This is a genomic window from Zooshikella ganghwensis, from assembly GCF_018263875.1.
In the GTDB taxonomy this organism is placed as follows: domain Bacteria; phylum Pseudomonadota; class Gammaproteobacteria; order Pseudomonadales; family Zooshikellaceae; genus Zooshikella; species Zooshikella ganghwensis.
Window position 1 is genome coordinate 1 of record NZ_JAEVHG010000018.1, and the last position, 57,671, is coordinate 57,671.

A 57,671-nucleotide genomic window follows, 5' to 3' on the forward strand; every position below is an offset into this window, starting at 1 on the left:
ACGACTTGGTTGACTGCTTCTTGTTTAAATTCGCCTGAGTAACGGATACCTTTACCCATGATTTACCTCTTATGGTTTAAGTTACATTTTTACCATAAAAAGTGTCTAAGGTTTTCAGGCCGTACCACTATACCCTTTTTATCAGTTATATAGCTTAAAAGGGTATATTTCATATATTTATAAAGAACCATATATATGCTATATGGGTAACTCAAAAATATAGCATTTCAGGATTCTATATGAATAAATTATGTCTGACCTTAGTTTGGTTTGCTGCCTGCCCAGCGCTAGCTTACCAATTAGAATTTTCGTGGTTTGAGTCTCATGCTGTTAACTGTGAAAATTTAAGTCATAAATTAGAAGATACTGTATCTTTTGCAGAGCCAGATATGAGTAGCTTTCGTAAGCTATTAACAGTTACTGTTCCTGCAAACTCAACAGGAACTATTCACCGCTATATTGAAACACCAACCTTGAAAGCTACGGTCGCTGGTAGCATTACAGGAAATGATAAAAAATACATTAATACTCACCTGCATCTGATAGAATTAAGCGATGATGAGGATCTATCAATCACCGACTATACCACCTCTTTGGAAAAAAATAAGCTGTTTATACTCAGAAATGAGCAAACATGTGTCCAGTCATTATCCAACCAGTTGGATGACCAAAAACACACACAATGGCAACAGTTAAGTGGGTTGATTAGACAACGCTACTTTATTTTCCTTTAAAGTCATTTCTGAAGAGCCTTTCCACAAAGCCTACATAGCACAAATCAAAACCGCCGAACCTCCTTCCCTGGAGGCTCCTTAATATCTGATACAGAAACTTATCAGCAATAAAAGTTGTATAAAGTATATATTTACACTTGCTGAAGGTATTACTACGCCAAAACTTTATAGCCATCAAGCGAATGAGTCAAATTATGTCAGAACAGTTTAACCGTTTCGTTGATTATATTGTCTTTATCAGGCCCGCATTACCTTCATCTTTTGAAGGTGCATTTTCTCTACTGGGTGCTGAAAAAAACAAGGCCTTAGGAGTACCAAATCATATACAAGCATGGACTTTTCGATGCTTACCAACAGGTAACATGCAGTTTATATATGACCTACTCGAAAATGTCTCAAAAAAGTCAAAAGACGATATCCAGTACTATATAGCTGAAGTATGTAACAGTAAAGCTTCAGAAAAGCTACGAGAACAAATGTACTCAGCCCATAAATAGAAAGCAAGAAAAGTATATGTAAGCGATGAAATACAAGTGTGAGTTCATTTTTTTGTAACATCTTTATGGCTGTAATCTTAAGGTAATTTTCGTGATAGATTATATTGCAACATTTATCTACTTTTTTGCAGTCATTGACCCCATTGGAACTATTCCAGTTTTTCTTGCAGTTACCAGTCATCACAAAGAGTCAGAACGACGAAATATTGCGCTAAAAGCATTTTTATTTTCCACATTAATCCTTATTTTTTTTGTTATTGCTGGAGAAATAATACTTATAGCAATGAGTATACCACTCTCAGCATTTCAGATAGCAGGAGGAATTGTTCTCTTTCTTTTTGCGCTTACTATGATATTTGGAGAAAGCAAACCTGAAGAAGAAGTTAAACTGGCCTCTAGCGAAAATGAAACTGCCATATTTCCTCTATCTGTTCCTTCTATTGCTAGCCCTGGTGCAATGTTAACGGCAGTTCTGCTTACTGAGAATGCCCGCTATAGTTTATCTGAACAAATTCAAACAGCTGCCACCATGGTTTTCGTTTTACTAATCGTTCTCATACTTATGCTTTGCGCTAATTGGATTAATCGTTTTGTTGGCACTAGCGGTGCAAGCATTATCAGTCGAATAATGGGATTAATACTTTCTTCGGTAGCTATAACAAATATCCTAAATGGCATTAAGACTTTTTTTGCACTGTAATTGCTCGAAGTAACTTTCTTTCAAGCTCTATACAGCGCTTATTGATTCCGATAAACCAGAGATAGCAGGCATTTCGTTTCTTTCATATAAAATGAGTTGAGGCTTTGCTATCGAATACAGCTTATAAAACGAAAACCCTCTAGGCAAAACCAACAAAACCAATATATAAGTTACTACTTCAAATACTTATCTTTAATTTTTGACATTAGCGCTTGATCATTCTTTACAGCATCCAGTGCTTTCTGGTGCGCTTCAACTACATTATCATCGATACTTTTATTGAACGCAAAATAATGCTGACCTAACTTCATTGTATAAACAATTTCAAAGTCAGATGGATTCATCCCTTGTTTTTTTATAAGCCATTTGGCAACAGTACCATTATAAGAAACTGCATCGACCTTATCATCCTGTAGTTTTTTTATCATCGCAAACAAGTTTGTCGAATATGAAATATTCGAACTCTTAACTCCTGCTTTAACTAACAGCTGTTCACCAATATCCTCTCTTATTACAGCATATTTATATTTAACAAGATCTGAATCTTTCTCTATTTTCACCTTACTGGCATTTTGCTTAAGAACAATTATATCATTAGTTGAGTCTGTTAATGGACCAACCCATTTGAATAAATTTTCTCTTTCAGGTGTTTTAATTGCTGAATATAATACATTCATACTTCCTTCTTCTAACGTTGTACGATAACCCCTTACCCAGGGTTGAATTTTGATATCTTTATAACTATTTTGACTCCCCATTTTTTTGAACATTTCAATTAAGACATCTGTATTTATCCCTGCAGGATTTCCGTCTTCTCCTTTAAAATTAAATGGCGGAAACTCTTCCGTTAAATACTTAACCCCTTGTGTTGGATCCGCCCAAGAATTAATTGTAATGAACAACAATAAAGATACAATGATTTTATACATCACTCAGTCTCCACAAAATTGATTACTTACCTTATTTATATGCATTACAGACTAAAACACCTATAATAAGACATTAGCTATTTAGATAAAGTTTAATAGCCTCTTTAATTTTAATCTCATAGTTTATGTTAGGCCATTTTGGAAGTAACTCTTGTTCTTTGTTTGTTAACTTCAGTAAAAAATCGTGTAGTTCAGCACTTAGCTGTTGATGGCCAGGAAATTTTGAATTAACTATATCTATGACCACTGCATCAAGAACTTGAGCGACAGAATCACCAATGATACTGTGCATTGTCGCATTCAAGTAAACAATTTTTTCAGGAAGCAGTGGCGTAAATGTTCTTTCTAAAAAAAACTCACTTATTTCTTCTAGTATTCTCATTGCGAGATAAGACTCTAGCATTAATTGATGGATATCAGACTTACACTTCACCAAGTCCATTGGTGAAATAAAAAAGTTAACAATCACTTTTAACACTGGCAACCAGTCATCTAAAATATGGTATTTTTTAAATAACTTATCTATACCTTCCAGAAATTTTGGTACTAGTCTGGCGTAATCAAGCGTAAGGCTGTACACATAGAGTTGTACATCATTCTGTGGAATCCGCAGTTTTAAGCTTAAATCTTCGGCTTCGCTTTGCAAAAAACGTTTATAGTTATTTAGTATGACTTCATCTTTTAATGTCTTATCAATGATCTTTGATAGTTTTTGAATAATCATTATCGTATTTCTATTTAATATCCATATCAGCTATACCTTAAAATGAAACACTAACTCTCCCAAACGCTTACCCTGCTCAGAGAGTTTTCCTGTGGCTTCTGCCGTTTCTTCTACACCATGAGCAACATCACTGATAATGTTAGAGATTTCAGTGACATTTTGATTGATAGACTCAGACACTTTCGTTTGCTCTTCTGCTGCGCTGGCAATTTGATGGTTCATATCATTAATAATATTTACAGAATCATTGATAGCAGATAACGCTTCTCCTGCTTTTTTAGACTGATCTACAGTCATTTGACTTTGATCCCGGCTGGCATTCATTACTTTTACTGCTGTTGATGATTCAGACTGCAATCGCGAAATCATTTCTTGAATTTCTTGAGTACTCGCTTGTGTTCTACTTGCTAAACTTCGTACTTCATCTGCTACAACAGAAAAACCACGACCTTGCTCTCCTGCCCTTGCAGCCTCAATCGCAGCGTTTAATGCTAATAAGTTAGTTTGTTCTGCAATACTCCCTATAACACCTAATACTGAACCAATATTTTCCGTTTCAGCATCCAGTTTATTCATGACTTCTTTAGTTTTTTCCAAGCTGTCTGCAAGCTCATCAATTGAACCGATTGTACTTTGTACGATTTGACTTCCTTCATCTGATTCCTCATGAGCCTTATTAGCAGCCTCTGCAGCTTGCGTAGCGCTTTGAGCAACTTCACTTGCAGTCGCTGACATTTGATGCATCGCGGTTGCAACTTGATCTGTTTCTGAACGCTGAAGATGCAACTGTCCACTATGATGCTTGGTTAATTTATGTATATTTTGCGTTGCATCCTGAATAGACTGAGTAGTACCTCTGACTTGAATAATAATTTTATGTATCTTTTCAACAAATTTATTAAAGGCCATCGCAAGTCGATCTACTTCTGTATTACCATTAACCGCCAGCCGTTTTGTCAAATCACCATCACCTTCAGAAATATCCTCCATTAACGCTACAGATTCTTGTAATGGTCGTGTAATAGAGTGTGTAATCCATAAACTAGAAAACATTGTGATAAGCAATGCGACAATTGTCCCGCCAAAAATAATTGTCAATAGATACGTTTGTTGTTCAGATACTTTCTCTTCCATTAACGCGATTTGCTGATCAATATCTGTAATATAAAATCCGGTTCCAATGACCCATCCCCACTTATCGAGATCAACGCTATAGGAAAGCTTTGTCTCATTCAGGTTACTGCTAGGGTTCTCCCAAAGATACTGAGTAAAGCCATCCTTACTGCGTGCAGAGTCAATTACATTTCTTATTACTGGATTGCCCTCGGCATCTTTTAAATCAATTAAATTTTTTCCTTCAAGCTCTGGTTTTGGCCCTAACACAACATTAGTGCCATCATATCTATACACAAAGAAATAACCTGATCCACCGTAACGTAAATCCCTAAGAATGTTTTTCGCTTGCTCTTGATTAGTATCTGATCCACTACCATCATATAATGGTTTGATAGCCGTAAGCGCAATATCAATATACTGCTTTAATTCATTCTGTTTACTTTCCATCATTTGCTGACGTGTCTGTTCCAACTGAGCACTACCAAGATGATCCATTCCATAGTAAGCAAGTAAACTAACCAACAGTGCCACAAGTACCATAGGTACCGTAGCTAACAACATCATCTTTTGTTTAATATTCATATGCTTATCAACTCGAATCTACACTTATATTTCCATTACTACGAGTATAGATCTTATGTTTAATTTCCCTTTTATTCCTAACAGTGGGAGTAATGGCGTTATAGACATCAACTATCTAACTTCGACTAAATCTATTGAGCATACCGAAATAGCGCTCACTCATCATGCGCCTTATTATGTGCCAGAGCCTAAATAGGTTTTACGCGTGTATAAACCCTTCAATGAATGATTTCTAGATTTTGCTATCTTCACCCCAATCACCTATTAATATAAGCTCATGGGTAATATAGGCTCATTGGGCTTCATCATTCGATGGCGTACCTAAAAATCATTCGTATTGGGTAAGTATAGAGGTTTTTCAGAAGAGTATTTATATTCTTGAAAGGTTGTACTTCAACAACTCAAAATAGCAGCGTAAGTCAGGGTATACTATTAATATATACCCGACTAATAACTGCTTTCTGGAACATTTACTCATTTTTCCAGACCACAAGCTTCTGCTTTTTATCAAGCAGGTAATAGCTTGCACACATTAATGCACTTCTGGCAAAGCTAAAGGCATAAAAAGCTAACCAAAGACCGTGATTACCTAGTGGCTTTGCCAAATACCAAATAGGTAGAAAAAAACATAGGGTAGCGGCTATCGTTGTGTTCTGCATTACACCTGTCCTTGCCAGACCTATAAAAACTCCATCCATCCAATAGCTCCATACCGCCACTAAAGGTAATGCTATTAACCAAGGTAAATAATGGCTTGCTGCTTGTTTAATTTCTTCAATATCAGTGAGTAATGCGATTATTACTTCTCCTCCCATATAAAATACCAGTAAAAAAAAGATTGCCATAATAGCAGACCATAAACCTGTGGTTCGAACTGTAGCTTTAAACAAGATTTTACTTTTCTCTCCAACTGCTTTGCCGGTTAAAGCTTCAGCAGCATGGGCAAAGCCATCTAGGCCATTGGAAATTAACAATAGAAAATTTATAAGTATCGCATTAGAAGCTAAAGTAGTATCACCTAATCGTGAACCCTGAGCAGTAAAAAAGGCAAAACAAAATAATAAACTTAAACTACGAAAAAATAGATGACGGTTAACACTCAATAACTGAAAAAATCCAGCTTTATAATATATACCTGAAAAATCGAGTTGAATTATCTGTTCACGTAATACACGAGTTACTAAGTATAATCCAAACCCCATACTGAGATAATCTGCACAGACTGTAGCAAGTGCAACACCTGTAGCCGTCATACCCAGCCCCATGACGAAAAAAACATCAAGCACAATATTCACGCTATTTGCCAATAACATTAAATATAAAGGTGCTCGCGTTTTATGCATACCTATCAACCACCCCAACAATGCAAAGTTAATGAGTACGGCAGGAGCAGAATAAATTCGAATAAAGTAATAATTTGCAAGCTCAGCGCTTACTAAAGATGATGGTTGAAAAAAGGTTGTACTTAACAAAAATACTGGTTTAGCACATAGTATTAAGACTAAACCTATTACAATGGCAAGTATGATTGACTGAAAAAGTATTCTAATAATTGACTTTGAATCTCTTGCACCATAGGCTTGAGCGACTAAACCTGTAGTACCCATTCTGAAGAATCCCATACTCCAATAAATACAACTGAATATTGAAGCACCAATTGCAACCGCGCCTAAATAAATAGGTGAAGGTAAATGCCCAAGAACAGCTGCATCGACGAGTCCTAATAAAGGCGTCGTCACATTGGCAATGATCATCGGCCAAGCAAATCGCCATACATCGTTATGAATATATTTCATAGAGTAAATAAGTCAGGGTGTTGTCATAAAGGCTGCAATTTACAAATGACTAAAAAAGCGCATTAATACACATGTAATGTCATTCAATTTTAACAAACAACTTTATTATACCTAATTAGCATTATTATTGTCATAAATTAGACCAATTTTATTCTTAAACTAGCTATACCTACTGCGAAGGTTTTTAGGGACGACTGTCAAATGATAACGATTCGTAAAGGGTATATGTGATCTAAAACTAATAAGTTAAGAATGTGAACAGCCTGTAATCATACTAAAACCAGGGGACATGGAATGTTGTTAGCACTGCGTCAACGTCAGCTGTTGGGGCTTGGCTTACTATGGTGTACCGGGTACGCTCAAGCAGATTGGGCGGCCAATATGCGTGAAGGAGTTACCGCCGTAAGTCAGTCAATCTATAATTTGCATATGACAATATTTTGGATTTGCGTTGTCATCGGCATTGTTGTCTTTGGAGTTATGTTTTGGTCGATGCTTATGCATCGTAAATCGAGGGGAGCAAAACCTGCCACTTTTCACGAAAATACACTGGTTGAAATTATCTGGACAACAATCCCTTTTTTCATTTTGGTTGGTATGGCCATCCCAGCCTCTAAAACACTCATTGAAGCTTACGATGCCAGTGAAGCTGAAATTGATATTAAAATAACAGGCTATCAATGGAAGTGGAAGTATGATTACCTCAACGAAAAAATTGGCTTTTTCAGTAATCTCAGCACTCACCGAGATGAAATCAATAACCTTAAGCCCAAAAATGCCAATTATTTATTAGAGGTTGATGAGCCTGTTGTGGTACCGGTTGACAAGAAAGTACGCTTTCTCATTACCTCTGCTGATGTTATTCACTCATGGTGGGTACCTGACTTAGCAGTTAAAAAAGATGCAATACCAGGGTTTATTAACGAAGCCTGGACAAAAATTGAGAAACCTGGCGTTTATCGGGGACAATGTGCAGAGCTATGTGGGAAAGATCATGGTTTTATGCCCATTGTCATCGAAGCCAAAACTGAAGATGACTACAAACTTTGGTTAGCAGCTAAACAGGAACAAGCAGAAAAAGAAAAAGAGCTGACCACAAAAGAATGGTCCATGGAAGAGCTCATGGCTCGTGGTGAAAAGGTCTATAATACAGCCTGTGCCGTCTGTCACCAGGCGAATGGCGAAGGTATGCCACCAGTATTCCCCGCTCTAAAGGACAGTCCTCTCATCATGACCGGGGATGTAAAAGACCATATTGATATTATCGTTAACGGCAAACAAGGCACGGCTATGCAAGCCTTTGGCAAGCAGCTGAGTGAGGTTGATATTGCTGCTGTTACTACTTATGAGCGTAATGCGTGGGGTAATAATAAAGGCGATATGGTTACACCTCAGGATATAGTGAAATTTAATGAGGCTGCTCAGTAATTCAAGGGAGATAGATTATGAGTGCCGTATTAGAAGGACATACGACAGATCATCACCATGGACCCGCTAAAGGTTTATGGCGCTGGGTGCTAACCACTAACCATAAGGATATTGGTACCCTTTATTTATGGTTTAGTTTTGCCATGTTTTTATTCGGTGGCACCATGGCATTCGTTATTCGAGCTGAACTGTTTCAGCCCGGTATGCAAATAGTTGACCCTAACTTTTTTAATCAAATGACAACCATGCACGGCCTGGTTATGGTGTTTGGTGCTGTCATGCCTGCTTTTGTTGGTTTAGCAAACTGGATGGTGCCGATGATGGTTGGCGCACCGGATATGGCCATGCCCAGAATGAATAACTGGAGTTTCTGGATCTTGCCTTTTGCATTTGCCATGTTAAGCAGCACATTATTTATGGAAGGCGGCGGTCCCAATTTTGGTTGGACATTCTACGCACCTTTATCCACAACCTATGCGCCCCCTTCAACGGTGTTATTTATTTTATCTGTGCATATGATGGGTATTTCTTCAATTATGGGTGCCATTAACATCATTGCTACCGTTTTAAACCTGCGGGCACCAGGTATGACATTAATGAAAATGCCATTATTTGTCTGGACCTGGTTAATTACCGCTTTTTTATTAATTGCCGTTATGCCTGTTCTTGCAGGTGTCGTCACCATGATGTTAATGGACATCAGTTTTGGCACCAGCTTTTTTAGTGCAGCAGGTGGCGGGGACCCGGTATTATTCCAACATGTATTCTGGTTTTTTGGGCACCCTGAAGTATATATCATGATTTTACCTGCTTTTGGGGTTGTCTCTGCGATTATTCCTGCCTTTGCACGTAAACCACTCTTTGGCTATACCTCTATGGTATACGCTACGGCCTCCATTGCATTTCTGTCTTTTATTGTATGGGCGCATCATATGTTCACTGTGGGTATGCCAATTACTGGTGAACTGTATTTTATGTATGCCACCATGCTGATTGCCGTCCCTACTGGAGTGAAAGTCTTTAATTGGATAACAACTATGTTCAAGGGAGCATTAACCTTTGAAACACCCATGTTATTTGCGGTAGCGTTTGTCATTTTATTTACAATCGGAGGCTTTTCCGGACTGATGTTGGCCATTGCCCCCGCTGACTTTCAATATCACGACACCTACTTTGTTGTTGCTCACTTTCACTACGTATTAGTGCCTGGTGCTATTTTTGGCATTATGGCAGGTGTTTATTATTGGTTGCCTAAGTGGACAGGCTATATGTACGATGAGACCATGGGTAAAGTACATTTTTGGTTGTCATTCATTGGCATGAACTTAGCGTTTTTCCCCATGCATTTTACTGGATTGGCAGGAATGCCACGCCGTATTCCTGATTACGCTTTACAGTTTGCTAACTTTAATATGATTTCCAGTGTAGGTGCATTCCTGTTTGGCTTTACGCAGCTGCTATTCTTATTCATTGTGATTAAATGCATTATGGGAGGCAAAAAAGCCAGTGCCAAACCATGGGAAGGTGCCGAAGGTTTAGAATGGATGCTACCTTCTCCAGCTCCTTACCATACATTTACCACACCACCTGATGTGAAATAACCAATTTAATATGAATTAACAACTAACATTAAATAACTCATAGTATGGCAATGGATAGCTCAGTCAAAAAAACCACATTGAAGTTAGTCTTACTGACACTGACGATGTTTGGCTTTGGTTTTGCAATGGTTCCACTCTACGATGTGTTTTGTGAAGTAACGGGTATTAATGGCAAAACCAGTAATACCCCTTACCAATACCAAACTGAAAAAGTTTCCATTGATGAGAGCCGTATAGTTACCATTCAGTTTGTCACTAATAATAACGATAAAATGGGTTGGGATTTTTATCCCAAAACAACCGAGCTAAAGGTGCATCCTGGTCAACTTGAAAGTGTGGTTTTTTTTGCACATAACCCTTCAGAACAAGCGATGGTCGCCCAGGCTATCCCAAGCATCGCACCTTTTGATGCAGCTGATTATTTACATAAAACGGAGTGTTTTTGCTTTAACCAGCAGCGCTTAACTTCTGGCGAAAAAGTTGATATGCCAATGCGTTTTGTGATTGATCAAGCGCTACCTAAACATATAAAAAAACTTACACTTTCCTATACGTTATTTGATGTTACACCATCACATTCTAATTAAGTGGAGGCAGCAATATGGCTAATGAACCCAATAACGCTGAGCCCGCTGCCAACACAGAAAACCGGAGAGAAGACATGGCAAGTCATCCTACCTACTACGTCCCAGAACAGAGTAAGTGGCCCATTATTGCCTCGGTGGGCTTATTTTTAACGATGTATGGTGCGGGTAGCATGCTGATCGACAGCCAAACAGGTAATAAAGAATCCAGTGCTCACTGGATTCTTTTTCTAGGTGGCCTCATTATGGCTTATATGCTGTTTGGCTGGTTTAGTAATGTCATCAAAGAAAGTCGCAGTGGACTGTATAGCCCGCAAATGGATCGTACATTTCGCTGGGGCATGACCTGGTTCATTTTTTCTGAAATTATGTTCTTTGCTGCATTCTTTGGTGCACTTTTTTATGTCAGAACCTTTACAGTACCCTGGTTAGGAGGTGAAGGTGATAAAGGACTGACAGGCCAGTTACTATGGCCTGAGTTCCAAAGCCAGTGGCCACTCTTAACAAATCCTGACAATAGTTTATATCCTGGCGCATCAGAAGTTATTGACCCCTGGAAGTTACCTCTACTCAATACCGTGTTACTTGTGCTATCCAGTGTAACGGTAACGGTTGCTCACCATGCTCTGCGCGAAAACAAGCGAAAAATGCTGATCGGTTGGCTAGCTGTCACCTTAGTACTGGGCTTTGCTTTCCTTTTTTTCCAGGCAGAAGAGTATATCCATGCTTATAACGAACTTGGATTGACACTAGCAGCAGGTATTTACGGTTCTACCTTTTTCATTTTGACCGGATTTCATGGTGCCCATGTCACCCTGGGTGCAATCATGCTGACAATTATGATGTTTCGTATATTAAAAGGTCATTTTTCTGCAGATAACCATTTTGCTTTCGAAGCTGCCTCCTGGTATTGGCATTTTGTTGATGTAGTCTGGATAGGACTGTTTATTTTTGTATACGTTTTTTAGCATTTATCAATATAGATTAAGCTATTGCAAAACGGAAAGTATAGTTAAAAAAAGGCTACGGAATTGCCATCCATAATGACTTTATTCATATTTCGCAGCCTTTTTCGTACCGTTTTCAACCAGTAAGTAAGCAACCGTAAAAGTCGTTGTAATAAAATTCTGTTTGCACCATTTTTAGGGTACATTCAGGTATAACTGTTTAACAATCTTTTTCTGGAGATAAACAAGAAGGAAAGTTACTCACATGCATGTCATTCACTTAATGAGTAAATCCAGGGGGACTTAGGCTGAAACTCCCCTGTATAATAACCAAAAGCAAGTAGTAAAAGGATAATCAGTGTAAGGCCCACTCTGACCTTTAATGAGTTAACTAAACGATTCGTTTTGCTTTGATCGTGTATTAAAAAATAAAAGCCTGATGCCAGACTGACTACTACAGCCACTAAGAGAATCAAAATAATAATTTTAAGAATCATGAGTAATGGACCTAAACACCCTATGTTTATTAAACAAAACCAATTATCCATAATTTGTCAATAGTATTTTATTCGTTATGAAGTACTTTATACGCATAGCCTTATTATCTGTAGTAACTATACCACTATTCACCTACCTTGGTTTTTGGCAGTTAGGCCGTGCAGAAGAAAAACAAGTGATACTGAATAGTTATAATTTACTGAAAAATAGTGAACCTGTAACTATTCACTCTGCAGAGCAAATTACCTCCTTGGCAAACTACCAGCCGATTTCTCTCTCCGGCAGGTTTGATAATCAGCGTTTTTTTCTACTGGATAACCAAGTTATCAATGGTTACGCAGGTTACGATATAATAATGCCATTTCACCTAAACAATGGCGATACGGTTCTTATAAATAGAGGATGGGTGCCTCAAGGTATATCCCGAACTCAACTACCCAAAGTAGATCCAATTTATACGAATGTTACTTTGCAAGGAGTACTCTATCAACCCAGCAACCATTTTACGTTAAAACAAGATATTTTAACTAACAAAGTCTGGCCACAAATTATTCAACGCCTTAATCTGGCACAGCTCTATAGTACTCTAGCGTCACCAAACGTATTAAATACAGTTATCGTTCTTTCCGCGAATAGTAACTATACGTTTACCTATCACTTAAAACCTATAAATATGTCACCAGAAAAGCACACAGCTTATGCAGTGCAATGGTTTGCACTCGTTTGTTTAATGCTTGTAATGCTGCTAGTGATAGGCATACATGCTTATCGCAACAAATATAAACCTGAATTCACCAGTAAGTAAGTGAGACATGAAGTCACAGGAAAGGAGTCCCTATGTCATCCAGCAGAAAAAATAAACTATTACTTATCATTATCTTATGTACACCAATTGTAGTTATGGCTCTTTCTTCTACTATGTTCAAAACAGGTTTTTTAGTGCCATCAACTACTACAAATCGAGGTATTTTATTACAACCAGAGTTATCTATTGAAAAACTAAACATAAACAACGGATCATTATGGCTAAACAAGCAAGTAGATCCCCACTGGTCAATAGTAATCATTCCTACCAATAAATGTATGGAACAATGTGAACAAGCATTATATCTAACCCGTCAAGTCCATATTGCTCTAGGGAAAGAAGCAAATCGTATACAACGTATTTTACTCAATACACAAATAAATCCACTTCAAACAGAGCTAAAAAACCAGCACCCTAGACTTAACTATTTACCCTCTCAACCTGGTCACTTAGATCCTCTAGCAAAACTTATTAAACATAATTTCCCTGAAGATAACGTTGGTATCTTTTTAGTAGACCCTCTCGGCAATATTATTATGCAATATAGCGCAAAACAAAATGGACAAGACTTACTCAAAGATATAAAACATTTACTAAAAATATCACTTATTGGCTAAAGAAGACCGCTAAATGTTAATAAGGTAATTTCATCAAATACAAACGCTAAACATAATTTGTTACGGATATACCCGAAGCGAAGGGTATACCGAGCTAAATAAATAAGGTATAGCTTGCTGTATCATAAGGAGATCACCATGCCAAATAAACCAGGATATTATTGTGCGCTTATTGCCACACTGTTGGCAGGTATTGTTGTTGTTTTAGGTGCTTATACCAGACTTGTTGATGCTGGCCTAGGTTGTCCTGACTGGCCAGGATGTTATGGATTTCTTACTGTACCCACATCAGAGGATGAAATTAACATAGCAGAATTACGTTATCCAGAAACGCCTGTAGAAACCCACAAAGGTTGGCCAGAAATGGTTCACCGGTATTTTGCAGGCAGCTTAGGCATACTTATATTATTTCTTGCAGCACATTGTTACCGCAATCGACATCAGGAAAATCAGCCCGTTAAACTGCCCATCGCAATTTTAATGCTTGTCATACTGCAAGCTGCCTTTGGCATGTGGACTGTAACTCTTAAATTGTGGCCACAAGTGGTACTTGCTCATCTGATCGGCGGATTTGCTACTTTTAGCTTACTATTTTTGCTGACATTAAGGCTTAAAAGAAAATCGACCATTTTCCCTAAAGACAAAGTCACTCATCCTTCAAGATCAGGCACTGATTCTAATATTACTCACAGGTCAAATAGTAATAAAAACCTGACCGATACATTAATAAAAGCAAAAGTGCTTGGAATTAGTGCACTCTTTATTTTATCAGGTCAGATTATGTTAGGTGGCTGGACTAGCTCAAACTATGCAGCATTAGCCTGCATTGATTTACCCACATGCCATAATACATATTGGCCAGAGATGGACTTCTCAGCGGGTTTTAATGTATTTCAAGAAATTGGTCCTAACTATCTTGGTGGGCAGCTCGACAGCTCCGCTAGAACAGCAATACACTTTGCCCACAGAGTGGGTGCGATTATTACAACATTTTATTTGTTATTTCTAATACTATGGATTAAACAAAAACTATTACCCTTACTGACTTATCAACGAAAAAATGTTGCTAATGCATTACTTTTGTTATTAAGCGCACTGTGCATCCAAGTCAGTTTAGGTATCAGCAATGTTATTTGGTTACTTCCACTTAGTGTTGCTGTTGCACATAATGCAGGTGGTGCATTATTACTTCTTAGCTGCATTTTCGTTTGTTACCATCTCTTTAAAATAAATAATAATCAACATAACACTATTAATCTCCATGAGATGTCCAACTCAACAGGAGAGTTTGTAAAATGAATAATACGCTTCCAATAAAACAAACCGCTAGATGGCAAGACTACCTTGAATTATGTAAGCCAAAAGTTGTTGCGCTGTTAATGATGACGGCACTCATAGGTATGTTGCTAGCCTCAGAATCTATTCCTGCATGGCATATCTTGCTATTCGGTAATATTGGGATTGCCTTATGTGCTGCATCTGCTGCAGTTATCAATCACATTGTGGATAAAAAAATTGACCTGGTAATGGCACGTACTCACAACCGTCCTATTGCACAAGGTCGCGTTGAACATCAGCAAGCTATTATCTTTGCAGCAGTACTTGGTTTGTTAGGTATGTGTATATTAGTGTGGCTAGTTAATGCCTTGACGGCATGGTTAACACTCGCATCTTTAATAGGCTATGCAGTTATTTATACCCTTCTCCTCAAGCGGGCAACACCACAAAATATTGTTATTGGTGGCTTAGCAGGTGCTGCTCCCCCTCTGCTTGGTTGGTGTGCTGTCGCTGGTGAAATTCATGCTAATGCATTATTACTGGTATTAATTATTTTCGCTTGGACCCCACCACACTTCTGGGCACTTGCTCTACATAGAAGAGCTGAGTATGCCACTGCTAATATTCCCATGCTACCTGTAACTCATGGTGAGCATTACACAAAATTACATATACTGCTTTATACTTTATTATTAATTATTATTACGGTCTTTCCATTTTTAACTGGTATGGCAGGTCTCATTTACTTAGCATCAGCATTGCTGCTAGGTGGACGCTTTATTTATTGGTGCTACCAACTGTTTAATGAAGAAAATAAAAAAGCAGCCATCAATACATTTAAGTTTTCCATAACCTATCTCATGTTATTGTTTAGCGCACTTCTTATAGATCACTACACAGGATAATAACCATGCCAAAGGGAATTAAACTCACCGTTACGGGTCTCATTATTTTTGTTGCACTGACACTAGGCCTTTTCGTTAATCGAATGATGACGCCAGCACCATTAGATCGCGACCAACTCAGACTTCAAGGCGCTTATATTTTTGATACTCCACGCTCTTTCGACAATATAAGTCTAGTATCCCATAAAGGAAATACCGTTACTAAAAAAACATTTAAAGACAAATGGACACTTATTTTTTTTGGTTATACATTTTGTCCTGATATTTGTCCCACTACCCTAACAGAGCTAGCGTCACTTAAAAAAATGCTAGGGGAACATTACCAACAACTAGCAAGTGATGTGAACTTTGTTTTTATTACTGTTGATCCATTGCGCGATACTCAGGAACAGCTGGCTAACTATTTACCTTTTTTTGGTGATTACTTTACAGGTGTAACAGGTTCAATTAAAGATATTTACAACTTAGCTTCGCAACTTAATGTACCTTTTAACCCAATCACTCATCCCAAAACGGAGAATTACTTAGTCGACCATAGTGGAAACCTATTAATTCTCAACCCCAAAGGGGACTACCATGGTTTTATAAAGCCTCCTCTTGAGCCAGCAAAAATCGCCAATATTCTATCTACTGTGAGTCATGATTTTGAACTCTATAAGAGTGAAAGTTAAAAATTCACATTTGTCGTGTGAATCAAAGCAAACATAACCAAAACGAAGGGTTTTAGGGGTGGCCGTTAAATGCTCCTCGGCAATAGCTCCTGCATTGCTCTACTATATGACATCCATGTCATTATGCATAAACTGCATTTCCACCATCTTTGGTGGTCAAGAGTGCTGACAACAAACCCTACTAATGTGTCGGGAACACATTAGAACAGCTTCGCTGGCCCGTTAGGGTGAGCGCTATGGATAGCGCACATAAAAATGATTCGTGAAGGGTATACTTAAGATGTTACTTTTAAAAATACTTCTTTATGATCGCATTTGTCCATAGTCTGTATAACGTTCGCTCAAAACGTCGCGAATCCTTCTCTAGAGGATTGATTGCCGCATCTTTACAGCAATCAGTCCGAAGGACATTACCCCTCCTTTGCCTGACCAGGCCCTAATTCACATGCAATTGTGCTGTAAGGCTCGTTGATCTAACAGCACTTTAACAGTTTTAAATCCACAAGTATCAATCACACTCTTATTGTGAGCGAAAAATGAGTTAAATTCACAACTCTAAGAATAAATTATTTTTTTAACCAAAAAGAATACAGCATCACCACACTATACTTTTTAATCACGTATTCTCATAAAGAGCAAGCAAAAGCTACTAATAAAGCACTTTTATCACAGCGTGATATTTACAGTCTTCACTTTAGGTACATTTATTTTGAAGGCATACTAAGAAATTTTAATTTACAGACTAAAATTAACAGCATAGCCATTTATATACTCAAAACGAAGGGTATAAATACTGTAACTTAGGAGTAAACTACAATGAGTATTTTTTCTAAAACAAAACTTTTACTATACTCTGTTCCATTTGCAATTTGCTCTCTAAGTCATGCTACTTCATTGCATCCAAAAAACATAGAAGCACTTCAAGGCCAATTTAGCTCAGATCAACCCATAGAAGTATTGAGTAAGAGAGATCAATACGGCGATGAAGATGAGTGGGATCGTTATATTGAAGCGAAACCTGAAGGAAAGTACTTTAAAGGGATACTTAACTTTAAATATGACAAATACAATGCGGAGTGCCCATTAAAATCCATACAAGTTACATTAAATACTCTAGGAGAATCGAAAAGTCAGCAAAAGCAAATTGTCTCCATAAAAAATGTCAAGCTTAACCAGTGGCAGCGTCTTGGGTTAAATAACGACTCAACATCTTGGGTCTGGTATGAGCATAGTTATAGCCTAAAGCATGACCTTCACCAGTATATCAATGATAATGGAACCATGGAGATAATGTTCCGTACAAATAATGCATATGATGTCGTTAATATCGACTATGCAGCTGTCACCCTATCATCAGAGTCAGAATGTGGAGATACACTACCCCCACCTCCTCCACCAAATCCCCCTACGCCTGATCCAGGCCATAAAAAGTTAACACTGGATGAAGCAAAATATTGGGTTTATAAAATTCAAAATGTTAGCCAAAAAGAGCATGAACTGATTAATAGTTTATTTGATGTTTATGTACTTGAAGTAACAACAACCGAACAAGGGATGGAAAACTATAACATTGCGCATCTCATTAGTCGTATAAAACAGCACAACATAAAAAAACGTGGTGTAGAACCCATTGTATTAGCCTATGTTGATATCGCACAAGCTGAACAATGGCGTTGGTACTATGAATCTTCTGCAGATAAACACCTTATTGATCAGCTATCCGTAGGTGATGATCCTAATGGCTGGGAAGATATTACCGTAGTTAAATACTGGGAAAAAGCATGGGAAAACATTGCCATTTATGGGTATAAAGGAAGAAGCCACGTTCAGGAGTCGTTAAAGCATGGTTTTGATGGTATTTATATGGATTGGGTCGAAGCATTTAGTGATGACAGAATAGTTAATATCATTGGCAGTAAAAGTGCGACTGCAAGTAAAATGTTTAGTTTTATTGAAAAAATTCGAGACTATGCACGCGCCCCATCCACTCCTAACCATAATCCAAATTATTTAATTGTGGCTCAAAATGCGTCTGACTTATACGAAGAAAACCGTTCCCGTTATTTAGGCGTGATGGATGCCATAGCAGTAGAAGCTATTTGGTACGATGGTGACCGAGGCTTTGACGACTGGAATGAAGAAGGAGGTTACAACATTCCAACCAATGACCTTTATCCTGGCTGGACCGAAGAAGTCGAGGAAGACCTGGCTGATATGAAAGGATCTTTGCCAATATTTTGCGCTGAATATGCTCAAACAGAAATTGCTAAAAAAGTTTATGAACAGTTAGCGCCTGATGTCTGTGTACCTTATGCAACCCGTAGGTCGCTCGGCGAAATCTCAAGAGACCTCCCAGCAGGTTATCTTGACAGGGTTAAGCAGTTTAACGAATAGACAATATTATATGTCATTAATTAGTGCTATATCCATAACAAAGGGTATATGTATCTAATTAATGTCACTTCGATTCACTATACATTAATCAATCCTTAGTTTTTCTTCAAAGTGTATTCAATAACATATATTATTTCATAGCATACCCACTAATGCTGTTATACTACAGGTGCTTATGAGCTATGAAGTTTTAGATACTATTGCAGACTTATATATCCCTCTTTTGGCTTGTATACTCTTTTGCACTCTTATTCTTTCAGTAAACAAACATAGCAAAGAGGTAAAAGTACTTAAAAAAGTTGTTTTTTACTTCATAGCTCTAACTATTACTTCCTATGGAGTCATGTTCTTAGATAATACTTTTAAAATATGGCCCCATCTCATGCTCGACTACAGTACCCATACCGCCGTATCATTCACCTTAGTTTTATCTTTATATCAACTATTTCCTCAACGCTGGCTACTCTTATTGTTAAGTTTCATCTTATATTTGGCGCTAATGGTGTATCAACAGTATCATAGTATTGCAGATATACTCACAACACTGCTTCCTATTGGACTGTTAGCCGCTATTTTTCATAAGTCAATTTTCACAAAGACATAATTAACTCACACGTAATAATATACACTATGCAGAGTATTTACGCGGTTATGCCCCTTGCCTTCCCCCCCGACAAATCACTGTACATCTTGTCTTTTTATATACACTTCAATAACTGTATACAATCATAATTTCTATCAACATATGCATCATCACTTCCAATAGACCATAACCTTCGATTAACGACACTCGCTTTGCTTTAAAAAGCACAGCCTGTATATATTTTGTACACAGAAGAATTACACTGACTTAAGTCAACGTATTCAGCTCGCAAATTTCCCTCATTGATATACCATATTTAGTAGTTAGTCATACCAAAGTTACAACATCTTGTAGTACATCAAAACGCCGCTACCGACTAGGGTAGTAGCGATGTTTGTGTTAAGTACGCTAGAGAGTGTTCAGTTTCTGTACTGAAGAGCAAACTTACTGGTTAAAAAACACCCAATTAAGCAGCTTGTTAAATTAAACACCGTTATTGAAAAAAGTTGTGAGGAAAGCAAGTGAAGCCCATTGTTATCAAGCGTGATGGCTGTCGTGTACCATTTGATTGTCAGCGCATTAAAGAGGCAATCTTACGTGCTTGTGTTGCAGTAAACTGTAAAGATGATGCTTATGCTGAGTGGGTTGCCAAAAATGTTAGCCAACAACTGAACACGCTTGATGAAGTTGATATTCAAGATATTCAAAATGCAGTTGAAAACCAACTTATGCAAGGTCCTTATAAAGGCTTAGCTCGTGCATACATTGAATATCGTCATGATCGCGATATGATGCGTGAACGTACTAGCCGGCTCAATATAGAAATTCGAGGACTCATTGAGCAAACCAATGCTGCTATTCTCAATGAGAATGCAAATAAAGACAGTAAAGTTATTCCCACCCAACGAGACTTGCTGGCTGGAATAGTTGCCAAACACTACGCTTTACAACATATGCTACCTAAACCTATCGCCCAGGCTCATACTGAGGGTGATATTCACTATCATGATCTGGACTACGCACCATTCTTCCCCATGTTCAACTGTATGCTTATCGACTTGAAAGGTATGCTGACGCATGGTTTTAAAATGGGCAATGCAGAAATTGAAACACCAAAATCGATTTCCACAGCTACAGCTGTAACAGCGCAGATTATTGCTCAGGTAGCCAGCCACATATACGGTGGAACCACTATTAACCGTATTGATGAGATCCTTGCACCTTATGTCAAAGCCAGCTATATCAAACATCGGGAAGTGGCATTGGAGTGGGATATCAAAGATCCTGATGCTTTTGCGAAAGCTCGCACCGAAAAAGAGTGCTTTGATGCCTTTCAGTCGCTGGAGTATGAAGTCAATACCCTCCATACCGCGAACGGACAAACACCCTTTGTAACCTTTGGTTTTGGACTGGGAACTTCATGGGAAGCTCGACTTATTCAGCAGTCTATTCTCAAAAACCGAATTGCTGGACTTGGTAAAAATAAAAAAACAGCAGTTTTCCCCAAACTTGTTTTTGCTATTAAAACAGGCGTCAATCAACAAAGCGGCGATCCAAACTACGATATAAAACAACTGGCTCTAGAGTGTGCCGCGAAACGAATGTACCCGGATATACTTAACTATGAACAAGTTGAACAGGTTACAGGGTCATTCAAAACGCCTATGGGTTGCCGCAGCTTTTTAAGTGCTTATTCTGAAAATGGAGAATTAATCCATGATGGACGGAATAATTTAGGTGTCGTTAGCCTAAATTTGCCACGCATTGCTCTTCAAGCAAAAGGCAACGAAGCAACATTTTTCAAACTACTAGAACAAAGACTGCGCTTAGCGCGTAAGGCACTGGATACTCGTATTGCACGCCTGGAAAATGTCAAAGCCCGAATTGCCCCCATACTCTATATGGAAGGTGCTTGTGGTGTCCGCTTGAAAGCAGACGACAGTATTGCAGATATTTTCAAAAATGGTCGCGCTTCAATCTCATTGGGCTATATAGGTTTACATGAAACCGTCAATGCCCTTTATGGCACCGATCAGCATGTATTCGACAACAAGACTTTACAGGACAAAGCAATAGCTATCATACAACGACTGCGTAATGCCGTTGATACCTGGAAAGCCGAGACAGGATACGGCTTCAGTCTCTACAGTACGCCAAGTGAAAACCTGTGCCACCGTTTTTGTAAGCTCGATACAATGACATTTGGTGTGGTTGCTGGTGTCACTGATAAAGGCTACTACACCAATAGCTTCCACCTAGATGTAGAGAAAAAGGTCAATCCTTATGACAAGATTGACTTTGAAATGGCATATCCAGCCATCGCCAACGGGGGATTCATTTGCTATGGAGAATTTCCCAATATGCAACGCAATGTAGAAGCTCTGGAAGGTGTCTGGGACTACAGCTATAGCCGTGTTCCTTACTATGGCACTAATACGCCAATTGATGAATGCTACAGCTGTGGTTTTATGGGCGAGTTTTCTTGTACAAGTAAAGGCTTTGTATGTCCTCAATGTGGTAATCGTGATCCAGAAAAAGTATCTGTCATTCGTCGAGTTTGTGGTTATTTAGGCAGCCCTGATGCACGCCCTTTTAATGATGGCAAACAAGAAGAAGTTAAACGCCGTGTTAAACATTTATAAGTAGCAGCGCTTTCCATTGCCATGAATTACCATAAATACTTTTCTGTAGATGTTGTCAACGGGCCTGGTACCCGTTGCACACTATTTGTGTCAGGTTGTGAACATCGCTGTGAAGGCTGTTACAACAAGGCAACCTGGCATCCAAACTCAGGAGACAAGTTTACTGAAGCACTACAGACTCAAATTATTAAAGATCTAAAAGACACTCGTATCAAACGACGCGGCCTCTCCTTATCAGGAGGCGATCCACTCCACCCCTCTAACCTTAAAACAATCCTTGATCTGGTTAAGACCGTTAAACAGGAATGTCCAGATAAAGATATTTGGCTATGGACAGGCTATTCACTTGAAAATTTTAGTGAGCAACAGCAACAAATTCTTCCTTTTATCGACGTACTTATTGATGGCAAATTTGAAATAGAACATGCTAACCCTACGCTGACATGGCGTGGTAGCGCTAATCAAATGATTTACCAAATCGATAAACATGGAAATAGTCAAAAATTAATACTGGACCATTAGCTACTGAGGAAAGGTTTCTGCTTTTAATTCTAACGTTGTAAAAAACAGTTATTAAACAACCTTCGCCCAAATTCCGCATAACGTTAATCGAACACGCCTCAAGCCCATCAAAAACCATTTTTTATTCGAAGCCACCTTATTTATTAAACAGCCTTCATTAAAATTCACCTTATATAAAACTGCTTTAATTTATTGATTACTCATTCTATTACTATAAATATATTTACAATTTTTAATCAAGAGGCTTATTTATGTGACTTCTTAGCTATAATAAAGTTGTTATAGCTAAAATCAAAATAACTGGCTTGTTTATAAAGAGAAATATACTATGAGGTTCCCACAAGCATTAATTATTACTTCTTTCGGTTTCGTTCTTTCAGGCTCTGTACTCGCGCTTGGATTGGGAAAGTTAGAGGTTAAATCTTCTTATGGCGAACCATTAAATGCTCAACTTGACCTCATAGAAATAGGTGATTTAACAGAAAATGAAATAATCGCTAAATTTGCAAGCCCTGATGACATGAACAGGCTAGGTTCAAATCAACAGATCTTTTATACTCGTTATAATTTTGATGTAACGATTAACCCAGATCAAACGGGATTTATTAAAATAACAACAGATAGACCCATTAAAGAACCCTCTATTGATTTATTTGTTTCTCTCATTTGGCCTAGTGGTAAAATGGTTAGAAAGTACGAGGTAACAACAGAACTACCCGCCTTTGTACATAAATATCAGAGACGTTACGACACTTTAGTTGCTAAACAAACACCACCACCTATTTCACAACCTTTACCTCAGAAGATACGTCATGTTAGCCCTCCCAGTTACCAACCTTCAAGCCCTGATCACTATTATGTGAGAGAGAATGATACACTTATGGAAATAGCGGCACAAATGAGGCCTTCTACAGCAGTCTCTCTTCAACAAACCATGGTTGCCATATATAAGCAAAACCCTCATGCATTCATTAATAATAATTTAAATCTATTAAGAAAAAATGTTGACATAAAAATCCCAAGCACAAATGAAATTTCAAATATACCTTACACAGAGGCCATTGCCCAAATTAGTAAACATCATAACCAGTGGCAAAACTTTCAAGGGACTGGCACTGAAGTCGCGTCCACTGACAGCCCACCCACCACAACAAAAAGTAACTATATCAAACCTGAAAGTATTAAGCCTAAAAGCAAAGAAACAGATAAAGCCAGGTTAAAAATAGTTACTCAGGAATCTAAAGTGTCATCTCAACAGGAGTCTGCTAAAAAAACTACTGCAATGTCTACTGTAGAATTTAACAAATTACAAAATCAACTTTCTTCTGATAGAAGTGAGCTAGCAGCAATTAGTGAAAATAACAAAAAGTCATTTGCTAAACTTAAAGACCTTGAGCGCAGAATTCAGTCTTTGAAACGAAGAATAAAAGATAAGGATAATAGAATCTCTCAACTACAAAGTGAGCTAGATGAATCAAACCAATAACCAGGGCTAAAAAACAGGTACTATGATATACAAAAAATAAGGGTATAAACTACCCTTCATAAGCCTGAAGTATATTATTCATCAAACCATGCAGTATTAATAAGCTAGATACCTCAAAAAATATGATGCAACTCCAGCACATTTAAGCTTTTGTGCTAAACTCCTTATGTGTAGATTTTTACCTTTAATAACAAGGTGAAAAACAATGGACCTGTACTACATCTTTACATTTATATGTCTCTTATTACTTACAACGCTAATTGCCATACCTCTTTTCCCTAAAGAGATCTTAATTTTTCACTTTATACATAGCAATTGCAGGAAGAAAGTTGAATTGCTAGTAATAGCAAAACAACTTACAGAAAAACTTGCAACCATAAAAGACAAATCATCCCAAAAATTAAAGCTAACGAGCTGCATCAAACCTGTGATATATGGAATAATATTACAAACCACAATATTTTCATCACATTATTTTCACATAATAATTATGAAGCACGAGATAGTTAATTTAACCTTGCTCGCTATATTCATAGTATACAGTGGTCACATTATTTATAACCTATCATATTTATTACAAACAGTTGTTTTTTTAAAACGCCAGCAAAGCACACTAAACTTTCTTGAACAGCTTAAAAAGAAAGAAAGAAAACTCAGGAAAGGACTAACGTTTTGAGTTAATCGATGCTGTCGCAATAAGACAAATTACAATACCCACAAAGATCAAAAACAAAGTACTTTTTAAGCCAATCCAAATAGCAAGTGTCAACTCACTCGCAGCAAAGTTATAAAGAATACCTATTAGTATACCTAATGGTATAGCAAAAACTAGAAGTGAAATCCCAATAATCAGCATCCAAGCTAGAATGCTATTTTTCCTAAGTCTACTGTATATTCCCTTATCATAGCCACTCATTCAGATGTCCTTAATATATAAGCCTAAATCATATCTTTAATTATTATTTAATTCCCTCCTGCGCTGTTCTCTTTGTATTTTAAAAATGAATTGATCTAATTTCTTTTGTACTTTAGATGACAGCTCTATTAATCTACCACCTACTAATGTATAAGTAATAGGCTTTCGATAACACTTCGCATGACTCACGAGAATACGGCACTTAATACTTGTTCCATCTGGCAATGTAAACATACAATTGTTTACGATAACATCCTGGCGTATTCCTTCAGGAATGGGACCCGCAAACTTTATTTGTACTCCTTTTGTTGATAAATCCAGTATTCTCCCATTCACAACCTTAGTACCAAATCCGCTTAATACTACTTTTAAGTACTCAGACTGTGAAATACTTACTCTGTAGTCTGAGCGTCTTTGTGAGTGCTGTAATGTCTCTGGTAACTCAAGCTTTAAAGCTGGCATATCTTCAAATGACTCGATAGACATTAATGTTGTAACAAAGTGAGTTTTATGACCTCGCTCAGAACAATCCACTCTCACTTTACAGCCATCATTAATAAAGCCCTCAGGAACAGGAGGATATAAATCATCAATCAATAAAAACTCCTCCTGAGGATCTACCATCAATATCATACTTCTAAATATATGATCATCATCATTAATTTGAATATTGATAAAGCTATGATCTCGGCATAACTTACTCAGAACATGAAAAGAAACCGAGTCCTTCTCTTTCTCTGCTGACTGTTTAAACCACCTCAACATACTAAACATGAACACTACCTTTGAACATCAAGGTTTTTTGTTATGAATCTCAAATGATTTATTTACCAATGAAGCACACGGAGTTTAATTAATATGTAACTGCGATGGCTTCATTAGTTGACTGCCCAACTAGCACCTTTAGTTGCTATCGCTCGTCTTGACTGACCAGACCAGTACTGCTGTGAGCCCTCAATTTTTGGTATAACACTACTATTTAACAATATTGCAATATAATATTTATTCAACTTATCTCACTGGCTATGACTTAAAAACATTAACGTTATATAACTCAGGTTAGACTAAACAGTTTCCGCATAAAAATTAAAATAATTTTATTGTGTTATATAAATGCAATACTTATCACAAAAAGCAATATATGTTTCACTTTATTTTTTTACTTAGCATCATTCATAAACGTATATAATTATAAGACATACTTTGTCATAAGATTAATGAATCAAGGTTAACACTTGAATATACTTATTGCCGATGATACGCCTTCAATAAGGATTTTTCTGCAAAAAGTTGTTCGTGATACAGGACATACAGTTCATGCTGTATGTGATGGTCATGAAGCACTGTCTTATATGAAGAGCCATGATATTGATATGATTTTCATGGACATACAAATGCCTGATCTCAACGGTATTGAAGCAGCTAAAATCATTCGAGAGCAACAATCAGAGTGGATGCCTATTATTTTTATCAGTGCAACAGAAAATGACAGAGAGTTTGCAGAAGCGTTGAGTGCCGGTGGTGATGGTATTTTAACAAAACCATTAAAACCAATTTTAGTTCATGCACAAATACGCGCTATGCAAAGAATTGTAGATATACAACGTAAACTTCATATGATGAATAGTCAGTTACAAAGCTTAAGCAAAACTGATGTATTAACAGGGATTGCTAACCGTAGTGGATTCTATGAAGTTTCTGAAAGAGAGCTAAAACGATGCCGAAGAGAGCATAAGGCTTTGAGCATCTTGATGATTGATGTTGACTTCTTTAAGCAATACAACGACAACTACGGCCATTTGGAAGGCGATCACTGTCTTGTAACAATTGCGCAAGCATTGAAGAACACGCTTAAACGTCCATTGGATTATATATGCCGATTTGGCGGAGAAGAGTTTGTAGTGTTATTACCGATGACCGACCTGGAAGGTGCACGTCAGATCGCCCAACAGCTTAGACAAGCTGTTCAAAGCCTAGAAATCCCACACAAAGCAAGTACTGTTAGTCCTTTTGTATCAATCAGCATTGGGGCTGCGTCAAACCAAGACCATATCAATACCTTCACCATAAATGACTTATTAACTAAAGCCGATGCGGCACTCTATACAGCTAAAGAACGGGGAAGAAATCAGATTGTGGCCATATCACCAAATAAGTACGGTCAATTTCCTACAAGTTCAGTCCAAATCTAGCTTATGCCATAGGTTCGTCTATTTGCCATAATGAAACTGTCAGCTTTATATCTATTAAAGTAAGCAATGCTGAAACTTAGCACTATATGCGGATGGGACGTGCATGTAAACAGAGGGAAAGCAGACGATTTTAAATAAGCTGTGTTAAAAGAAAAGAATGATAGCACTGAAAACAATTAACGTGCTTGATATTCAGCAATAAGTTTTTTTGAAGAAAAAACCTTTAGTTACCTCATTTTTTAAATTAAATACTTATACAACTCTAGCGAACCCATGACCATGGGTTCGCTACTTTTTTGCTTCGAGCATTGGTTTTCCTATCACGTTCCACTAAAGTCTAATGAGCAACCTTCAAACAACAACAGCCTATTGACATCTCTACTTAACCGCTCTAACATCTGCAACCTCGATTGCCGGTATAGCTCAGTTGGTAGAGCAACTGACTTGTAATCAGTAGGTCCTGGGTTCGACTCCTAGTGCCGGCACCAATCGTTTCTTCCTTCTAGTTGGTTAAATTTAGATAACCATTAAAGGGCTGGCTTGTTTTTGCCCATCAATTCAAAACTTCTGCTACCAACAAAGCTCATCTCAGTCCATTTAACTACGCCTACACTTTCAGCAAACCATATATCGCTTACTCCTGCATCATAGCATCCACCAGTTAATTTTAAGTGTGTGACATTATCAAATGTACCGGCTTTAGTAGTTAGCTGACCATATTTTTCATAGATAATGGTTTTGTCTGCACAGAAAAATTCAACATCACTTGAATAACCAACTCCAGCTGAAAAATCAGTCATTAAACTTACTTTTTGGTCATACTCATTCCAAACATAAATCTGACCTTCATTACTAACTTTTAGCCACTGCTTGCCTAGCCCTGCAAACTGATTAAATTTATACCAACCATTATTTTCATTCATTATTTTACTTTGAACGACGTCATGACTATTTTCGGCGTTGACATAAGTCAAACTATCTCCAACATTCATCCTGAAAAATTGATCTGCGCAACCTATAGCTGGAACCATGCCGATAAGCATAACACCAATTAGTTTTTTGCTGAGTTTTAAAGTTTTCATGGCTACATCTCCTTATGTAGTATGTTTTAGTGCTTTTTTTGCTAATTTAATTTTTTATTTTTCCCTGCGATTAATGCTTTAAAATCAACTGGGGTTTAAATTCTCTTTATGCTTTTATAATAGGCCAGGTTATTAAATAATAAAACCGAAAATTAGTAAGTAATTGTGCGTATTTATATTTTTGACATAATTAAATGAATACTAAATGCGGTGCACTATCTGCCTTCAAAGTACCTCTTAGTTTTTTTGATCGATATCAATAAAGAAAATTACTCTGTTTAAATCAAATCCGTATTATTTTTTTTACTGAAAGCTCAATAGATTCCAGAAAAACATAGAATAACTAAGTGACTAACTAGTTATTTTGATAGTTTATTCAGCACAAAACCATCACTCCTACCGTCCTTGGTAGATTTATGACAGACTATAAAAAAATCTTAATTATTGATCGCACAAACAAGGAAGGAAACGACAAATAGGTATGATTAATTTTCACTGTTAAGAACAGAAAAAACAGGTTAGGTATTTTCCGAAATAACTAGTTAGCTAATACGCGATTCACGCGATAGAGTCGCTTTGACCAATACTTACTTTTAACAGTTGAAATGGTAACACCTTTGCGAGTAGAAACATGTAAAAACTTACTTTCTCCCATAAAAATACCAACATGGCTGACTTTCCTCCCATTATGAAAAAAAACGAGATCACCATACTGAGCCTGACGATACGGCACGCGCTTTCCTACTTTTATTTGACTCCTGGAAGACCGAGGTAATTTTATACCAAATAACGTCTGATAGGTCTGTTGAATAAAGGCTGAGCAGTCAATGCCTTTTTTGCTTGTACCACCAAAGCGATAAGGTGTTCCCTGCCAGCTTTGATAGTGGCTATTTAATAATGCCTTAATTTCATTTTGACTCGATAAGTCTTCTTCCTGAGTGAAGATAACACAGCCTGTGACTTGCAAGGTGGCAATAATTACGACTAACTTAATTAACCGAAACACCATAGGCAACGACTCCACATGTTGCATAATTTAAAAGGGTGCTTTGCTTTCTAATCTCTTCATTATCGCGTTGAACTAGAGATTACACATAAAGAAAACAACTGATGGTGCAAATCAAACAACCAAACTTCGTATAAACGGCTACTTTTGCTGTGGCGTGTTTCTATTGTTGGAAACATAAGCAGAAATTCAAGCAAAAATTACACCAATACTAATGCACTTCTTTTTGACAGAGTAAGTAGTTAATAGTTGCCTTTGAAGAGAAAATACAGCACAAGATATTGAAAACAGTCACTCTTTTATTGATCACCAAACCCTGAACTTTATAAAGAACATCAATAAAGAAACTGTTTGCAGTCACTGTCGGAGGGAGGCCAAAGGGCCATAAGAGAAGGAAGTAAAAGTAGATTGGTCTAAAAGTTACTAACGCAGCAAAATCTTTCTGTGCAGGTAATGCCTACTTGCCTGGATAACCTTCAGACAGCAAAACATACACCAGTAATTGAAATCAAATCACACAATGAGCAGTACAACTGCTCATTTTGATTAAAAGTAGCACACTGTTGATTTAGTGTATCAAACCCTTATTCATCAGCCTCGCATAGCTCACGATATGCATCGGCATCAAGCAGTTCATCAACTTCAACTTGATCTTTAACTTTTATTTTAAATAACCAGCCATCTCCATAAGGATCTGAGTTTACAAGTTCAGGTGCTTCTTCCAGATCTTCATTGATAGCAACGACATCACCAGAAAGTGGTGCAAACATATCAGAAGCCGCTTTGACCGACTCAATTGTACCTACTTCATCACCTGCACTAATGGTTGCATCAACATCAGGCAACTCAATAAATACAACATCACCTAGCAATTCCTGAGCATGGTCAGTAATACCAACCACAGCAGTGTTATCATCCTCAAGGCGCACCCATTCATGGGTTGATACGTAGCGCAACTCTGCAGGTATGTTGCTCATTATTATTGTCCTCTCAAAAGCTGAGTTCAAGGAGGTAAAACTGTCGTCTTAACCATAAACAACAGTCGCCATAACTTCAACCAAAAATCTCATGGTAAGTTCTAACGCATATGCTTTATGACTCTTCAGGTATTTTTCTCATTTATTTTTGAGATCGGCCTACTTTCATTACGATAACGAGACTTCCTCATCAAAATAAACACGGGAATAAGTCCAGCCAATACTAACGTCAAAGCTGGCAGTGCAGCCCGCTGCCATTCTCCCTCAGATGTCATTTCATATATTCGCACCGCAAGTGTATCCCATCCAAAGGGACGCATTAATAGTGTCGCAGGCATTTCTTTCATGACATCTACAAACACTAAAATACCAGCCGTTAGTAAACCAGGTGCCAACATCGGAATATATACTCTTCGGACAACAGCCAGCCCACTCACACCTAAACTTCTCGCAGCTTCATGCAAGCTGACACGAATACTTTGCAAACCCGCATCAATAGGTCCAAAAGCAACCGCAATAAAGCGAATAATATAAGCTAATAACAACGCAAGAAAGCTACCTAATAGTAATTGCCTTGGTGCTACACCAAGCCATTCCTGTAGAGGAACAATAAGGTGATTATCAACCTGGCTGAAAGCAAACATAATACCCACAGCCAGCACAGAGCCAGGAAGTGCATATCCCAAATTTGCCGCCATGATAGCTTTTTTAAGCCAATGATCCTGGTAAAGCCGTTTAGCAAAACTCAGTAATAAAGCCACACAAACAACGGCTAAACCTGCTGCACTTGCTAATAACAAAGAGTGCCCCACTAACCCTGCAAAACGGCCATCAATATCTTGTGCACCTTGTTTTACCACCCATACCAGAAGTTGAACTACTGGCAAAATAAAAGCAAGCCCTAAGACACTCGCAGCATAAGTAAATGCTACATATCGCTGTATACCATTTAATTTATAAGGCTTGTGCTGCTTTGAGCGCTGTCGCAATGCATATTGTGCATTTCCCCTACCTCTTTGCTCTAACCAAAATGCCATACACACAAACAGCATTAATAATGTAGCTAGTTGAGCGGCGGCGTGCAGGTTAAAAAAACCATACCAGGCTTTATAAATAGCAGTTGTAAACGTGTCGTAATTAAAGGTTGCGACAGCACCAAAGTCCGCTAAAGTTTCCATAAGTGCAAGCCCTACCCCTGCCGCTATTGCTGGTCTAGCAATGGGTAACGCAACCCGCCAAAAAGCCTGTAACGGTGTTAGCCCTAAGATTCTGGCGGCATCCATGGCACCACGCCCTTGAGTAATAAAAGCACTCCGTGCCAACATATAAACATAAGGATAAAAAACCAACACCAAAACCAATATCACGCCACCAGTGCTACGAATTGAGGGGAAAAAACGACTTGTACCAAACCACTCTCTTATTACTGTTTGTAAAGGTCCACTAAATTCAAAAAATCCTAGGTACACGAAAGCTAATACATAAGCTGGAATGGCAAAAGGTAACATTAATGCCCAATCAAAAAACTTTCGTCCAGGAAACTCACACATCGTCGTTAGCCAAGCTAAACTAACGCCAATGATCATCACACCAAAACCAACGCCAACAAGTAGCACCAGTGTATTAGCAAGCAAGCGCCCTAACTGGGTTTCTATAAGATGTAACCAAATGTCAGTTTGAAAGTCATGCCAGCTCAGAATCAACACTAGCAGTGGCATAAGTACAATGCCTGCGGTTGTAAATGATAGGCGACGAAGTAATGGGGGATGCTTTATCACAACGAGCTTACTTTCCTGGTTAAATTACCCACAATAATAAATTAAGTGGCTGTAAGTGTTGTATACCCATAACGAAGGACTTCAAACCCTAAAAATGATTCGTGATGGATATATAAAGGGCTATGAGCTTATATGAATATATAAAGTGGGTGAAGTGTAGAAAGGAAAATTCAGAAACGCCTGCCAGTATGCAGGCGTTTTTTAAGAAATAACCCGTTAGTGATAACCTGCACGATCCATTAGTTTTATTGCATCTCCTTGTAATCGCCCTGCAGCCTCAACATTTAACTGATCATGCTTAAACTCACCCCAGCTAGCAACCAGTTTAGATGGTTTCACACTTTGATTTGCAGGGTATTCCATATTGGCATTGGCAAAAATTTGCTGAGCCTCTGGTTTGCTTAACCACTCTAAAAAGGCAATAGCTTCAGCTTTGTGTTTTGCGTGCTTGGTAATACCTGCACCGGAAATATTGACATGAGTTCCAGATGTTTTTTGATTAGCCCAAAATAGTTTAAGCTTCAGGTTAGGCTTCTCTTTTAGTAAACGCCCAAAGTAATATGTATTTACCACAGTCACATCACACTGGCCTGCCTCTACAGCCTGTAATGCTAGCGTATCATTTGAAAAAACAGGTGCGGCTAAATTATTTACCCACCCCTTAACAATAGTTTCTGTCTTATCTTGGCCTAAACGCGCAATTAAAGTACCTACCAGAGATTGGTTATAGACTTTTTTAGCTGTGCGTAAACACAGTCGTCCATCCCACTTGCTTGAAGCTAAATCTTCGTAAGTAGACAGCGATTCTGGTTTTACTCGATCTGTCGCATAAACCATTGTTCGAGCACGCACAGATAAACCAAACCAGTTATTATTTGGATCTCTTAGGTGCTCAGGAATATTTTTACTCAAGGTTTCAGACTGTACTGGCTGCAGCAATCCCTTTTGTTGTGCTTGCCATAAATTTCCGGCATCAACTGTTATAAACATGTCAGCAGGTGTCGTTTTTCCTTCAGCTTGCATTCTTGCAATTAAAGGGCCTTCAGCATCAGTCACATAGCTGATTTTGACACCCGTTTCTTTTGTATACTGGTCAAATAAAGGCTTGATGAGATGTTCTTTACGCGATGAGTAAATAACCAGCTCGCCTTTATTTGCTGAGCTGCTGGCAAGACTCACATCGGTGATGGTCATTGTTGCAATAAAGAGGGAGGTTAGCGTCAATGAGAAAAATCGTTTTCGAGACATATGTGGCTCCTTTAACCGTATATTGCTAATGATAATGATTGGCATTTATACAAGCAACAGATACTCACACATCAAAAAAACGTCAACATGATACGCTATTTATCTTTCTCATGAACTGTTAACGTTTAACTTATAGGCCTACTGCTTTCTTGATCAACTGTTGCTTTAGCCATCCTTGCTTATTTACCCAATTCAGACCTTGGTTTCGCAGCCACCTGACTGGTAATTGTTCACTTTGAAAAGTATGTTGAAAGCTTTCCATTAACCCCATCATCATCAAATTATCAGGCATCCGTTGTCGCTGATAACGTGACAGGATATGTTCACCTCCTGGTGTATCACCTCTATTAGCCGCACGTGTAACTTCTGTCACTAAAGTCAGTGCATCAGCCATACCCAGATTCATACCTTGTCCTGCAAGCGGGTGTATCGTATGAGCAGCATCACCAGCAAGCACGACACCTTTTTTATAATACTGTTTGGCGTGACGTTGACGTAGTGGAAATGATGCAAGATCATCTATTTCAATGGCATCTCCTAAACACCTCTCAGTAGCCTGTGACAACTGCCTTAAAAGTGTACTCTTTGACGTCTTAATTAACTCACCTATATGCGATGCAGGTGCAGACCAGACAATTGAAGTGGTATTCTGGTGAGTGACGTGTTGTTGAACATTCAGATTATTGAGGGGCAATAGTGCGAGTGGACCTGTCGGGAGAAATACTTGCCATGCTGTTTGCTGATGACTTTTTTGCCACTTTACTGTTGCGACTAAAGCATGGTGCAAATAATCCCACTCTCTGGTTGTAAACTTTGCTAAACGCCGCACCTGAGACTTGGCACCATCAGCACCAATCACTAATGAAGCTGACAACTCTTGTCCATCATTTAATACAACACTATAGGGATGAATGGTCGTTGGAAAATGAGTATTTTGAGACGTACTAGAAAGAGCAGCTGGCGTATTTGCCACTAAAGCCGTCAACACATGCTCACTGTAAACATCGACTGCTGTATCTTTTTCAAGCTGTTGCCAAAGTGCAGCCTGAATGGCTCTGTTTTCAATGATATAACCCAGTTGTGGGCGATGAACCTCTTCTGCCGTAAATTGAATATGTCCTGTTCCTTCACTGTCCCATACTAACATCCGCTTAAATGCACTACTTCGAAATACTGCTATCGTATCCCAAACGTTAAGCTGTTTAAGAAAATCTACAGTGGCTAGGGTTACGGCACTTACTCGGTTATCAATACAATCTCTTTTGGGCCAGGATAGTAATTGATCCAGGGGCTGATGATCGACTATTGCAATTTTATAATCAGTTTGCTGGCTTATCCCCAAAGCAATAGCAGCACCAACCATACCGCCACCGACAATTACAATATCATATGACTTCATTCGTCTTTAGCCCTAGTTGATTTTTGCAGCAGGTAAACCCATTCCCATCGCATGCTGTGTAAAAAAAGATTTGCCTGGAAAGCATAGATCCAAACCAATTAAACCGAGATTTCTCAATATAGAAATTGAAGGAGTGGTTGCACTAAACCAGCGTACCAGTCGATCACTCCACTGAATAGTCAATTGTTGATCAGCCTCTTGACGCTGCACATAGTGATTCAATGTTTTCAGTGAATATAGAGGCTCCCCTCGCATCAACGCTTCCTTAATAACCTCGGCCAAGCGAAGTGCGTCTCGCAAGGCCAGGTTAAACCCTTGACCTGCCACAGGGTGCAGCTGGTGTGCAGCATTACCCAGCACCACAAGTCCTGGACGTACTTGTTCTGTACTGCACCGTAGAGTAAGTGGATAAATATGTCGAAGACCAATCTTAGCGAATCGGCCCAGCCGATAACCAAAGTTTTGCTGCAAGTGTGAGGCAAAATCAGCTTCTGACATTAATGCCACATCATCAACCATCGCTTCAGGCAATGACCAAACCAGAGCACAGTGTTTACCAGAAAGTGGCAATAACGCCATAGGGCCTGACTCCGTAAAGCGCTCATAAGCAATGTTTTGATGAGACTTGCTTAATGCCACGTTGGCTATCAATGCCGATTGATTATAGTGCTTTTCAGTAATATCGATTCCCAGCTGCTCGGTCAACCCTGAACGACCTCCATCAGCAATAATGACAAGGTCAGCAGTAACTGTTTCTGTTTTATCATTACGTTCAAGCAGTATAGAGGTGCCTTGATTATTAGGGTTAAGAGCTACCACTTTACCGGGCATGATAAGCTCAAGCGTCTGTTTCTCTTCAGCAATTAATAAATGTTTAAAAAGCGTTTGCCCCAAGTGTTGGTTGCTAATGACATAACCCAGAGCTGACACCCCCTCATCCTGAGCATGTAATCGTGTAAAACCAAAGTGGCCCTGGTTTGATACATGAATATGCTCAATAGGTGTTGCTTGACTATTTAGCTCATCCCACAACCCTAGCTGCTCAAATAATAAGCGAGTGCCCCATGCTAACGCGGTTGACCGGGCATCAAAACTAGGTTGCAAATCGACTTGAGACGCAGCAGGAAATGGTGATGCTTCAATCAATGCAGTTTTTTGCGGCAATAGTCGAGACAGCGTATGTGCCAGTGTTGCACCAACCATTCCTCCACCAATTATGACTACAGGAAAGTGCATCAACATCCCCTCAATTCAAAACTCACTGAATTTGCTTCATCAGTACTTCTATTTCATGTACGTGTTTCGGTACATCACTGGTTAATACTTTATGTCCAGTTTCAGTCACCACAACATCATCTTCAATACGTACCCCAATCCCGCGCCACTTGGGATCAACATCAATATTGTCAGGTGCGATATAAATACCTGGTTCAATGGTTAGCACCATTCCAGGTTCTAAATCACGCCATTGTCCTGCAATTCGATAGTCACCAACATCATGAACATCCATACCAATCCAATGACTGGATTTGTGCATATAGAAAGGCTTATAAGCTTCATCTTCAATTAACTTATTCACATCGCCCTTCAGAATTCCAAGCTTAACCAAACCTTCTGTAATCACCCGCACAGTAATATCATGGATATGATTAAACACGGTACCAGGTTTGATAGCTTCAATGGCTTCAAGCTGAGCAGTCAGTACCAACTCATATATAGCTTTCTGTTCTTCTGAAAAACGTCCATTTACTGGGAAAGTACGGGTAATATCTGCAGCATAATGATCAAGCTCGCAGCCTGCATCTATAAGAATGAGTTCACCATCCTTAAGCAGACAATCATTGTTGGTATAGTGCAAGATACATGCATTCTCCCCACCACCCACAATACTGGGATAGGCCGCAAAGCGTGCACCTGACTGCATAAATTCATGAAGCATCTCTGCTTCTATCTGGTATTCATATAAGCCCGGCCGACAAGCACGCATTGCTCTTAAATGCGCTTTTGCAGAGATTTCTCCAGCTTCAGCCATCACTACAATTTCTGCTTCACTTTTAAACAACCGCTGTTCATGCAAAATATTTTCAAGAGCAATAAACTCACCTGGTGGCTGAGCACCTTGTTTCGTTTTAGACTTAATGGACTTTATCCATCCCATTAAACGACGATCAAAGGCTTCATTGGCTCCAATGGCATAATAAACTCTGGAGCGCCCTTCAATTAAACCCGGTAAAATTTCGTCAATATCATTAATGGGAAAGGCATCATCCATAGCATAATCAGCAACAGCACCTTCCTGACCTGCACGCCGACCTTCCCACAGCTCTTTTTCAGGGTCTTTTTCCTGGCAAAAAAGTACAGCCTCGCCATGAGATCGACCAGGAATTAATACCAAAACTGATTCCGGCTCAGCAAATCCAGTTAAATAGTAAAAGTCACTATCTTGGCGATAAGGATGTTCCACATCACGATTGCGAGGCTGCAGAGGTGCTGAAGGTAAGATGGCAATGCTATTTGCTTCCATCTCAGCCATTAACGCACTCCGACGATGCTTATATTCTACTGCGGTAATTTTTTTCATTTAGATTCCCTATGATTACCAAGTTGAGCAACCCACCATCTTTCCGGACTCACAGCTACTGTCTTCTTTGCTCAAAAATACCTTACCTAACGTCATTTATATAAATTGTGATGTCAACGTTAACAAGCAAACATTAATGTTTTTTCTTAGGCTCGCTTGATTGCCCCTTTTTTGAGTCCACAGGTTTATTAAATTCTGTATAAACTAGTAACGCTGCCATACGCACATATTCAATAATTTCAGTTAAGTCTGATTCGTTACCATCACTATCTTCCAGCTCTGTTTCTAGCTGAGCAATTTGAGCAAAATCACGAAGTATGCCAATAACTTCCTCAGACAGCGATGACTGAATAGCACCGCCTAAACCAAACCCTGCTAAAAAGCTTTGAGACCAACCCCCAATAGCTCGAGCTTGAGCTGTTAATGACTCTGAGTCATCTGGTAAAAAAGGCTGAAAGCCAAAGGCTTGATCTTCCAGTGCAGTAATCACATGGTCATACAGATTAATTAACGTAACCTTTGCCTCATCCGTTAATGCATCAATATCCATCATTTTTTGTGCAACTTGTAACCATGCATCTGGCTGAAAACGTTTTCCAGAACACAAATACCCCGTCAGCTGACCATGAAGCTCTGCTGGGGTTTGAATTGACTTTAAGCTAGAAAACAATTCAAACAAATTGTCATAGTCAAGGGCTTTCTCGTCATGATGAGGATTATTGACCATATATTAAACCTATACCCGCCAATTAATTGGACTAATGCTATCATTTCAATCTGTAACACTGTACCAAAGATTGACCCTTTTCATCAGGCAATCTATAGTAACCGCTGATATTACGGCTAATCTAAAGGCTATGGATGAACAATTAAATCTCATGCTTCATCACAAAATCGATGAGCTTCTAGCTCTATGCCAGGAATTACTAGAAGAAAACCAAACGCTTAAAGCAAGTGAGCAAGCTTGGCGCGAGGAACGGGCACAACTCGTCGAGAAGAATGAACTCGCACGTAGCAAAGTTGAAGCCATGATCAGCCGACTTAAAGCTCTGGAACAAGAATCATGAGCAATTCTGCTGTTAATACCACAACTGTAAGTATTTTAGATAAAGATTACCGCGTTAGCTGTGGCGATGGAGAAAAAGCCGCTCTAGTAGAGGCCGCTAATTACCTCGACAGTAAAATGCGTGATATCCGCGGTACTGGCAAAGTGATAGGTTTAGAACGTATCGCGGTAATGGCTGCACTAAATATAGCCCATGAGTTATTACAACTGGCAAAATCTATTTCTAAAGACCAGGAAGAAACCAAACGTCAGGTGGAACAGATTGTCGAAAAAGTCGATAAGGTGTTACAAGACGTAAATAGTGACCCTGGTTATTGATGCAAAAATTATCTAAAAAAAACCGCGACAATTTTTCTTAAATCATTATAATCTTAAACAGGCTCCCTGGTTTGCAGGCCAGTCACGACTGTCCCTGAGCCGATAATCTAAGTTTAGGAGGCTCCTCGCAAATACTGGCGTGCATGTCCACTTAAAAGTGGAAAGCCCAATGTATTTCAGCAGCCACCACCTTGAACCATGGGTTCAAGGGCTATACTGACAGCGGCAAACCGGGGGTCATTTTCTCTCATATGATATGAACCCAACTCGAAAAACACTCCGCACAACACTACGTCAAAAACGTCGCCAACTATCCAAGCAGCAACAACAGCTTGCCAGTGAATACCTATTAACCCACCTGAAAAAAAATCTCACATTTATTAAAAGCAAAACAGTTGCTGTATATATCGCAAGTGATGGCGAAATTAATTTAACACCCACCATTCGCTTTTTATGGAAATTAGGCAAACAGGTATTTTTACCTGTGCTTCGACCCGATACACATAACAAGCTATGGTTTGTACATTATCAACCGCATACCAATTTAATTCTGAACAATTTCAATATTCCTGAGCCAACCCGTCGAGGTAATAGCATTATTGCGCCTTGGGCACTCGATCTGGTCCTTTTACCTCTGGTTGGCTTTGATATTCATGGCGGTCGTTTGGGGATGGGAGGAGGTTTCTATGACCGAACCTTTGCTTTTATACAGGCAAGACCAACCTTGCGTCACCCCAAATTAATGGGAGTCGCACATGAGTGCCAACGCGTAGATAAATTGCCTGTAGCCAGTTGGGATATACCCTTAAATGCTATCGCTACTGACCAACAGGTATACCACTGTTAGCTACAAGTCAAACTAGCTAGCACTTATTCAGTTGCATGGTGGGAAGATAATGCAAAACTACTTTTAGAGGTGCCCATTAATTTGCACAACCCCCGTAGCTATAACCCCAAATAAAAAAAGTGCGACTAACACCGTCATGAAATCTGGTTTTTTTTGTGTCATGACAACTAACACCACTCATTAAGTTACCGTCACTGGTTAAGAACAATGAGTCATATAACTTTCAATATGAACCCTACAAATAATACGCTAACTGCCGCATTCTACTCTGATAGACAGCATTCAAGTGTGACGCTTACCTCATTGCGTTAGAATAATGAAAATAGAACGAATTTATTTTCCTATTTCAAGGTCTACTTCCAAATGGCTATAAAAACACGCTATTGGCTAATGAAAAGTGAACCCGACGTCTTCAGTATTGATGATCTGTTTGATACCCCTAACCAGACCGAAGCCTGGGACGGCGTCAGAAACTATCAAGCGCGCAATATGATGCGTGACGAAATGCAGTTAGGTGATTTAGTTTTTTTTTATCACTCAAGCTGCAAACCTCCTGGAATAGTAGGTATCGCAGAGATCTGTAAAACAGCTTATCCTGATCACACAGCATGGGACCCAGGTTCTCCTTACTATGATCCCAAGAGCTCACCCGAGAACCCTCGCTGGTTTATGGTAGATGTTAAATTTTATAAAAAGTATCCCCGTATGATCACGCTTGAAGAACTCAAACAACAGCCAGAACTTAATGAAATGCCCCTACTTAAGCGTGGTAGCCGTTTGTCCATCATGCCCGTGACGCAATATCAGTGGGAAATCATTAACAAGCTTGCAGAGTAGCACTTTCAGTTTTTCTGCTGCATTCCACATGCGCTTCTTTTGTTCGCTCAAACGACAGGCTTTACCGTGAATCGTCGGTAAAGCACCCCTCCCATAGCTTCTGATAAATTGCACTGTGACATGCTAGTCAAGACTAGAGCTGAGGACTATGCTGTTTTTATGGTGCATAAAATCCATAAGTACTTATTGCGGATACAGGGTGTTTTTGCTCAGTGTTATAGCATATTTATTATTGGTGGCTCCGCGACATTAATTGTGGGCGCAGCCTGTTTGCTTGCACTTAGCCAAACAGCTTGGGGCGTTTCTATAGCATTAATTCTGCTGGCAAGTGCAACACTCTCCCACTACCTCCATTATTGCCGATTTTCTAGTTTACTGGGTGGCCTAACACTGTTAACCACCTTGATTTCTTTGGTAACCCAACTGGTCACTGCAGACTATAGCTCTTTAATAACCTTCGCCAGCTCTCAAGATGTGAGCAACTCCCCCCTGGCAAATCTTGCTTCATTGACGGTACTCGGTGCAGGTAGTATTAGCTTTCTGATTAATGAACGTATTTCCCCGTTAAAAAGTCTGCCTTTAACACGAGGCTTTTTAGCCTGCTGGCCACTCATCTATGGAGCAACTGGTCTCTACGCACTTATACTTGATCTACCGCCACAATATGGTTTTACCCATTTCTTTTCCATACAGTATGGGGACAACCTGCTGATGAGCCTCTGTGGCTTAATCCTGCTTATTGAGCATACCCCTTGGCAAGAATATCAAGAAGAACGTGTGCCAGCCTGGGTACCACCTTATTTTGGCTTAATCATGATTTTAGTGTCTCTTCTCGGCTACATGATTCTTGAAAAGAAAGACTACAATTTTTTAAAGCAAACCACCCAACACACTACTCAGCAGCTTGCCACAGAAATAACGCGATCATTAAATGCCCAGCGCAATGCATTGCAACGAATGGCTGATCGCTGGTCAGAGCAAAAAACAATACCAAAAAGTGCGTGGCTTGCTGATGCCAATAACCTGTTAAAAGACTTTCCTAACTTTCAGGCCCTTGAGTGGATGGACCAGGACTATACCATTCGCTGGGTTGTTCCCTTGGAATCTAATCAAAAGGTCGTTAACTTTAGAGTGCCTCCCAGTAACCCGGCTATCTTTCACCTAAGAAGAGCTTTCACCCAACAAAGCAGTGTAACCACTCAGGTCATTCCATTAGTGCAAGGCGGGGAAGGGTTTATAAATTACACACCTATTTTTGACCAAAAAAATAATTTTTATGGTTTTATTGTAGGTGTTTTCCGCGTCAAATCCGTGATTGATAGCTTACTGTCTAATCAATCTGATTATGAAGGATTTGCTTTCAAAGTGATTGAGAGTGGCAGAATTATCTACCAGACCAATTATTTAGAAGGGTATGACCAAAATGCAGCAATAAAAATCAGCACAAATATCAATGAACACTCACCATGGACTATTTATGGTTATCCTTCTTTTGCAATAAGCCAAAAAAGTCATTCTCTTTTGCCTTTAACAGCATTTATTGCAGCAATCTGTTTAAGTGGTTTTTTCACTTTATGCTTATCAACTTTACGTAGAGTTTATATAGAAAGCGAAAAAGCACAAAAAGCTAATGACAAACTTACCTACGAAATTGAAGAGCGCCAGCGGATTGAAGAACAGTTTCAAGAGCAAACATTACAACTGGATTTATTTACTAATTTAGTCAACTTATCTCGTGATGCGCTTATTATTGTTGATTACAACACACGCGAGTTGATGTATTACAACAACTCCACATTTACGTCTCTAGGCTACTCTGAACACGAGTTTATGCTGGCATTACAGCATGGCAATTTAGTCGCCAAGAAAATGGAACGCATTATACAGAAAGCCGCATCATCACGAAGAAAACTGACTTCAAGTATTTATCAAATGGAAGTGATTAAGAAGGATGGCTCTGCGCTACAAGTTGAAGTGACAACACGAGCCGCTATTTTAAACCACCGAAAATACCTGCTGGTTGTTGTCCATGATGTCACAGAACATCGTGAACTTGAAAAACGACTTATCACACTTTCAACTCGAGACATGTTAACCGGGGTTTATAACCGCAAACACTTTGAGTCAATGCTGATCAATGAGTGGGAGCGGGCTGCCCGTCAAGCAGAACCCTTAGCCCTTATGATCATCGATATTGACAACTTCAGATTTTATAATGAAGCTCACGGTCACCAACAAGGCGATATTTGTTTAAAAGATGTCGCGAATATTTTGAAACGCTCAATCACTCGTAGTGTTGATGTATTAAGCCGGTTCGAAGGACAACAGTTTGTAGCCTTGCTGCCCGAAACCGATCAATGTGGGGCAGAGGAAATAGCGCGCAGAATTCACAATAACTTACATGATGCCCATATTCATCACCCACTTTCCAGCATCGCTTCATTTGTCACTGTATCAATAGGCTTATCAGCTGGCATTCCTGAACCAGGCTCTTGTAGTCAAGACTTAGTTAAATTTGCCCAAAAAGCACTAGCACTTGCCAAAAAAAGCGGCTGTAACCAGACTGTTAGTAATGAACATGTTCAGCCAAACCTTCGCGAGATTAAAGGTAAAAAGCAATAGGACAGCTCACATTACGTGAGCTATACCCTTCTCTACCAGCTTCTACCCCAAAAATAATTGATAGGCAGGGTTTTCTGATTCAGGCCAATAGTGATAGCCAATCTCCTCTAGAAATGCAGGCACTTGCTCCCGTTCATTCAAAGGTACTTGCAAGCCAACACATACCCGGCCATAAGCCGCTCCGTGATTCCGGTAGTGAAACATTGAAATATTCCAGCGTTGACCCAGTTTATTTAAAAATCGCAATAAGGCACCAGGTCGCTCCGGAAACTCAAACCGATAAACAACTTCATTATCTACAGCTGTTGTATGTCCGCCCACCATATGACGTATATGGAGCTTGGCTAGCTCATTATCTGTTAAATCAGTAACCGCATAACCCTGCTTTTGTAGTGATTGAATAATCACTCTCGCTTTATCTTGTGGGCCAATACCCGTTTGCACACCGACAAATATTTGTGCTTCACGTTCCGTATGATAACGGTAATTAAACTCTGTAATATTGCGCTTACCTAAGGCCTGACAAAATGCTTTAAAGCTACCAGGCTTTTCTGGAATGGTAACCGCAATGATTGCTTCCCGCCGCTCACCAAGCTCAGCCCGCTCAGAGATATAACGTAGCCGGTCAAAATTCACATTGGCACCACTATCAATGGCTAATAATGTTTGCCCATGTATTTTGTGTTGCTCCACATATTTCTTTACACCGGCAACACCTAGCGCGCCAGCAGGCTCGCAAATAGAGCGGGTATCATCATAAATATCTTTAATTGCTGCACATATTTCATCTGCTGTCACTGTAATAACATCATCAACATAGTGCTGGCAAACCTTGAACGTTTCTTCACCTATCTGTGCAACCGCCACCCCATCAGCGAAAATACCGACTTGAGACAATACGACACGCTCACCAGCCTGCATAGCAGCGTGTAAACAAGCAGACTCTTCAAATTCCACACCAATAATTTTAATTTCTGGACGAAGATATTTTACATAAGCGGCAATACCCGCAATCAAACCACCGCCACCGACAGGAACAAAAATTGCGTCAAGTTTGCCTGAATGCTGACGTAAAACCTCCATGGCAATGGTACCTTGGCCAGCAATGGTATCTACATCATCATAAGGGTGGATATACACATAACCATGCTCTTTCACCAGCTTTTGAGAGTAAGCTAAGGCTTCGTCAAAAGCATCGCCATGCAAAATAACCTGAGCACCTCTGGCTTTAACAGCACGCACTTTAATTTCAGGTGTTGTTTGCGGCATCACAATCACCGCCTTAATACCCAACTTTTTCGCGGCTAGTGCAAGCCCTTGCGCGTGATTGCCAGCAGATGCAGCAATCACCCCTCGGGCTTTTTCAGATTCAGATAATTGAGCAACACGGTTGTAGGCGCCACGAATTTTAAAAGAAAAAACCGGCTGTAGGTCCTCTCGCTTAATTAAAATCGTATTTTGAAGACGCTTTGATAAAAAAGCTGCCTGATCAATCGGGGTTTCAACGGCCACATCATAGACTGGCGCTTCTAATATTTTTTTAATGTATTGCTGAAGCATGACATCCTTCTTTACAACACTCATTAATTTTATGGAAGGTGTACTATTCTATAACGTATTAGTCACAGTGTGCAGCGTCAATATCCCTAATCAATAGAAACGCTTGCTTTGAATGGGATTAGCCAGACCGAAAGGTATATAATTCCTGCCGTAAAGATTTTTAAAGCAAAAGGTATTATTCATGTCTGTTAATCAGGACCAGCTCAAACAAGCTGTGGCATTAGCTGCCTTAGAGCACATCAAACCCCACATAGAACAAGACAGCATCATTGGTATTGGTACTGGCTCTACCGCAAACTTTTTCATTGATGCGCTGGCTACCATAAAAAATCAGTTTGATGGGGCTGTTGCTAGCTCTGAAGCCAGTGCTGAACGCTTAAAATCCCATGGTATCCCTGTTTACGACCTCAATACAGTAAACTCCTTAGAGTTTTATATTGATGGAGCAGATGAGAGCAATCACCAACTCCAGCTCATCAAAGGAGGTGGTGCAGCGCTCACACGAGAAAAAATTGTAGCCGCTGTCGCCAAGTCGTTCGTCTGTATTGCTGATGAAAGCAAGCTGGTTGATGTTTTAGGCACATTCCCTCTACCCGTTGAAGTCATTCCTATGGCTCGCAGCCATGTTGCAAGAGAAATCGTTAAACTTGGTGGCGATCCCCAATACCGTGAAGGGGTAGTGACAGATAATGGCAATGTGATTTTAGACGTTTGGAATCTCAGCATCACCTCACCTCGCGACCTTGAAGCCCAACTCAATAATATCGTAGGGGTTGTTACCAACGGTATTTTTGCACTTCGCCCCGCAGATGTCCTTTTACTGGGTACACAAGACGGCGTCAAAACGATTACTGTCTAAAACACTACAACCTACTTACCTCCCCCTCTGCATTGTTAACCTATAAATAACAAGGAGGGGGAGCCATCCCTTAACTCTATCTGATAGCTGCTATACTGATTGCCAGTAACCATGCTTTTTGTAGATGGACTGGATAACTAATGGCATTCATTAATTACAAAGACAAAAGCTTTCTTGTTGTCGATGATTTTGAAAGTTTTCGCTTATCTTTAAAAAAAATGCTGGATAACTTTGGAGTTTCCAAAGTAGATACGGCGATTAATGGCCGAGATGCTGTACTTGCCTGCAATAAACAAGACTACAATGTAATTTTGTGTGACTACAACCTTGGTTCAGGGAAAAATGGTCAACAAGTACTTGATGAACTGCGCTACACACGACGCCTAAAAAACACAAGCCTGTTTTTATTAATTACAGCAGAGGCTACAAAAGATATGGTACTAGGTGCATTAGAACATCAGCCTGATGCTTACCTAACCAAACCTTTAACTCAATCTATGTTAAAGAACCGGCTTGACCGATTGATGGAAGAACACTATCAGGTTTTACCGATAAAAAAAGCACTCGATCAAAATGATATTAAACAAGCTATTATTGAATGCCAAAAAGTGTTGAGCCAGGACTCAAGAAGTCATAAGTGGTGCATTCGTAAATTAGCTGAGCTTTATTATCAAAATAAAAATTATGATGAAGCCGAACAAGTGTGCTTGAAACAGCTTGAGGAACGAAAGCTAGACTGGCCATACTTAACACTCGGCAAAGTCGCTGCAGCACGCAAAAATTACCCCCAAGCTCTTGAGTACTTTACTGAACTCCTTGCCATAAACCCTCAGTATGTTAACTGCTACGATGAAATAGCTGCAACATACCTTGCCATTGGGGACTCAACGAAAGCACAGCAAGCCATCATGACCGGAGTACAAATTTCACCGAGATCCGTACACCGGCAACTAAAACTTGCAGAAATTAGTCGTCAAAATGATGATCTTGATACTGCAACACAGGCCTATCGGAATACTGTGGAGCTGGGAAAAAACTCAATTCACGATGCTATAGATAATCACCTTAATTTTGCACGATGTTTATCTGATAATGCGGAACATGACTATTCCAAAGAAGGCAAACTACAAGCTAAAGAAGCTTTAAATATTCTGGAACAGGTCAATAAAAAATATAAAGATGATCCTAAATTAATGTTACAGTCTGCAATGATTTCTTCTCGCGTTCATGCTGGGCAAAATAATGATGAAGGAGCCGAAAAAGCCTTAAACTCAGCCTTAAAAGCAATGGAGAATATGGGCGATGGTGTCAATCCAAGCATACAGCTGGAAATGGCAAAAACACTCTTTGCAAACAATCGTACAGAAGATGCTGAAAAATTATTAAAACAAATAATCGCTGACAATCCTGATAATCAGGATTTAATTGATCAAGCCAATGCGCTGTTAGATGAACCTGTCAGCATTAAAAATCGCATTAAAGCTGCTGCCATTAACCTAGAAGCCATTACAGCTTACGAGCAACAAGACTTTACCACAGCCATTGAAAAATTCACTGAAGCACTTAAGTTCTCTTCAAGACACCCTGGACTCAACTTAAATCTTATTCAAGCCTACCTAAAACAAATGAGCGACGCAGGGCTAGATAAAAAAACGTTAGATCAGTGTCAAACTTATTTAAATAATGTAAACCATATACATGCATCGCATCCTCAATTTGAACGTTATGAAGCACTAAAAAGCAAAATAGCTTCACTGCGACAAAAACTATCAGCATAGTCTTTGGAGATCATTATGGCAGATGTTCCTACTTTAGATTTCTCTCTAGTACTTGCTGCTACAGTGCATGATATGAAAAACTCACTTGGCATGCTGCTAGGTTCCATCGAAGAAACCGTTGATCAATTTCCCCCTGAAACACAACAACAAGCACAACATTATGCTTTATTACATTATGAAGCTTCTCGCGTTAACAATGACTTAATCCAACTCCTCGGCTTATATCGATTAGACCAAAATCAACTTCTATTACAAATCGAAGAGCACTTTGTAATGGATTTATTAGAAGAGCAAACACTACGTAATAAAATATTATTTGATGCAAGGAATATAAGCCTGGAAGTTGACTGCCCTCCCCATTTAAGCTGGTACTATGACCGAGATTTAGTTGCCTGCGTGATTAATAATGTTTTAGTAAATACCCTTCGCTACACCAACGATCAAATTAAAATCACAGCACAAGCAACCCATGAGTTAACCATAGAAATCGCCGACAATGGCCCTGGTTATCCAGATCATATGCTTATTGATCCACTACACTATCACTCACAAAAGTCTATTAATACCCATACTGGCAGTACACATCTTGGACTGTATTTTTCCCAGCGTATTGCCCAGCTTCATACTCAAGAAAAAAATACCGGCTATATTCAACTTGAAAATAACAGTGAACTGGGCGGTGGTGTCTTTAAACTGGTTTTACCATAACATACGACTTTAGCTTTTTATTTCCCACGCCTATTATCTCGTACACCTATATCAGTCATGCGAAGGGTATAGCCATCACCCCCCAGAATGCTTTTCTTGACGTTCCCATTGATGATACCGCGTTATCCACTTAAGAAGCTTTTCGGGAGCATGAGCCTTCTTCCATACACCTGCTGCATATTTATTAGCCTCAGACAACGTCGGATAAATATGAATAGTGCCCAATATTTTGTTCAGTCCTAAACCATGCTTCATTGCTGAAATATATTCAGTAATGAGTTCGCCGGCATGATACCCGACAATAGTCACACCTAATATTTTATCTTTACCGGGTTCTGTGAGTACCTTGACAAAACCGTGAGCCTCTTCATCAGCAATTGCCCGGTCTAAGTCATCAATCCCATATCGAGTGACTTCATAAGCAATATTTTGCGCTTGCGCTTCCTGTTCATTTAAACCAACGCGTGCCACCTCAGGGTCAGTAAATGTTGCCCAAGGAATAACACGGTAATCCACTTTAAACTTTTTAAACCGTCTAAAAAGGGCATTTACTGCTGCATACCATGCCTGATGAGAAGCTGTATGGGTGAACTGATAAGGACCAGCGACATCACCACAGGCATATATATTTGGAAACTTCGTTTGCAGATAGTCATTCACCGCGATAGTTCCACGCTCAGTTACTGCTATATCGAGAGCATCCAGCCCCAGGCCTGCAGTATTAGCCTGACGTCCCACGGCGACTAAAACCAAGTCAAAGCCTAATGTTTGCTGCTCACCATTGGCTTCTAAAATTACTTGTTTTTCTCCATTTTTGAGCAAAAACTCCACCGGTCGGTGACCAACCAATACATTTATACCTTCTTCTATGAATTTCTGCTGAATTAATGCGGAGACTTCTTCATCTTCCCGAGGCATCAAGCGCGATGCTATGTCTACTTGGGTTACCTTTACCCCAAGTCGTGCAAAAGCTTGCGTTAACTCACAGCCAATGGGACCTCCACCAATTACAAGCATACGCTCTGGGCGTTCACGAATACGCCAAATCGTGTCAGAGGTGTAATAGTCCATTGACTCTAAACCTGGAATTGGCGGTACCATGGGGCGAGCACCTGAGGCGATGATAATATTTTTTGTGGTGATGGTTTTCCCATCGATATCTACAGAGTAAGGGGTTTTAATCGTTGCTGTTCCAGTTATACACTCAACCCCTAATGACGTATAACGCTCAATAGAGTCATGAGGTTCGACTTTTTGAATGACCTGATGCACACGTTCCATCACTTTGGCAAAGTCCACTTTCACTTCTGGTGGCGTGATACCATAGGCTTCTGCTCTTTGAAAGTAGTGCGCCATTTTGGCAGACCTTAATAATGCTTTCGAAGGCACACAGCCTGTGTTTAAACAGTCACCTCCCATTTTGTGACGCTCAACCAACATGACCTTTGCTTTTACTGCTGCGGCTATATAAGCCGAAACTAAACCAGCTGATCCAGCCCCAATCACTAATAAGTTAGTATAAAAATGAGCGGGGCGAGGATAAGGCTTCAGCACTTTATGCTGCTGCCAGCGGGATATAGCCGCTTTAGCCAACCAAGGGAATATGCCGAGTAACACAAAGGCCACTATAATTTCCGGCTGTAATACGCCTTTTATTGATAGCTCCTCTACTTGTGTCAGACTTGCCCCTGCCCCCACATAAACAAGTGTGCCTGGTAACATACCCACCTGACTGACAATAAAAAACCGTCCAACCCGCATTGGGGTTAATCCCATAACCAGGTTAATCACAAAAAATGGAATCGCTGGAATTAAGCGCAACGTAAAAAGGTAAAAATCACCTTCTTGACGGATACCCTTGTTAATGGTTTTCAAATAGCTTGCAAAGCGGTTTTGTACCCAGTCATGAAGTAACGTGCGCGATAGCAAGAACGCTAAAGTAGCGCCAATAGTACTGGCAAACGATACCAAAATAGTGCCGTGTAACAAGCCAAAAATAACACCCGCAACTAATGTCATTAACGCGGCACCAGGCAGCGACAAAGCAGTAACCGCTACATAAATACAAAAGAAGATGAGCGCCGTTTCTATTGGGTTTTGCTCATAAAGTGACTGGAAGAAGGTGACAGAAAGATACTGCTCCAGATCTAGCAGAAAAAAAAGAGCAATGGCAATAGCAACACCCGTTGCCAATATCAATTTTGATTTTTTCATTGACTGTCCTGCGCTGTGGGTATGCTACCCATTTTATACGATCATAGGTTCTGACCTGATTACACTGTGTTTTATTTCAAAAACTAACATTCTCCGATGACCTTACTATTTCCAGCTTGCCAAAGTGTGAGGTACCCCCAGCCACCTTCGGCGCTTAGCAGGTAAAGTACCAAATCATCATATCAGTGGGGGGCTAGTCAAATGAAGCAACGCTTGAATACAAAGCTATGGCATATTACCTGTGCCCTATTCTGCCCCCTGCTGCTGAGTCTTCTGGCACAAGCCTCATCATCGGTCTCAACAAGTGCTCAACATTCTACTAACACTACACTTGTTGCTAACGACAGCTGCCAGGAACAGTTTTGTGAGTTTATTGCACTAGAGCAACCTTGGCCTGCCAAAGTCGTTGCGCCTCCTCAAGCGACTACCCTGTTATTTGATGCCTTTCGACTCAGAATCAGCGGTCCCTTTTCATCAATTAGCCAAACAGAAAGTGAACTATTCCTTAAACAACGAGCAGGCTTTTCCCTTGCATTGCAAATACTGACGCTTGATGATTACCCTGAGCTTAAAAATAGCTCGATTAAAGCCAGTGATATTCCAACCATTATGTTCGAAACTCCTCGTAAAAAAATATTACAAGAAAAACAGTCAGCAACTCGTGCACTTAAATTAGGCTTATATAAAGCCGCAAGACATACTGACTTTAAAACGTTTGATCAAGTATCAGTGATTCGTAACGAGGATATTAAAGGCTTTCTCATTAAAGGGGACAATATTACCTTTAACTATGCGGCTTACTTTATCGATTTAAATATACCCGATAAATTCTATCGAATTGAGTTTAGCCATGGCAACAAACGTAGTTGGTTAGATTTGCTTGGATCAATGTCTATTAATTAAAAACGCTTAATTATATCCTTCTCAAATCAGTTTATATCAAAAAATTTCTTCTTTAAAAATAAAAGAGAGCCAAAACACTGGCTCTCTTTTTTAAAATTATACTTTTAAACTACAGTATAATTAAGGATCAACTTTATCTAAGTTCTTACGGATAAAGTTTTCGATAGTTTGACAAGCAAGGAAAGGAGAACGCTCAGTAACCGTAATAACTGCTTCCTTACCAACGATAGTGTATTCACCTTTCACTGTACCAAAAACAGGTACAGAAACGCTGAATCTACCAGACTGAGTATCACCTTCCAATGTCCCACCATTACCGTCAATCATAGCTTTTACACGATTGTAAATATCTTGTGGTTGGCCATTAAACGCTACTTTAAAAGGTGCACATGATGCCATAATTAATATCTCCTTATTAATTATAAAAAATTTATTTACCAGCTCTCAGACATTGACTATTTATTTGTTTCAAGCCCCTGCTGAAGCTGAAATCAATAATACGCACCTCTAAAAAAAAGATAATTTGGAAAAAACTCCATAGAGTTTTTCTTTTCTAGGCTAAAGGGCACCTCTAAAAATAGTGATTTTTTTTGTAAGAGCAAGGAAGCACTGCACAGAGGACCGCAGTGTATATGGAATACATGAGGATCCGAGTACAGCGTTGACATAGCTATTTCGAAAAAAGTGCATTTTTAGAGGTGCCCTAAAGGGAATTTTGATAAAAAAGGCGTATATCTATATTCGTCACTAAAACATTCTTAACAATATTCAATTGACCACTTGTGAAAGACCATTCCTGAATTATGTATACCCAAAGTACAGGAATGAATTAGAATCAGCCTCTAAATAGCCAGCTCGGCATTGACAAGGTATACTATTTCTTTTGAATATCTACTGGATAGGAGCAAGTGTGATGCGTATCATCTTCTCAATGGTTTTGCTGCTGTTACTGTCCGGCTGCGGCCAAAAAGGTCCTTTATATTTGCCAGACGAATCAGAACAACAGCAAGCGACTGAAGAAACAGCTGAGTAAAAAATCACAACCAGACAGGTGTACTTAGGTCATTATGGATCACTTTCACTATCAAGACGGTGAACTCTTTGCAGAAAATGTTCCCGTCGCTAAGATAGCCGCACAATTTGGCACCCCTACTTATATCTACTCGCGTGCTACACTCACTCGCCACTTTCAAGCTTATCAGCAGGCGCTGGGTAAACACCCACACTTAATCTGTTTTGCAGTTAAAGCTAATGCCAATATTGCCGTACTTAATGTGCTGGCTAAGTTAGGTGCAGGATTTGATATTGTCTCTGTGGGGGAGCTAGAAAGAGTGCTAGCGGCGGGAGGTGATCCCAAAAAAGTTGTTTTTTCAGGTGTCGGCAAACAACCTCATGAAATGCGCCGCGCATTATCCGTTGGCGTACACTGCTTTAATGTTGAATCCATTGCTGAGCTTGAGCAACTTCAAGCTGTAGCCAGTGACATGGATACCGTAGCCAATATTTCCATTCGCGTTAACCCTGATGTTGATCCACAAACCCACCCTTATATTTCTACTGGGTTAAAAGAAAATAAGTTTGGTATTGATATCAATGAAGCGGTTGCCGTTTATGAGCAAGCATCTCGCTTAAGTCACATTAGCATCAAAGGGATTGACTGCCATATTGGCTCACAGCTGACGTCTCTGCCTCCTTTTCTCGATGCCTTAGACCGACTCCTGGCATTAGTTGATTCATTAGAAGACAAAGGTATCACTATACAGCATCTAGATTTAGGTGGTGGGCTGGGTGTCCCTTACCAAAATGAACAACCACCCGCACCTGATACCTATGCAAGCGCTATTTTGAAACGCCTGGGTGGCCGCTCTTTAGAGCTTATCTTCGAGCCTGGTCGCTCTATTGCAGCTAATGCAGGTATTCTCATCACTCGGGTTGACTATTTAAAGCCCACAGCAACAAAGCATTTTGCCATCGTCGATGCTGCTATGAATGATCTGTTGCGACCAGCACTTTACCAAGCCTGGCAAGAAATTATTCCTGTCACTCCACGGCATGACTGTCCACCACACACCTATGATGTCGTTGGCGCCATCTGCGAAACCAGTGATTTTTTAGGTAAAGACCGCGCGCTAGCCATTCAGCCTCAAGACTTATTAGCGATTCGTTCAGCTGGAGCCTACGGCTTTGTTATGAGCTCCAACTACAATACGCGCAACCGAGCAGCTGAAGTCATGGTAGATGGTGATCAGTTTCATTTAATTCGCAAGCGAGAAACGATTACCGAGCAGCTTGCCAATGAGCAGTTATTACCAGAGTGAGTGCACCAAACTCAGATTTTCTGCCCTTAGAATGTAAGGCACATGCCACGCTAGCCTGAACTAAGGCTAGCCATAAAGTTTGGACGTGCACCATACTAACCACAAAAATAACAAACAAACCTGGTGTTAATACACTACAAGTACTGTTAGGCTTAAGGCTAACGAAAAGCCACTAACCAGAATAGATAGATAGCTACAACAAGTGCTGTACTATCATTTACAGGCTTTTTAATCCCAGATCAGGGGAGCATACTCAAGAAATACATAGCTATACCCAATACGAATGGTTTTTAGGTGCGGCCATCGAGTAACAAAGTGCAATGAGACTATATTACCTATGAGCCTAAATTACCCATGAGCCTATATTAATAGGTGATTGAGGTGAGGAGTGAAGATAACAAAACCTAGAAATCATTCGTGAAGGGTATATGTTCTATTAAATTCAATGAGTATTACCACTAGATAATTACAACAGACCTGTTTTCATAAAGTATTTAAGAATTGAGACTACTTTAAATGCTACTTCGTTTCACCAAAATGCACGGATTGGGCAATGACTTTATGGTAATCGACCTGGTTACCCAACATGCTCGTCTCACTGAAGAAAAAATCAAACAGCTAGCCAACCGGCACTTTGGTATTGGCTTTGACCAACTGCTTATCGTCGAACCCCCTTCAAAACCTGATGTAGACTTCAAGTACCGTATTTTTAATGCTGACGGCTCTGAGGTTGAGCAATGTGGAAATGGTGCTCGATGCTTTGCCCGCTTTGTTAGAGACCGCAAATTAACCAGCAAGCGAACAATTAATGTAGAAACACAAGGTGGAGATATAACGCTTATTGTTCATAACCACAATGATGTTGAAGTGGATATGGGATATCCAATACTTGAACCTGCATTGATTCCATTCCATGCGGAACAGCAAGCCATCACCTATCCTATTAATTGTCACAACCAAGCATTTGAAATAAGCGCTGTTTCCATGGGTAACCCTCATATGGTACTGGTTGTCGAAGATATTCTTCAAGCCCAAGTTGAAAAATGGGGTCCATTGCTGGAAAAACATGAATCTTTTCCACAACGTGCTAATGTTGGTTTTATGCAAGTCATTAATTCGCAACAAATAAAGTTACGTGTATTTGAACGTGGAGCAGGGGAAACCCTTGCTTGTGGAACAGGTGCGTGTGCCGCCGTTGTGGCTGGACGCTTACAAAATCTGTTAGCAGAGCAAGTACAGGTAGATCTGCCAGGAGGCTCATTACAAATAGAATGGCAGGGAAGTGGACACTCAGTGCGTATGATCGGGCCAGCAACCCGTGTTTTTGAGGGGCAAGTACGTATATGAAAGAACAACAACAAACCATACCACAGACACTAATCACTGAAGACGAAGTGGCCGACTACTTAAAGGCTAATCCCAACTTTTTGTTTCAACGACCCGACCTACTCAAATTACTCGAAATACCTCACCCGTCAGGCGAAGCAACCTCTCTGATTGAACGACAAGTGTCGCTACTTAGAGAGCGAAATCTAGAGTTACGCAATCGGCTCAATAAATTATTAGATATTGCCCGTGAAAATGATTCTCTTTTTGAAAAAACTCGCCGCTTGATTACTGAGTTGCTTGAAGCTAAATCCCTTGATGAAATTGGCAAAGTCTGTCGTATTACGTTGAAGCATGAATTTAATGTCGACTTTGTAAGCCTTATATTGTTCTCTGACACTCAAAAACTAAGTGCTTACTACCAAGTTCAACCGCTAACACTTGCTCAGCAAAAAATTTCTATTCTACTGGCCCAAGATAAACCCGTTTGCGGCGTGCTTCGTCAAAATGAGCAGCAGTTTTTATTCCAAGAACACGCTCAAGCTGTCGGTTCTAGCGCTGTGATTACACTCAGATCCACAGAACCACTGGGAATACTCGCCATCGGCAGTAAAGACAGCAAACACTTTCAAACTGCTATGGGAACACTGTTCATAAGTTATATTGCTGATATATTGAGTCGCGCATTACTTCAATATTGGTCTCATTAACCACATGACTCGATTAGAGCTAATTATTAATCAGTTTTTAAATTACTTACATGTTGAACGTCGCCTGGCCAACAATACCCTGATTAGCTACCAGCGAGACTTACAGCAACTACTTACTTTTATGCAAGATCGCCAGCTACACCAATGGTCACAATTATCAACCGTATTGCTTCGTGAATTTCTACAATCTCAGCATCAACGTGGCTTAAATCCTCGCTCTATTCAGCGCCAGCTGGCGACGCTTCGGCGCTTTTGCAAACACCTTTATGTCAACCAACACCTGTCAACCAACATCACGCTTAACCTAAAAGCACCAAAAACCCAACGCAAGCTGCCTGAAACCCTATCAGTCGATCAACTGGAACATTTGCTCTCCTCCCCTGATGATGATCCACTACAGTACCGTGATCATGCAATACTGGAGCTGTTTTATTCTTCTGGATTACGCTTAAACGAGCTGGTTATGCTTGATATGGGTGATATCAACTTGACATCACGGCTAGTAAAAGTCCAAGGGAAAGGCAATAAAGAACGGTTGTTACCTGTAGGCAGTAAAGCTATCGAAAGCCTCCAATCATGGCTATCAATTCGTCCTCAATTAGCCAAACAGACATGTTCTGCTCTCTTTGTTTCACTGCGAGGAACACGTATTAGCACACGACAAGTACAGTATAGGCTTGCTAAACTGGCTCGGGAAAAGTGCTTAAATACTAAGCTACATCCTCACATGTTAAGACATAGTTTCGCGACCCATATGCTTGAAGGTAGTAAAGACCTGCGTGCCGTGCAGGAATTACTAGGACACAAAGATATTTCAACCACACAAGTCTATACGCATATTGACTTTGAGTACCTCAGTAACGTATACGACAGTAGTCATCCTCGTTCCAAACGTAGTAAAAAGAAATATGATTAAAGCTGTTACTTTCGACCTTGATGATACGCTTTGGGACAATCAACCTGTCATGGTTGAAGCTGAATCAGCCATGTACACTTGGCTACAGCAACACTGCAAACAGTTAACTGAACAATACTCGTTAGCACGACTTAAAAAACTAAAAGACGAACTGTTAGCTGAAACCCCAGAATTGGCCCATGATGTCAGTGAACTACGACGTCATACCCTTGAACAAGCGCTAATAGACTGTGGCTATGGCAGTGCTTCCAGAAAGCTTGCAGAGCAAGCCTTTGCCCAGTTTTTAACCGCTCGTCAACAAGTGACTTACTTCCCTCATACAGAGAACACACTACAGCAACTAAGCCAACAATACAGCTTAGGCGTTATTACCAATGGTAACGCTGAAATATCTCAGATGAGTATCGGCCAATATTTCTCTTTTGCGATCAAAGCTGAGGACCTTAAAATCAGTAAGCCAGCCCCTATAATTTTTTCTAAAGCAGTCTCACTCGCAGGTGTTAAGCCTCATCAAATCGCCCATATAGGCGATCACCCTATTCATGACATACTGGGTGCCCACCAGGCTGGTTTTAAATCTGTTTGGTTTAACCCTCAACAAGATAATTGGGAATATCATGAACATCAGCCTGATGCGATAGCCCACAGCATACATGAGATTCCTGCTTTAATTGATAAGCTATCCAATAAAGAATAATGTGTATCGCTAAAGAAGCACATTTTTGAGATACCCAAAAAGGCTAATCTACTTTTTATACACCAACTTATACATCAACCTTAAAACCGCTATACTTATACCGTCCGTAAACAAAAGCCCTATCTTTTATACTACTTAAATCGGACTTTTATGTATAAAGTTTTACTCAAAAAAGTGCTAATAAGCTTGGTAGTATGCTTTTCCATATCCCTTGGCCATGGTTCAGAAACCATAGATTTTGCTGTAGCCAACTGGCCGCCTTACTTTGATAAGAAAGCCCCAAATAAAGGAATAATGGCTCAACATTTAACACAGATATTTACAGAGTCAAACATTTCGTTTAATTTTATTTGGTACAGCACTTGGAAGGCTGCATACAATAATGCAGCAGCTGCAAAAAACATTGCTAGCCCAGGCTGGATATGTAGTCCAAAGCGAGCAAAATTATTTTACTTTTCATACCCTATCTACAAACTGAATCATGTGTTCTTTCATTTAAAGTCAAAACCAGTAACTATTAACAACGTATCTGACTTAAAAAAATATGAACCAATAGCAGTCACTGAGGCATACTACTATAGCCGTGAGTTTCAAGAAGCTGTAGATAAATACAAAATAACACTTCGTAAAGTACGGCTAGAAGAACTGACGTTTAATTTACTTCTTAAAAATAGAGCCGCTATTGCACCCATGTCGAAAAATAATGGTTTATCGCTTCTTGAAAAACACTTTACGCTTCCCCAGCGAGAGCAAATAACCTATAGTAAAAGCCCT

The 57,671-nt window shown here is 39.5% G+C and carries 52 protein-coding genes, 1 tRNA gene and 1 other RNA gene (1 of these 54 running past the window's edge); 35 read left to right on the top strand and 19 right to left on the bottom strand.

Annotation, left to right across the window (positions count from 1 at the left end; all coding sequences use genetic code 11):
- Positions 1–239 precede the first annotated feature (239 nt).
- The 3 genes from KHS79_RS20075 to KHS79_RS20085 all read left to right on the top strand — a co-directional run bounded on the left by KHS79_RS20075 (position 240) and on the right by KHS79_RS20085 (position 1,931).
- Positions 240–734 (top strand): hypothetical protein, encoded by a 495-nt coding sequence (locus tag KHS79_RS20075; RefSeq protein WP_212721299.1) that lies wholly within the window; start codon positions 240–242, stop codon positions 732–734.
- Between the two features lie 194 nt (positions 735–928).
- Positions 929–1,231, top strand: a complete 303-nt coding sequence (locus KHS79_RS20080; protein WP_212721301.1) for a hypothetical protein — start codon at positions 929–931, stop codon at positions 1,229–1,231.
- A 91-nt stretch (positions 1,232–1,322) separates the two neighbouring features.
- Positions 1,323–1,931, top strand: a complete 609-nt coding sequence (locus tag KHS79_RS20085) for a MarC family protein (RefSeq protein WP_212721303.1) — start codon at positions 1,323–1,325, stop codon at positions 1,929–1,931.
- Between the two features lie 173 nt (positions 1,932–2,104).
- On the opposite strand, the gene KHS79_RS20090 is transcribed toward KHS79_RS20085, so the two are convergent.
- The 4 genes from KHS79_RS20090 to KHS79_RS20105 form a co-directional block, all read right to left on the bottom strand.
- On the bottom strand, positions 2,105–2,860 hold the full coding sequence (locus KHS79_RS20090) for a substrate-binding periplasmic protein (RefSeq protein ID WP_212721305.1): 756 nt from the start codon (positions 2,858–2,860) through the stop codon (positions 2,105–2,107).
- Between the two features lie 73 nt (positions 2,861–2,933).
- Positions 2,934–3,584: a hypothetical protein gene (locus KHS79_RS20095; protein WP_212721307.1), complete on the bottom strand. Its 651-nt coding sequence runs from the start codon at positions 3,582–3,584 to the stop codon at positions 2,934–2,936.
- A 30-nt stretch (positions 3,585–3,614) separates the two neighbouring features.
- Positions 3,615–5,282 carry a methyl-accepting chemotaxis protein gene (locus tag KHS79_RS20100; protein ID WP_212721309.1) on the bottom strand — a complete coding sequence of 556 codons (1,668 nt, stop codon included), beginning with the start codon at positions 5,280–5,282 and terminating at the stop codon, positions 3,615–3,617.
- Positions 5,283–5,752: 470 nt separating this feature from the next.
- Positions 5,753–7,078, bottom strand: a complete 1,326-nt coding sequence (locus tag KHS79_RS20105) for an MATE family efflux transporter (RefSeq protein WP_212721311.1) — start codon at positions 7,076–7,078, stop codon at positions 5,753–5,755.
- 294 nt (positions 7,079–7,372) lie between these two features.
- Here KHS79_RS20105 and coxB point away from each other — a divergent pair, with 294 nt between their 5' ends.
- The 4 genes from coxB to KHS79_RS20125 all read left to right on the top strand — a co-directional run bounded on the left by coxB (position 7,373) and on the right by KHS79_RS20125 (position 11,659).
- Entirely contained in the window at positions 7,373–8,506 is a 1,134-nt protein-coding gene (gene coxB, locus KHS79_RS20110; protein ID WP_038290243.1) for a cytochrome c oxidase subunit II, read from the top strand.
- Positions 8,507–8,523: 17 nt separating this feature from the next.
- On the top strand, positions 8,524–10,107 hold the full coding sequence (ctaD, locus tag KHS79_RS20115) for a cytochrome c oxidase subunit I (protein ID WP_027707319.1): 1,584 nt from the start codon (positions 8,524–8,526) through the stop codon (positions 10,105–10,107).
- Positions 10,108–10,157: 50 nt separating this feature from the next.
- Positions 10,158–10,694: a cytochrome c oxidase assembly protein gene (locus KHS79_RS20120; protein WP_206196656.1), complete on the top strand. Its 537-nt coding sequence runs from the start codon at positions 10,158–10,160 to the stop codon at positions 10,692–10,694.
- Between the two features lie 74 nt (positions 10,695–10,768).
- Complete coding sequence (locus KHS79_RS20125) at positions 10,769–11,659, top strand: cytochrome c oxidase subunit 3 (RefSeq protein ID WP_212721464.1); 891 nt, start codon at positions 10,769–10,771, stop codon at positions 11,657–11,659.
- A 251-nt stretch (positions 11,660–11,910) separates the two neighbouring features.
- On the opposite strand, the gene KHS79_RS20130 is transcribed toward KHS79_RS20125, so the two are convergent.
- On the bottom strand, positions 11,911–12,186 hold the full coding sequence (locus KHS79_RS20130; RefSeq protein WP_325167768.1) for a twin transmembrane helix small protein: 276 nt from the start codon (positions 12,184–12,186) through the stop codon (positions 11,911–11,913).
- A gap of 26 nt (positions 12,187–12,212) precedes the next feature.
- Here KHS79_RS20130 and KHS79_RS20135 point away from each other — a divergent pair, with 26 nt between their 5' ends.
- From KHS79_RS20135 to KHS79_RS20175, 9 genes are all read left to right on the top strand, one after another.
- Positions 12,213–12,941 (top strand): SURF1 family protein, encoded by a 729-nt coding sequence (locus tag KHS79_RS20135; RefSeq protein ID WP_212721313.1) that lies wholly within the window; start codon positions 12,213–12,215, stop codon positions 12,939–12,941.
- A 32-nt stretch (positions 12,942–12,973) separates the two neighbouring features.
- Positions 12,974–13,558, top strand: a complete 585-nt coding sequence (locus KHS79_RS20140) for a thioredoxin domain-containing protein (protein WP_212721315.1) — start codon at positions 12,974–12,976, stop codon at positions 13,556–13,558.
- Between the two features lie 138 nt (positions 13,559–13,696).
- Positions 13,697–14,857, top strand: a complete 1,161-nt coding sequence (locus KHS79_RS20145; RefSeq protein WP_212721317.1) for a COX15/CtaA family protein — start codon at positions 13,697–13,699, stop codon at positions 14,855–14,857.
- The gene (cyoE, locus tag KHS79_RS20150; protein WP_212721318.1) at positions 14,854–15,741 is read left to right on the top strand and encodes a heme o synthase; all 888 of its coding nucleotides are present in this window, start codon (positions 14,854–14,856) and stop codon (positions 15,739–15,741) included. Before KHS79_RS20145 ends, cyoE begins: the two co-directional genes overlap by 4 nt.
- Before the next feature lie 5 nt (positions 15,742–15,746).
- Positions 15,747–16,412, top strand: coding sequence for an SCO family protein (locus KHS79_RS20155; protein WP_038290245.1), 666 nt, complete (start codon positions 15,747–15,749; stop codon positions 16,410–16,412).
- An 816-nt stretch (positions 16,413–17,228) separates the two neighbouring features.
- Positions 17,229–18,806: an endo alpha-1,4 polygalactosaminidase gene (locus tag KHS79_RS20160; protein WP_212721319.1), complete on the top strand. Its 1,578-nt coding sequence runs from the start codon at positions 17,229–17,231 to the stop codon at positions 18,804–18,806.
- Between the two features lie 1,104 nt (positions 18,807–19,910).
- Positions 19,911–22,031: an anaerobic ribonucleoside-triphosphate reductase gene (gene nrdD / locus KHS79_RS20165; RefSeq protein ID WP_212721320.1), complete on the top strand. Its 2,121-nt coding sequence runs from the start codon at positions 19,911–19,913 to the stop codon at positions 22,029–22,031.
- A 21-nt stretch (positions 22,032–22,052) separates the two neighbouring features.
- Complete coding sequence (gene nrdG / locus KHS79_RS20170) at positions 22,053–22,553, top strand: anaerobic ribonucleoside-triphosphate reductase-activating protein (protein WP_212721321.1); 501 nt, start codon at positions 22,053–22,055, stop codon at positions 22,551–22,553.
- A 328-nt stretch (positions 22,554–22,881) separates the two neighbouring features.
- Positions 22,882–24,039, top strand: a complete 1,158-nt coding sequence (locus tag KHS79_RS20175; RefSeq protein WP_212721322.1) for a type IV pilus assembly protein FimV — start codon at positions 22,882–22,884, stop codon at positions 24,037–24,039.
- Positions 24,040–24,703: 664 nt separating this feature from the next.
- Here KHS79_RS20175 and KHS79_RS20180 read toward each other — a convergent pair.
- Positions 24,704–24,955 carry a hypothetical protein gene (locus tag KHS79_RS20180; protein ID WP_038290369.1) on the bottom strand — a complete coding sequence of 84 codons (252 nt, stop codon included), beginning with the start codon at positions 24,953–24,955 and terminating at the stop codon, positions 24,704–24,706.
- A gap of 36 nt (positions 24,956–24,991) precedes the next feature.
- On the bottom strand, positions 24,992–25,729 hold the full coding sequence (locus KHS79_RS20185) for a flagellar brake protein (protein WP_027707446.1): 738 nt from the start codon (positions 25,727–25,729) through the stop codon (positions 24,992–24,994).
- A 461-nt stretch (positions 25,730–26,190) separates the two neighbouring features.
- Here KHS79_RS20185 and KHS79_RS20190 point away from each other — a divergent pair, with 461 nt between their 5' ends.
- Together KHS79_RS20190 and KHS79_RS20195 are read left to right on the top strand one after the other, a co-directional pair.
- A complete protein-coding gene (locus KHS79_RS20190) occupies positions 26,191–27,147 on the top strand; it encodes a GGDEF domain-containing response regulator (RefSeq protein ID WP_212721323.1) in 957 nt (318 codons plus the stop codon).
- 412 nt (positions 27,148–27,559) lie between these two features.
- A tRNA-Thr gene (locus KHS79_RS20195) sits at positions 27,560–27,635 on the top strand.
- A gap of 39 nt (positions 27,636–27,674) precedes the next feature.
- On the opposite strand, the gene KHS79_RS20200 is transcribed toward KHS79_RS20195, so the two are convergent.
- From KHS79_RS20200 to KHS79_RS20240, 9 genes are all read right to left on the bottom strand, one after another.
- Positions 27,675–28,229 (bottom strand): hypothetical protein, encoded by a 555-nt coding sequence (locus KHS79_RS20200; protein ID WP_212721325.1) that lies wholly within the window; start codon positions 28,227–28,229, stop codon positions 27,675–27,677.
- 538 nt (positions 28,230–28,767) lie between these two features.
- A complete protein-coding gene (locus KHS79_RS20205; protein WP_212721327.1) occupies positions 28,768–29,238 on the bottom strand; it encodes a C40 family peptidase in 471 nt (156 codons plus the stop codon).
- Between the two features lie 581 nt (positions 29,239–29,819).
- Positions 29,820–30,212, bottom strand: a complete 393-nt coding sequence (gene gcvH, locus KHS79_RS20210; RefSeq protein ID WP_027707449.1) for a glycine cleavage system protein GcvH — start codon at positions 30,210–30,212, stop codon at positions 29,820–29,822.
- A gap of 125 nt (positions 30,213–30,337) precedes the next feature.
- The gene (locus tag KHS79_RS20215) at positions 30,338–31,990 is read right to left on the bottom strand and encodes an ABC transporter permease (protein ID WP_325167637.1); all 1,653 of its coding nucleotides are present in this window, start codon (positions 31,988–31,990) and stop codon (positions 30,338–30,340) included.
- A 216-nt stretch (positions 31,991–32,206) separates the two neighbouring features.
- Entirely contained in the window at positions 32,207–33,238 is a 1,032-nt protein-coding gene (locus KHS79_RS20220) for a Fe(3+) ABC transporter substrate-binding protein (protein WP_233468524.1), read from the bottom strand.
- Positions 33,239–33,368: 130 nt separating this feature from the next.
- A complete protein-coding gene (locus KHS79_RS20225; RefSeq protein ID WP_212721329.1) occupies positions 33,369–34,637 on the bottom strand; it encodes an FAD-dependent monooxygenase in 1,269 nt (422 codons plus the stop codon).
- A 12-nt stretch (positions 34,638–34,649) separates the two neighbouring features.
- Positions 34,650–35,873, bottom strand: a complete 1,224-nt coding sequence (ubiH, locus tag KHS79_RS20230) for a 2-octaprenyl-6-methoxyphenyl hydroxylase (protein WP_212721331.1) — start codon at positions 35,871–35,873, stop codon at positions 34,650–34,652.
- 22 nt (positions 35,874–35,895) lie between these two features.
- On the bottom strand, positions 35,896–37,218 hold the full coding sequence (pepP, locus tag KHS79_RS20235) for a Xaa-Pro aminopeptidase (protein ID WP_212721332.1): 1,323 nt from the start codon (positions 37,216–37,218) through the stop codon (positions 35,896–35,898).
- Positions 37,219–37,351: 133 nt separating this feature from the next.
- A complete protein-coding gene (locus tag KHS79_RS20240) occupies positions 37,352–37,945 on the bottom strand; it encodes a UPF0149 family protein (protein ID WP_051311014.1) in 594 nt (197 codons plus the stop codon).
- A 151-nt stretch (positions 37,946–38,096) separates the two neighbouring features.
- On the opposite strand from KHS79_RS20240, the gene KHS79_RS20245 reads away from it, so the two are divergent.
- From KHS79_RS20245 to KHS79_RS20270, 6 genes are all read left to right on the top strand, one after another.
- A complete protein-coding gene (locus tag KHS79_RS20245; RefSeq protein ID WP_230400372.1) occupies positions 38,097–38,285 on the top strand; it encodes a TIGR02449 family protein in 189 nt (62 codons plus the stop codon).
- Positions 38,282–38,602, top strand: a complete 321-nt coding sequence (locus tag KHS79_RS20250) for a cell division protein ZapA (protein ID WP_027707456.1) — start codon at positions 38,282–38,284, stop codon at positions 38,600–38,602. Before KHS79_RS20245 ends, KHS79_RS20250 begins: the two co-directional genes overlap by 4 nt.
- Before the next feature lie 60 nt (positions 38,603–38,662).
- Positions 38,663–38,843: non-coding RNA, 6S RNA (gene ssrS / locus KHS79_RS20255), on the top strand.
- 15 nt (positions 38,844–38,858) lie between these two features.
- Complete coding sequence (locus KHS79_RS20260) at positions 38,859–39,449, top strand: 5-formyltetrahydrofolate cyclo-ligase (RefSeq protein WP_212721333.1); 591 nt, start codon at positions 38,859–38,861, stop codon at positions 39,447–39,449.
- 363 nt (positions 39,450–39,812) lie between these two features.
- Complete coding sequence (locus KHS79_RS20265) at positions 39,813–40,286, top strand: EVE domain-containing protein (protein WP_212721334.1); 474 nt, start codon at positions 39,813–39,815, stop codon at positions 40,284–40,286.
- Positions 40,287–40,445: 159 nt separating this feature from the next.
- Positions 40,446–42,908, top strand: a complete 2,463-nt coding sequence (locus KHS79_RS20270; protein ID WP_212721335.1) for a sensor domain-containing diguanylate cyclase — start codon at positions 40,446–40,448, stop codon at positions 42,906–42,908.
- Between the two features lie 42 nt (positions 42,909–42,950).
- On the opposite strand, the gene ilvA is transcribed toward KHS79_RS20270, so the two are convergent.
- A complete protein-coding gene (gene ilvA, locus KHS79_RS20275) occupies positions 42,951–44,492 on the bottom strand; it encodes a threonine ammonia-lyase, biosynthetic (protein ID WP_267910765.1) in 1,542 nt (513 codons plus the stop codon).
- Between the two features lie 157 nt (positions 44,493–44,649).
- Between ilvA and rpiA the strand changes: the two genes are divergently transcribed.
- From rpiA to KHS79_RS20290, 3 genes are all read left to right on the top strand, one after another.
- The gene (rpiA, locus tag KHS79_RS20280) at positions 44,650–45,327 is read left to right on the top strand and encodes a ribose-5-phosphate isomerase RpiA (protein ID WP_094785606.1); all 678 of its coding nucleotides are present in this window, start codon (positions 44,650–44,652) and stop codon (positions 45,325–45,327) included.
- Between the two features lie 140 nt (positions 45,328–45,467).
- Positions 45,468–47,105, top strand: coding sequence for a tetratricopeptide repeat protein (locus KHS79_RS20285; RefSeq protein WP_212721340.1), 1,638 nt, complete (start codon positions 45,468–45,470; stop codon positions 47,103–47,105).
- A gap of 15 nt (positions 47,106–47,120) precedes the next feature.
- Positions 47,121–47,813 (top strand): sensor histidine kinase, encoded by a 693-nt coding sequence (locus KHS79_RS20290; protein ID WP_212721342.1) that lies wholly within the window; start codon positions 47,121–47,123, stop codon positions 47,811–47,813.
- Between the two features lie 75 nt (positions 47,814–47,888).
- Here KHS79_RS20290 and lpdA read toward each other — a convergent pair whose 3' ends face one another.
- A complete protein-coding gene (gene lpdA, locus KHS79_RS20295; RefSeq protein WP_212721345.1) occupies positions 47,889–50,027 on the bottom strand; it encodes a dihydrolipoyl dehydrogenase in 2,139 nt (712 codons plus the stop codon).
- Between the two features lie 201 nt (positions 50,028–50,228).
- Here lpdA and KHS79_RS20300 point away from each other — a divergent pair, with 201 nt between their 5' ends.
- Positions 50,229–50,930, top strand: coding sequence for a hypothetical protein (locus KHS79_RS20300; RefSeq protein WP_212721348.1), 702 nt, complete (start codon positions 50,229–50,231; stop codon positions 50,928–50,930).
- A 120-nt stretch (positions 50,931–51,050) separates the two neighbouring features.
- Here the strand turns inward: KHS79_RS20300 and KHS79_RS20305 are convergent, their stop codons facing one another.
- Positions 51,051–51,329, bottom strand: a complete 279-nt coding sequence (locus KHS79_RS20305; protein ID WP_027707466.1) for a hypothetical protein — start codon at positions 51,327–51,329, stop codon at positions 51,051–51,053.
- 514 nt (positions 51,330–51,843) lie between these two features.
- On the opposite strand from KHS79_RS20305, the gene lptM reads away from it, so the two are divergent.
- From lptM to KHS79_RS20340, 7 genes are all read left to right on the top strand, one after another.
- The gene (gene lptM / locus KHS79_RS20310; RefSeq protein WP_084611139.1) at positions 51,844–51,963 is read left to right on the top strand and encodes an LPS translocon maturation chaperone LptM; all 120 of its coding nucleotides are present in this window, start codon (positions 51,844–51,846) and stop codon (positions 51,961–51,963) included.
- A gap of 34 nt (positions 51,964–51,997) precedes the next feature.
- Positions 51,998–53,248 carry a diaminopimelate decarboxylase gene (lysA, locus tag KHS79_RS20315; RefSeq protein WP_212721351.1) on the top strand — a complete coding sequence of 417 codons (1,251 nt, stop codon included), beginning with the start codon at positions 51,998–52,000 and terminating at the stop codon, positions 53,246–53,248.
- 516 nt (positions 53,249–53,764) lie between these two features.
- Positions 53,765–54,595: a diaminopimelate epimerase gene (gene dapF / locus KHS79_RS20320; protein ID WP_212721356.1), complete on the top strand. Its 831-nt coding sequence runs from the start codon at positions 53,765–53,767 to the stop codon at positions 54,593–54,595.
- Positions 54,592–55,284: a DUF484 family protein gene (locus KHS79_RS20325; RefSeq protein WP_212721359.1), complete on the top strand. Its 693-nt coding sequence runs from the start codon at positions 54,592–54,594 to the stop codon at positions 55,282–55,284. Before dapF ends, KHS79_RS20325 begins: the two co-directional genes overlap by 4 nt.
- 4 nt (positions 55,285–55,288) lie before the next feature.
- Positions 55,289–56,200: a tyrosine recombinase XerC gene (gene xerC, locus KHS79_RS20330; RefSeq protein ID WP_212721362.1), complete on the top strand. Its 912-nt coding sequence runs from the start codon at positions 55,289–55,291 to the stop codon at positions 56,198–56,200.
- Complete coding sequence (locus tag KHS79_RS20335; RefSeq protein WP_212721364.1) at positions 56,193–56,897, top strand: HAD family hydrolase; 705 nt, start codon at positions 56,193–56,195, stop codon at positions 56,895–56,897. The genes xerC and KHS79_RS20335 overlap by 8 nt, the downstream gene beginning before the upstream one ends.
- A 150-nt stretch (positions 56,898–57,047) precedes the next feature.
- A protein-coding gene (locus KHS79_RS20340) for a type 2 periplasmic-binding domain-containing protein (protein WP_212721366.1) crosses the window boundary here: on the top strand, positions 57,048–57,671 show its 5' portion. It continues 177 nt past the right edge of the window; 624 of the gene's 801 nt are visible here — the first part of the coding sequence; the start codon lies at positions 57,048–57,050; its stop codon lies beyond the right edge, outside the window.

What these genes read in the sequence shown, in the direction of transcription:
- KHS79_RS20075 (WP_212721299.1), top strand. Translation starts at nt 240, where the DNA reads ATGAATAAATTATGTCTGACCTTAGTTTGGTTTGCTGCCTGCCCAGCG.
- KHS79_RS20080 (WP_212721301.1), top strand. Translation starts at nt 929, where the DNA reads ATGTCAGAACAGTTTAACCGTTTCGTTGATTATATTGTCTTTATCAGG.
- KHS79_RS20090 (WP_212721305.1), bottom strand. Translation starts at nt 2,860, where the DNA reads ATGTATAAAATCATTGTATCTTTATTGTTGTTCATTACAATTAATTCT.
- KHS79_RS20095 (WP_212721307.1), bottom strand. Translation starts at nt 3,584, where the DNA reads ATGATTATTCAAAAACTATCAAAGATCATTGATAAGACATTAAAAGAT.
- KHS79_RS20100 (WP_212721309.1), bottom strand. Translation starts at nt 5,282, where the DNA reads ATGAATATTAAACAAAAGATGATGTTGTTAGCTACGGTACCTATGGTA.
- KHS79_RS20105 (WP_212721311.1), bottom strand. Translation starts at nt 7,078, where the DNA reads ATGAAATATATTCATAACGATGTATGGCGATTTGCTTGGCCGATGATC.
- coxB (WP_038290243.1), top strand. Translation starts at nt 7,373, where the DNA reads ATGTTGTTAGCACTGCGTCAACGTCAGCTGTTGGGGCTTGGCTTACTA.
- ctaD (WP_027707319.1), top strand. Translation starts at nt 8,524, where the DNA reads ATGAGTGCCGTATTAGAAGGACATACGACAGATCATCACCATGGACCC.
- KHS79_RS20120 (WP_206196656.1), top strand. Translation starts at nt 10,158, where the DNA reads ATGGATAGCTCAGTCAAAAAAACCACATTGAAGTTAGTCTTACTGACA.
- KHS79_RS20125 (WP_212721464.1), top strand. Translation starts at nt 10,769, where the DNA reads ATGGCAAGTCATCCTACCTACTACGTCCCAGAACAGAGTAAGTGGCCC.
- KHS79_RS20130 (WP_325167768.1), bottom strand. Translation starts at nt 12,186, where the DNA reads ATGGATAATTGGTTTTGTTTAATAAACATAGGGTGTTTAGGTCCATTA.
- KHS79_RS20135 (WP_212721313.1), top strand. Translation starts at nt 12,213, where the DNA reads ATGAAGTACTTTATACGCATAGCCTTATTATCTGTAGTAACTATACCA.
- KHS79_RS20140 (WP_212721315.1), top strand. Translation starts at nt 12,974, where the DNA reads ATGTCATCCAGCAGAAAAAATAAACTATTACTTATCATTATCTTATGT.
- KHS79_RS20145 (WP_212721317.1), top strand. Translation starts at nt 13,697, where the DNA reads ATGCCAAATAAACCAGGATATTATTGTGCGCTTATTGCCACACTGTTG.
- cyoE (WP_212721318.1), top strand. Translation starts at nt 14,854, where the DNA reads ATGAATAATACGCTTCCAATAAAACAAACCGCTAGATGGCAAGACTAC.
- KHS79_RS20155 (WP_038290245.1), top strand. Translation starts at nt 15,747, where the DNA reads ATGCCAAAGGGAATTAAACTCACCGTTACGGGTCTCATTATTTTTGTT.
- KHS79_RS20160 (WP_212721319.1), top strand. Translation starts at nt 17,229, where the DNA reads ATGAGTATTTTTTCTAAAACAAAACTTTTACTATACTCTGTTCCATTT.
- nrdG (WP_212721321.1), top strand. Translation starts at nt 22,053, where the DNA reads ATGAATTACCATAAATACTTTTCTGTAGATGTTGTCAACGGGCCTGGT.
- KHS79_RS20175 (WP_212721322.1), top strand. Translation starts at nt 22,882, where the DNA reads ATGAGGTTCCCACAAGCATTAATTATTACTTCTTTCGGTTTCGTTCTT.
- KHS79_RS20180 (WP_038290369.1), bottom strand. Translation starts at nt 24,955, where the DNA reads ATGAGTGGCTATGATAAGGGAATATACAGTAGACTTAGGAAAAATAGC.
- KHS79_RS20185 (WP_027707446.1), bottom strand. Translation starts at nt 25,729, where the DNA reads ATGTTTAGTATGTTGAGGTGGTTTAAACAGTCAGCAGAGAAAGAGAAG.
- KHS79_RS20200 (WP_212721325.1), bottom strand. Translation starts at nt 28,229, where the DNA reads ATGAAAACTTTAAAACTCAGCAAAAAACTAATTGGTGTTATGCTTATC.
- KHS79_RS20205 (WP_212721327.1), bottom strand. Translation starts at nt 29,238, where the DNA reads ATGGTGTTTCGGTTAATTAAGTTAGTCGTAATTATTGCCACCTTGCAA.
- gcvH (WP_027707449.1), bottom strand. Translation starts at nt 30,212, where the DNA reads ATGAGCAACATACCTGCAGAGTTGCGCTACGTATCAACCCATGAATGG.
- KHS79_RS20220 (WP_233468524.1), bottom strand. Translation starts at nt 33,238, where the DNA reads ATGTCTCGAAAACGATTTTTCTCATTGACGCTAACCTCCCTCTTTATT.
- KHS79_RS20225 (WP_212721329.1), bottom strand. Translation starts at nt 34,637, where the DNA reads ATGAAGTCATATGATATTGTAATTGTCGGTGGCGGTATGGTTGGTGCT.
- ubiH (WP_212721331.1), bottom strand. Translation starts at nt 35,873, where the DNA reads ATGCACTTTCCTGTAGTCATAATTGGTGGAGGAATGGTTGGTGCAACA.
- pepP (WP_212721332.1), bottom strand. Translation starts at nt 37,218, where the DNA reads ATGAAAAAAATTACCGCAGTAGAATATAAGCATCGTCGGAGTGCGTTA.
- KHS79_RS20240 (WP_051311014.1), bottom strand. Translation starts at nt 37,945, where the DNA reads ATGGTCAATAATCCTCATCATGACGAGAAAGCCCTTGACTATGACAAT.
- KHS79_RS20245 (WP_230400372.1), top strand. Translation starts at nt 38,097, where the DNA reads ATGCTTCATCACAAAATCGATGAGCTTCTAGCTCTATGCCAGGAATTA.
- KHS79_RS20250 (WP_027707456.1), top strand. Translation starts at nt 38,282, where the DNA reads ATGAGCAATTCTGCTGTTAATACCACAACTGTAAGTATTTTAGATAAA.
- KHS79_RS20260 (WP_212721333.1), top strand. Translation starts at nt 38,859, where the DNA reads ATGAACCCAACTCGAAAAACACTCCGCACAACACTACGTCAAAAACGT.
- KHS79_RS20265 (WP_212721334.1), top strand. Translation starts at nt 39,813, where the DNA reads ATGGCTATAAAAACACGCTATTGGCTAATGAAAAGTGAACCCGACGTC.
- KHS79_RS20270 (WP_212721335.1), top strand. Translation starts at nt 40,446, where the DNA reads ATGGTGCATAAAATCCATAAGTACTTATTGCGGATACAGGGTGTTTTT.
- ilvA (WP_267910765.1), bottom strand. Translation starts at nt 44,492, where the DNA reads ATGAGTGTTGTAAAGAAGGATGTCATGCTTCAGCAATACATTAAAAAA.
- rpiA (WP_094785606.1), top strand. Translation starts at nt 44,650, where the DNA reads ATGTCTGTTAATCAGGACCAGCTCAAACAAGCTGTGGCATTAGCTGCC.
- KHS79_RS20285 (WP_212721340.1), top strand. Translation starts at nt 45,468, where the DNA reads ATGGCATTCATTAATTACAAAGACAAAAGCTTTCTTGTTGTCGATGAT.
- KHS79_RS20290 (WP_212721342.1), top strand. Translation starts at nt 47,121, where the DNA reads ATGGCAGATGTTCCTACTTTAGATTTCTCTCTAGTACTTGCTGCTACA.
- lpdA (WP_212721345.1), bottom strand. Translation starts at nt 50,027, where the DNA reads ATGAAAAAATCAAAATTGATATTGGCAACGGGTGTTGCTATTGCCATT.
- KHS79_RS20300 (WP_212721348.1), top strand. Translation starts at nt 50,229, where the DNA reads ATGAAGCAACGCTTGAATACAAAGCTATGGCATATTACCTGTGCCCTA.
- KHS79_RS20305 (WP_027707466.1), bottom strand. Translation starts at nt 51,329, where the DNA reads ATGGCATCATGTGCACCTTTTAAAGTAGCGTTTAATGGCCAACCACAA.
- lptM (WP_084611139.1), top strand. Translation starts at nt 51,844, where the DNA reads ATGCGTATCATCTTCTCAATGGTTTTGCTGCTGTTACTGTCCGGCTGC.
- lysA (WP_212721351.1), top strand. Translation starts at nt 51,998, where the DNA reads ATGGATCACTTTCACTATCAAGACGGTGAACTCTTTGCAGAAAATGTT.
- dapF (WP_212721356.1), top strand. Translation starts at nt 53,765, where the DNA reads ATGCTACTTCGTTTCACCAAAATGCACGGATTGGGCAATGACTTTATG.
- KHS79_RS20325 (WP_212721359.1), top strand. Translation starts at nt 54,592, where the DNA reads ATGAAAGAACAACAACAAACCATACCACAGACACTAATCACTGAAGAC.
- xerC (WP_212721362.1), top strand. Translation starts at nt 55,289, where the DNA reads ATGACTCGATTAGAGCTAATTATTAATCAGTTTTTAAATTACTTACAT.
- KHS79_RS20335 (WP_212721364.1), top strand. Translation starts at nt 56,193, where the DNA reads ATGATTAAAGCTGTTACTTTCGACCTTGATGATACGCTTTGGGACAAT.